This is a genomic window from Paenibacillus periandrae, from assembly GCF_022458865.1.
GTDB classification, from domain to species: domain Bacteria; phylum Bacillota; class Bacilli; order Paenibacillales; family NBRC-103111; genus Paenibacillus_S; species Paenibacillus_S periandrae.
In genome coordinates this window covers 115,343-173,013 of record NZ_JAJNMU010000024.1, presented here as the reverse complement: position 1 = coordinate 173,013, position 57,671 = coordinate 115,343, and the positions used below count along the sequence as shown (strand labels likewise).

The window sequence follows — 57,671 nt, the reverse complement described above, 5'->3', positions numbered from 1 at the left end:
ATTGGAATTGGATATCAGCAAACTGGAGACGACATCTACCGGAGATGTTGTTGACAAGGAAAGCTTGAAGCAATTGATTATACAAGCCCAATCGCTTTTTGATGTCGCAGTTACGAAATTGTTTGGATCAACGGAAGGGGGCACAAACGTTGTATCCGACAAAGAATACGACAAACTATTCATGAGTACTAATGATAATGGCGCTACCATTTATAGCAATATTACAAGATCTACGAATATTGTAAACGATATTAGCGCTACAACCAAAAATGTAACTGATGCATACGATGCCCTGAAATTATCTATTGATAGAGTAAATAGTACACAATATCATGCTGCAACAGCGGGTATAATAGTTCTTGACTCGCTTAGTGCAACAGCTACTCGTTCAGTTTATTCCAATGAATTTAAACAAACAGCGACAATGTTGGAAGAGAAGGTAGCTCCGTATTTCAAAACCTATTCCAACATTACTTTTGTAAATCCTGCGAGTGAGCCATCTGTAAAAATAGCAGTACCTGACGCATTAGGGTTGTTCGGCACTACAATAAGCAGCACGCAAGTAGGGAATTTTGTAGGTAAAAATTCCGATACACAGAATAGAACTTATCAGATTAATTCCAGAGTTCAGGCTGTAACCGATGATGTGTGGCAAGGTTTCTCATGGATAAGATATACGGTAGGTACCGTGACTAAAAATGTCTACATCAGCTACAACGCCGACCAGCTTACGGCTTTAAATGCTTCCATTACTGCTGCCAAGCAGTTGAATAGTTCAGCTGTAGTAGGTACTGGAATCGGGCAATATCCCGCAAGTGCCAAGACCAAGCTGCTGCAGGCAATCGGTCTTGCAGAAATTGTTGGAAACAATCTAGCTGCTCAAAGGCCGCAAATAACAGCGGCTGCAAAAGCACTACAAACTGCGGTTGATGCTTTCAAATTGACAGCTGTACACACGATATATTACTCAACTGTTCATGCAACAAACAATGCTTTCTCCGCTATGGAAAGTTATTTGGCGAAGCCGGCGACTCTGACCACGGAAGAGGATGGCTCGGTTTACGCATCCTTAACGGTAAATAACAGTGCATCGGTTCCTGAAATCAAGATCAAGCAAAACGGTAGTTTCGTGGATGCGATTACTGTAAGCTCGGATCCCGCAGCTAATAAGAAAATTGTTAAATTTAAAGTCGACAATTTATCAGCACTTATCGATGCCCAAGTGCGTACAGTGGTGCCTGCACAGAATTATGATCAAACCCATAGTATTCGTTTGAACTTTAACAATGTGGATAATAGTGCGCTATCGCAAGCTATAACTGCTGCTTCCGCTTTTAATAAAACAGCAGCAGCAGGCACAGAGCCGGGCCAATATCCCGCAGTGGCCAAGGCTGCTATACAGTCAGCCATTGACACGGCCGGTTCTGAAGCGTCCAACTTAAATGGTACACAAGCACAGACGGCAACAGCACTGCTCGCATTGCAGCAAGCCTTGGCTAAATTCAAATTATCAGTTGTTGCCGCACCTGTTGATTTAGCAGACGGTGACTATCCGATTAACTTTACGATTTACAAAAAAGGCACTAATGAAAATTCCGTTATGTATGACTACGTAGATAAAACAAGCGGGAAATTAACCGTTGCTGCCGATAAAAGGTATGTTTCCTTTGTTTTAAAGCAAAGTGCAGAAATCAAATCATTTAAAACCGAAAATGCTGGCATTTTGACGGAAACGGAAATTGTGAGAATCGATCCAGTAAACAATACACGTATGATTAAATTCGAGGTTAATAAAGATCTGACTAAGAGATTAAACGGCTGGGTGAAGATATACTGGCAAGTAAATCCAACCTTTTTATACGACAATGAATACGATGTTGAGCTTGGGTTTAGCGATGCACCAGCAGCAAGCGCACTGAATTCTCTGATTGCCAGTGTCCAGGCAGCACATGACGCAGCCATAGAGGGAAGCGCCGGCGGCCAATACCCGGCAGGCTCCAAGAGTACGCTGTTGTCAGCGATTCAACAAGCCAAGGCTGTAGCCGCCAATTCGACGGCAACGCAGCAGCAGCTGAATGATGCCAAAACTGCGCTGCAAAGTGCATTCGACCAGTTCCAAGCGTTGGTCATTAACGTATCGGGCATTTTGCCTGACGGGGATTACCAGCTGAGCTACAAGATTTATAAAAAAGGAACCGATGAGGCTTCCGTAATGTATGACTATGTAGACAAGAATAGTGGAAAGCTGACAGTTCAAGGTGGAAAAGCAATTGCGTCATTCGAGCTGAAGCAAAGCGCTGAAATTACCAGCTTCAAAACGAAACAAAATGGAACCTTGACCGAAGCGGTAGTGGTGAGCAGTGATACAGCCAAAAATACAAGAGTTGTACAATTCGAAGTGGCTGATTTGACAAAACGGTTGGATGGCTGGGTCAAAATCTACTGGCAGGTAACACCGACCTTCCTCTATGACCATGAATACGATGTAGAAATCGGAATCACGGGCATTACAATCGATTTGGCGAAGCCAGTTAAGGACGGTCAATACAGCTTTGGATTCTCAGCAACTTCCGATAATCCTGGGGCAGCCCCGATAGGCAATTATGTGGAAAATGCGGGCAGCCTGAAAGTACAGAATGGTAAAAAAACAGCAACCTTTACATTAAAAAGTGGTGTAACCGCCAAAAAAATTACGCAATACAACTCTGATGGAACCTTCAAGAAAGAGATTACACCGCAGTATGCAGCCAAACAGTCAGGTGTAGTGAAAGTGTTGGCGAATGACATCACGACCAGCCTACAGCTGGAAGTTGATGATCTGACTGCTATATATGCTCTTACACTGGCGGCTGCTGACGGAACGGAAACAACCTATAAGCTGCAGTTCAGCACTGTTTCTCCCGTAAGTGCGATTACACCAGATCCGGTTAATCCAGGTACAGGTGGAGGCGGTACCGGAGGAACGGGTGGCACAGGTGGTACCGGCGGTGGCGGTGGTGCCGTGTCCAATCCGGTCCTTGACGGTAAATATACGGTAAACTATAAGATTTTAAAATATGAAACCGACCAACGTTCAGTGATGCAGGATTACGTAATCACACCAGGACTTTTGACGGTTCAGGGCGGCAAGCAATATTTTTCATTTACGCTCAAGCAGAGCAAGGAGATAACTTCCTTTAAGACGGATAGCGGTGGTTCATTGACTGATGCTACTGTGATAAGCAGGGATGATGTCAACAATACCCGGGTTGTTCAGTTTGAAGTGAAGGATTTGTCATCGAAGCTCAAAGGGTGGGTGAAAATCGACTGGGTGGAAATGAACTATTTTCATGAATATGATGTCGATATCGCTTTTGATAAATCAAGCATGACGAAGGTAAGTGCAGATACAGTGCTTGGTGGAGCGGGTGCGGCTGTCGCATCACTCAAAGATGGAGAATATGATCTTGATTACAAAATGCTGCAGTACAAAAACAGCCTTGAATCCAAATATAGCAATGTGGTTTCGTATCCTGCCAAGCTCGTAGTCAAGGACGACAAAAAAAGCGTAAAGCTGACGATAACCAAGCATAAGCTGGTGGAAGATCTCAAGGTAGAGGAAGAACAAGCCGTTTCTAACAAATCCGGTACTGAGACTACGATGCAAAAGGTATTGCAATCAACAACGGTTTTGAGTAAGGACGAATCGGCGGACACACGTGTTGTCAGCTTTGAACCTAAGGATTTGACTGCGCCGATCCATGCCCAGCTTAGTCTTGTTGTGCCTTACACAGACGAAGAACTGCAAAAGCATCAGGACGAGGTGGATAAAGCTCAAAAAGCGGAAGAGGGCTATATTCCGACACTAAAGAAAAAGGTTGAATTGGCAGATATCGATCTTGTGTTCGATATCGAGGCGCTTGGCAACAAGGTAAGTGCACAGCCGGATCAAGCTGCAACTAACCCGAACGGTGGTACACTGCCAGCTTCCGGTTCCAGCTTTGGTGATCTTGAGAATCATTGGGCCAAGTCATCCGTAGAGCGTGCCATATCACTTGGCATCGTCAACGGGTACGAGGATGGAAGCTTCCGTCCTAACGGTGAGATTAGTCGTGCCGAGTTTACTGTCATGCTGGGTCGTGCACTTAAGCTGGAGGGCGGCGGTACGGAGCTCAACTTCGCTGATAACAATAACATCCCGGTATGGGCGAAGCCTTACTTGGAACAAGCGGTTGGAGTTGGAATTATTAGCAGCTATGAAGATCGTACATTCCGTGCTGATCGCAAAATTACACGCTCAGAAATCGCAGTCATGGTTGCACGGGCATTAAAGCTCCCGCTTGATACCAATGAAGCTCCGACATTTGCAGATGTACGGCAAATTCCGGACTGGGCTTTAGCCCCGGTTGCAGCAGCAGCCAAGAAAGGAATTATTAACGGCAGGGATAACAACCTGTTTGCTCCACAGGATCAGGCGACAAGGGCGGAAGCTGTTACATTGATTCTGGCGATGTTGGATCACACCAAGTAAGTCATAGATGTTGAAGTGCGAATAGCAAGCAAACGGGGATGCCGGAAATCCGGTGTCCTCGTGAATTTTAAACTGTAGGCGGGATGATAGCCGTTCTGCAGCGGTAAAGGAGACAAGAACTGGAATGCGTACAAGAATAAGCGCAGCATTAATCGCTCTTGTATTGATAATAACCGCAGGCTGTTCCACAAATGATGTTGTACCGGAGGCAGTGTCTCCTGATGCCAAGAGTTCATCAGCACCCTATCGCGTTATTGCGACAACCGTGGCGGCAACCGAAATGATGGATGCGCTCGGCATTGATCTGGTAGGCATACCCAAGAGCTATAAAAGCTTGCCAAAGCGGTATGAAGGTGTAACCCAGGTCGGTAATCCGATGAGTCCCAACATGGAAATCGTCAAATCGCTTGATCCTACAGACGTGCTATCGGTCACGACACTCGAATATGACTTGGCACCTGTGTTTAAAAATGCCGGTGTCGGTGCGAACTTTATGGATTTGACCAGTGTGGACAAAATGAACAGTGCAATTCAGGCGCTTGGAAATAAATATGACCGCAAGGCACAAGCTGACGCGATAATAGCGAAGTTTAATGACAAGCTTGCTGCCATCAAGAAACAAACTGAGGGTAAGCAGCAGCCTTCCGTACTTATATTACTCGGCGTTCCAGGAAGCTACCTAGTTGCTACGGAAAATTCCTATATCGGTGATCTTGTCAAGCTTGCTGGAGGCAAAAATATTGTTCAGGGTGAGAAGGTTGAATATCTTGCTTCCAACACCGAATATTTACAAAAATCCAACCCTGATGTCATACTGCGTGCTGCTCACGGGCTGCCGGATGAAGTAGTCATCATGTTTGACAAGGAATTTAAGAAAAATGATATTTGGAAGCATTTTGCAGCTGTTCAAACGAACAGGGTGTACGATCTGCCTGAGGAGTTATTTGGTACTACTGGTAATTTAGCTGCTGTCCAGGCTCTGGATGCCTTGATGCCGATGCTGTACCCATGAATATGTACGTAATCGATTTTGCCTATAAAGGAAGTTTGAAATGAGCAAAGCATGGATGAGTATGATTATTGTCGTCATTTTACTTGTGGCAGTTGCTCTTATATCAGCAACTACCGGCAGTATCAAGGTAGGGAGCCTGGAGCTGATACAGGGCTTGTTCAGTGGAACGAATAAAAGCGTACAGATCATTAAAGATTTGCGGTTACCGCGAATTATTATTGCCATATTCGTAGGCGCAGCTCTTGCAGTATCTGGTGTACTGCTGCAGTCAATATTGCGTAGCCCCTTAGCCGATGCCGGCGTTATCGGGATTTCTTCAGGAGCGGGTGTTCTGTCACTGCTATTTGTAACTTTGTTCCCACAGTTCTTTTTTTGGCTGCCTTTGGCCGCTTTTATAGGAGGGGCTATTGCCTGTTTTCTTGTGTATTCCCTGTCCTGGAAATCGGGTTTAACCCCGATTCGAATCATTCTGGTCGGAATTGCGGTCAATGCAACCTTTACGGGTCTGGGGCAGTCGTTCAATTACAGAGGCAGCTATGCCGTTACGAGCATTAATCAAGCTACCACTTCAGTATTTGCGATGAAAACATGGGGCGATGTACAAATCATGGTCATCTATGGTTCAATCGGACTGGTGTTAGCGATGCTGCTGTTTTCCTGGTGCAACCTGCTGTCGCTTCAGGATAAGTCGGCCCAGAACCTTGGCCTTAATGTAACGAAGGCTCGTCTGCTGATTTCGATCGTAGCGGTAATGCTTGCAGCTGTGGCCACAGCCATTGGCGGTTTAATCGCCTTTGTAGGCTTGTTAATTCCACATATCGCCAGAATATTGGTAGGCTCTGACCACAAGTTGCTGATTCCTTTTTCGGCGCTGGCGGGTGCACTTCTTATTTTGTCGGCTGATACGCTTGGGCGTACCATATTGGCACCTTCGGAGGTTCCAGCTTCTATTATTATGACGGTAATCGGTGGACCTTTTTTAATATTTTTACTGAGAAAGAGTGGTCAGACTCATGGACATTAAAAAGGTCACATTTTCTTATGACAAAAAAAACGATCATCTGAAATCCGTGAGCAGCAGCATCGAGATCGGGAAAATCACGACGATTATCGGCACGAATGGATGCGGCAAGTCGACGCTTCTTGGCATCATGTCCAATAACCATAAGCCCCGCAGCGGGAATGTGATTTTGGATGGCAAGTTCATTAACACGTATAAACCCAAGGAACTCGCCAGAAAACTTGCCGTTGTACATCAGCACAACGATGCTCCGTCGGATTTAACTATTGAGAAGCTTGTCGGTTTTGGACGCCTGCCGCATAAAAGCATGTTTGCTCCCCATTCAGATGAGGATACTGAAGCAGTCCTGCAGGCGCTGACCCGCACCAACCTGTTAGCCAAGAAGAATTTGACCATTGATCAATTATCGGGTGGAGAAAGGCAGCGAGTTTGGATTGCGATGTCGCTTGCGCAGAGCACACCTTTTTTGTTTCTGGATGAACCCACGACCTATATGGATATTTATTACCAATTTGAGGTTTTGAATTTAATTAAAAGTCTGAATGTAGATTATGGACTGACGATCGTCATGGTACTGCACGATATTAACCAAGCCATTCGTTATAGCGATAGCATCATTGTGATGCAGAACGGACAAATTGTGACGAAAGGCTCACCAGCCGAGGTGATTTCTGTGGAGACGATCAAGCAAATCTACGGAGTTGATGTCATCGTCAGAGAAGACAAGGATGCCGGGTTGTATATGGTACCGCTGGGCATTTAAGAAGGTGGCGCTGTAAATGATGTACAAATCGGTTTACCTTTTGTTGAGAACAGTGAGTGTTCACCGGGTATTGACTATATTGAGCTTGGGTCTTTTTGTATTTTGTCTGCTAGCGCTCGGCCGGATTTTTCTCGGTTACCGGGAGCAAGAGGCGCAGGCTGAGCAGGCAAGACAAATCTACTACCAGCAGATTGTTACGAACCGCGAAATATGGGAGGATGCAAGGGGGGAAGCAGCTTCGAAAGCTTTGTCTGTGCCTGAGGTTCGTCCTGCTTTTCGTGGATTGCTTGCTGTGAATACGGATATCGTGGGTTGGTTAAACATTGCGGGTACATCGGTCGATGATCCGATCGTTCAGGCGCAGGACAACGATTATTATTTGGATCGCAACTATAAAAAAGAAGCTTCCAGATCAGGCAGCATTTTTATGGATTATCGCAATACCGTAAATATGAATGACGCGAACACGATATTGTACGGACACCGGATGAAAAACGGCTCGATGTTCGGAGCTCTGAAAGCTTATGGAGAACGTGATTTTTTTGAGAATCATCGTACTTTTTTTTATGATACGTTGTACAAGAGCTACGAAGTTGAAATTTTTTCCTTCTATTATACAACAACCGATTTTAATTATATTGAAACAGCTTTTTCTGGGGATGCCGATTACTCGACATTTTTGCACAGCATCCAGAACAAGTCGATATACAAAACGGATATCGTACTGAACGGATATGAACCTATCCTTACTTTATCTACCTGTGATTATACGCTGGATCCTGTGGAGGGTCGGCTAGTTATTCATGGTGTACTGAGAGAAAGAACCATTCATTAGTTTTTGAGGAGTGTTAACGATGAGTCAATCCATTAAAAAGGTTATGGTTGGGATGTGTTTGGGGTCGCTGTTGGCGGTGGCGCTTCCTGTTGCGGGCTTGCCCAATTTGGCCTCCTGCGATAAAGCTTTTGCGGCTGAGGTCGGTACGGGTGCAAGTGTTAGCACAATAAAAGACGGCAGCTATTCGATCTCTTATATGATTAAGAAATTTGGTACGGAACAGCAGTCGGTGATGCAGGATTATGTGATAACGCCTGGAATCTTAACATCCGTTGGTGGTAAATATTACATGACGATTACGCTGAAGCAGGGTAAACAAATCACTGCTTTTAAAGCTGAGCAAAATGGTACGTTGAAGGATACAGAGATTGTTGGAACGAACGCAGCAAAGAATACAAGAGATGTGCGATTCGAGGTTACGGATCTCTCCAAAAAGCAGAAGGCTTGGGTGAAAATCGATTGGGCCGAGGTCAATTACTTCCATGAATACGACATTGAGATTTCTATTGACAAAAATAGTGCCAAGCTGATTGAGGGTAGCTCTGCACCATCATCAAAAGCAGATACTCCTGCAGAATCATCTCCGATTGATCAGAAGCCTGCGGTTGGTACCAACGTAAAGCCAAAGGATAGTGAGCAAGCTGCAGCTAAACCAGCACTAAACGATATTACTGGCCATTGGGCTCAAAATGCGATTGAACAGGCGGTAGCACAAGGGATTGTGAGCGGCTACGAGGATGGATCGTTCCATCCTGACGGGGAGATCAGCCGCTCCGAGTTTGCGGTGCTGCTCGGCCGTGCTCTGAAGCTGGAAGGGAAAAAAGCGGAACTCGCTTTCTCGGATCGTGCTCAAATTCCAGAATGGTCCCGTTCTTATCTGGAGCAGGCAGTCGGAGCGGGTATTATCGGCAGCTATGAGGACAATACCTTTCGTCCTAACCGTAATATTGTGCGCTCGGAGATCGCCGTTATGATCGTTCGTGCACTCGGATTGCAGCGTGATACCAGCCAGAAGCTGGGTTTTGCCGATGAAGGAGATATTCCACAATGGGCATATGCCGAGGTAGCAGCCGCTTCCAGCAAAGGAATTATTAGCGGAAGGGGCAATAATTTGTATGCACCCAACGCAGGAGCAACACGAGCAGAGGCTGTTACACTTTTACTAGCGCTCAGCAAGCTGAAATAAAATATAGTTCATCCCTTTATTAGCTAACGGCTGCTTCAGGCACTAAAAAAAGCCATGAGTTCTTCTTATAGAAGAGCATGGCTTTTTCTGGTTTTATTAATTTTCGTGTTTTTCGATCCGATTGATGGAAAGCAGTGAGTTGGTATCTGACATAAAATTATAAAATTCTTCTTCAGTTTCAAAAAGGTACGTTTTATCTTCTGTTACAACAGTGAATAATGCATCTTCATTTAGCATCGTTCTCACACCTCCCTTGCGATAATTTACTATATGACGTTATATCGTGGTTGATGTCCTGATAATATTACTTAATCTGTATTCAGAACATTCAAACAATTATTTATGCTGCTGATGCTGGGAGGATTTGCAAATCTAGATTGCATCCTGTCTAGTAAATCTTATATACTAGTGTAAGTTTGAAAGGGCATCTTTCATGATTTCAGGAGGTATGTGCATGATTCAAGTTGACGAGAGAAGAAGGAAACAGCTTACCTATACGGGGATCACAGAGAACGACTTGACCTTTTTGAAAAGTCAAAATGAACATTTTCAGGCAATTGTCGAAGCTGTCGTCGATAAGCTGTATGATCAAGTGAATCTGCAACCGGAGCTTGTTAAAATAATTAATGCCAACAGCACGATTGAGCGTCTCAAGCAAACACAGAGATGGTACTTTTTATCAATGGTGGAAGGGGTTATTGACACAGAATTTATTGAGAGAAGAATACATATTGGTAAGATTCACTCCCGCATTGGATTAACGACCGATTGGTATTTAGGCACTTACATGCTGTATCTCGATATTGCTGTGAATAACTTTAAGGTTGTCGCTCCTGACAATTGGATGCAGATCATATTGTCCCTCTCCAAGATGTTTAACTTTGATTCCCAGCTTGTTCTGGAAGCGTACGAAGCCGATGAAAAGCAGAAAATACAAGAACTATCCAACGATAGACAAGCGACCATTGTTAAGGTGAATAAGGCGGTCCAGGAGCTTGCAGCGATGATTGTTGAGCTAAGCGAAAGCAGCCTATCCGTATCGAATTCAGCTAATTTAAGTGCTGAGATTCAAGATCATGCCTTGAACAAGGTGGAGCAGCTTCAGGTTAAAATTGACGAGATTCATTCAGTGGGCAACTTGCTGCAGGAGGTTTCCGATCAGACCCATCTGCTCGGGCTTAACGCCGCTATCGAGGCAGCTCATGCCGGAGACCATGGAAAAGGGTTTGGCGTGGTGGCCAATGAAATTCGCAAGCTTGCCGCACACTCCAAGGACTCGCTGGATTTGATCAAAGGGACCTTGGAGGATATATCCACAGTGTTAAATGAAGTCATGCATGATACCCAGCAAACCTCGGCTCAGGCGCGCGATCAGGCAGCGGTGTCAGAGGAGTTAAACTCATTTGTCAATATGATCGAAGCGGTGACACTTGAGCTGGAGAATGGGATATAATGAAACAAGCCAACCTTCACAGGCTGGCTTTTATTTTAATCATAGATGCTGTTGTCTGACACGAATGTATCATTATGACTTTGAGCAGGACACGATAATAAGCTCTTGTTATAACATAAGCGTATAAGTTTTCAGCGAAGCTGAACGATTCTTATCTCGCAAGAAAAGCTACATATAAAACACGGATGTATCTTCGTCGAGTAGGCTCCGATCAGAAGCTTTTCTTATATTACATATGCTGGAGGGTAACTGTGGATAAACTTACAATGAAGTCGCAGCATACGGAACACATAAATACGAATGCAATTGCACAATTGTTTCCTAATGTTATTACTGAAGTTAGGGGTGAAGATGGGACACTGAGGCGAGTGATAGATTTTGACCTGTTAAAACAGGAGCTGTCACCCCATATCGTTGAAGGCGAGAAGGAGCGTTATCAGTTAACCTGGCCCGGTAAAAAATCGGCGATTCTTCAGGCTAATCAACCTATTGACAGGACACTCCGTCCGATTCATGCGGATAGTTCCGATTGGGACAATACCCATAATATGTATATCGAGGGCGACAATCTGGACGTATTGAAGCTCCTTCAGGAATCGTATTTAAACAAAATCAAATGTATATATATAGATCCTCCTTATAATACAGGAAACGATTTTATTTATAGAGATGATTATCGTCAGACGGTCGAGCAGTATGCCGAGGAATCAGGTCAGGTTGATGGTGAGGGGCTTCGCTATTTTCACAATACGGAGTCGAGCGGCAGATTCCATAGTGATTGGCTGACGATGATTTATCCGAGATTAAAGCTTGCCAGAAATTTGTTAAATGAACAGGGTGTTATCTTTATATCAGTAGATGATCATGAAGTGGATAATTTGAAAAAGGTGTGCGATGAACTATTTGGGGAAATGAATTTTATTGAACAGCTTGTATGGAAACGTCGGGCGACACCACCCAATGATCGAATTATCGGCAGGAATCATGAATATATCGTTGTGTATGCCAAAAATGCGAGTCAGGTGCAATTATACCTGCAGCCTCGTTCCGAGGAGCTAAATGCCAGATATCGCAATCCAGATGAGGATCCCAGAGGTCGGTGGGTGGCTTCGGATTTAAGTGCGAACGGCAAAGGCGGAAGACTTGTAGAAAGCTGTATATATCCTATTCTCCATCCGCAGACCGGAGAGGAATTTATGCCACCGGCTAACAAGTGCTGGCTGTACAATAAAGAAAAGATGGATGAGCTGCTGGCTGACGGAAGAATTGGTTTTAGGGAAAATTCGGGCGCGCCTTATTTGAAAAGATACTTGTCGGAGGTTAGAGATGGTGCGACGCTGCCTACCATTATTGAAAATGGGGGATTCTCATTCGATTCGGCCAAAGAATTGAAGGCACTTTTTGACAAAGACACGTTCGAGTTTCCCAAGCCCACCACTTTACTGAAAATGTTGTTGAGAACTGGATCGATAGATGACGATGTGGTACTTGATTTTTTCTCGGGCTCGGCTTCGACAGCGGATGCAGTCATGCAGCTGAATGCAGAGGATGGGGGCAATCGCAAATATATTATGGTGCAGCTTCCTGAACCTTGTGCGGATCGCAGCGAAGCTCGACGTGCCGGCTATGAGACGATATGTGACATCGGAAAAGAACGAATTCGTCGGGCTGCCCGTAAAATTAAAGCAGAAACCGATGCTATGATCGATTACGGATTTCGGGTATATCGTGTCGATTCTTCCAATATGAAAGAGGTTTATTACGTACCGGAGCAGCTGGAACAGCAGTTCGTGCTTGAGCTTGAATCCAATATCAAAGAAGATCGTTCGAGCGAGGATTTGCTCATTCAGATCATGCTTGAATTGGGACTGGAGCTGTCTCTGCCAATGCAAATCAAGGAGATTGAGGGCAGGCAGGTGTATGCAGTCGCAGGAAATACGCTCGTCTGCTGTTTTGAAGAAAGGATTACACGGGATGTGATGAAGGAAATTGCCAAAGAGAAGCCGCTTCGGGCCGTATTCCGCGACAGCTCATTTGCAAGTGATGCCGATTGGATTCATGTCGAGGAAATGTTCAAATCGCTATCCGCAGGCACCGAGATTAAAGTTATATAGGCAGGTGAGTGAAGCGTGAAGCTTAAGTTCAAACATCAGCAATTCCAGACGGATGCTGTACAGTGTGTGATAGACTGTTTTGATGGACAGCCGAGTGCAGTGTCCCGATTTAAGTTGAATCCGGGAAAGACGCCTGCGGCCGGGCAGATAGTGTGGGATGCTCAAGACTCCCCTGCCCCCTCTGGAACTAAAAATCATCAGATCGAGCTCTTGCCTCCACAGGTTCTGGCCAATATTCAAAAAGTGCAGATCCATCGTGGTCTTAAGCCTTCAGGTAAGCTTGAAGGTCAATACAATCTGACGATTGAGATGGAGACGGGTACGGGTAAGACGTATACTTATATAAAATCAATGTTTGAGCTTAATAAAAAGTACGGCTGGAGCAAGTTCATTATCGTCATTCCTTCCATAGCCATTCGTGAGGGTGTATTTAAATCATTCCAGCTTACGGAAGATCATTTCATGGCTGAATACGGGAAAAAGGCCCGCTATTTTATATACAACTCCAGGCAGCTTCACCAAATCGAAAGCTTTGCGAGTGATCCCGGCATCAATGTGATGATTATTAATTCGCAAGCTTTTGCGGCAAGGGGAAAGGATGCGAGAAGAATCCATATGGAGCTCGACGAGTTCCAATCCAGGAGACCGATAGATGTTATAGCCTCTACCCATCCGATTCTGATCATCGACGAGCCGCAATCAGTGGAAGGGGAAAAAACAAAGGAAGGGCTGAAGGAATTTAAGCCGCTGTTTACGGTGAGATATTCGGCAACGCATCGGAAGGATCAGGAGTTTAACAAAATTTTTCGTTTGGATGCGCTGGATGCTTATAACAGAAAGCTAGTCAAAAAAATCAACGTCAAAGGCATTTCCGTTAAAGGTATGGCTGGAACTGAAGCTTATGTATATGTGGAAGGTCTGGATCTGAGTCACAAGCAGGCACCCGCGGCGAGGATAGAGCTTGAACAGAAAACCAAATCCGGTTTGAAGAGGATAACTCGCAGACTGCAGGCAGGTGATGACCTTTACCGACTGTCCAACAACCTTGAAGCCTACAAAGGCTACACCTTAACCGAGATCAACGGAGTCCGCAACACAATCAGCTTTACGAACGGAATAACTTTGTCCGCAGGAGAGGTTCTGGGGGATATCGATGAATTGAGCTTCAGAAGAATCCAGATCCGTGAAACAATCAAATCCCATTTTGAAAGGGAACGGGTGCTATTTCTTCAAGGAATCAAGGTGCTGTCTTTGTTTTTTATCGATGAGGTTGCCAAGTATCGTCAGTATGACCCGGATGGTCGGGAAGTCAGCGGTGTGTATATGCAGATTTTTGAAGAGGAATATGCGAACGTCATGAGTGATGAGATTAAACACTTGGACCAGCAAGCATATGCCCAATATCTGAACAGCATTCAGGTGCAGCAGACACACAAAGGCTACTTTTCGATTGATAAAAAAAGCAGCAGGTTCGTGGATTCCAAGGTAACGGCTAAAGAAACCGATTCGGATGATGCCGATGCCTATGATCTCATTATGAAGGATAAGGAAAGACTGCTCAGTTTCAAGGAACCGACCCGGTTTATTTTTTCTCATTCGGCGCTTAAGGAAGGCTGGGATAATCCGAATGTGTTTCAAATATGCACATTAAAGCACAGTGATTCCATGATGAAAAAACGCCAGGAGGTTGGCCGGGGGTTGAGGCTTTGTGTTAACCAACATGGTGATCGGGTAGATGCTTCGATGCCGGGGATCGATGTTCATGATATTAATGTGCTAACGATTGTCGCCAGTGAATCATACGATTCGTTTGCCCGGCAGCTTCAGAGTGAAATTGCCTCAATCCTGTCGGACAGGCCGCAGAAAGCAGATATTTCATTTTTTCTCGGACATTTATTAATTAACGAGCTTGGCGAAACCCTACACATGGATGAATCACTTGCCAAAAAGCTGAACAAATCATTCATCAGAAATAACTATATTAATGATGACGATGAGCTTACGCAGGATTATTATGAAGCTGCTTCGAATAATCGTGTGATGCTTCCCGAAGAGCTGCAATCTTTCCGGAAAGCTATAATGGATTGGGTAGCAACGATTTATTCAGATCTACCAGCCGGTTGGATCAACAATGATCGCACAAACAATATGAAGCAATTGCAGCTGAGTCCTAACTTCTATACACCAGAGTTTCAGGAACTATGGAATCAAATACGATATAAGACCACCTACACGGTTAATTTTGATTCGGCAGAGCTTGTTCAACAATGTGTAGTTGAATTGGATACAAAGCTTACTGTTCCCGAGGCCTATTACCGGATTGAGCATGGTGGGTTAGGAGGGATTCGCTCCAAAGAACAGATGCAGACAGGCGATGGTTTTGAGCTTCACGAAACCTACACACAAAAGGTTGAACGCCACGCTGCGTCACAGGTTAAATATGATCTGATCGGTAAGCTGGTTAATGGAACAAGGCTAACCCGGAAAACGATCGTGAACATGATCAAGGATATCCGGCCTGAGACGTTTCTTTTGTTCAGAAAAAATCCTGAGGCTTTTATTATCCGGGCTTCAAGGCTGATCAATGAACAAAAGGCGAATGCGATTATTAAACGAATTACGTACGATGTAGTTAATGAAGCCTTTGATACCACTATCTTCACGATGAATCCAAAGAGCGGACAAGCTGGTCACAATGCCATGCCAGTGAATCGTCACATTTATGATTATATCGTCACCGATTCGGAGCTCGAAAAAAAGTTTGCCCAGGAGCTGGATATAAGCAAGGAGGTTTGTGTCTTTGCCAAGCTGCCTAAGGGATTTTTCATCTCAACCCCAGTTGGTGATTATAATCCGGATTGGGCGATCGTGTTTAACAAAGGGGTGTCGAAGGTGATGTATCTGGTAGCTGAGACCAAGGGTTCCATGAGCTCCATGGACATTAGGGGGATTGAAAACGCCAAGATCCAATGTGCCCGAAAGCATTTTGAGAAGATCAATACCGAGTACTTCAAGTACGAGGTTGTTGATCATTATGAGATGCTTCTGGAGCTCGTCAGATAAGAAAAGCTTATAAAACAACGTTGCTTTAACTAATAAATGCCGAATGTTGTCATACACCTAACATCTCATTCACCTATATCAGGGCGTGGGATGTTTTTTGTGTGCAGAATAACATAAGTTGATAAAGCTTTGATTGAAAAAAGAGTGTCCTTATTTCAATTTTGTGTTACAATTTGTTAAGTTCGTAACACGATACATAAAAAGAACAACAAGGACAAGGAGTGTTTGATGTGAAACAGAAGACAAGTAAGTGGCTGGGGATGGTACTGCTTGCTGGCTGCATGATGGTATCCGGGTGTATGTCCAATACCAAAGAAAAGGCTGCCAACCCGACAAGCAATGCCAAGGATCAACTCGTTTTATCCGTTGGTGCGGAGCCAGAAGGTGGTTTTGACCCTACGACAGGCTGGGGAAGGTACGGATCGCCATTGTTCCAAAGCACACTGCTTAACAGAAATAGCGATATGAAAATTGAAAATGATCTGGCTACCGGATACGAAGTAAGCAGTGACGGCACAACGTGGACGATCAAGCTGCGCAAGGACATCAAATTTTCAGATGGCAAGCCGTTAACGGCTGAAGACGTTCAATTCACTTTTGAAACAGCAGCCAAAAACGGTACAGCCATCGATTTGACCAATATGGAAAGTGTTAAGACTATGGATGAAGCTACTGTAACGTTCAAGCTTAAAGAACCACAATCTACTTTCATTACCTTGCTCGTTTCAACAGGCATTGTGCCCAAGCATGCATACAGCAAGGATTACGCAAGCCATCCCGTAGGCTCAGGTCCTTTTAAGCTGGTTCAATGGGACAAAGGGCAGCAGGTCATTGTTGAGGCGAACCCTGAGTATTACGGGAAGAAGCCCTTTTTCAAAAAACTAACATTTTTGTTTCTAAATGAGGACGCTTCGTTCGCGGCTGCAAAGGCAGGAAAAGTGGATGTATCCTATATTCCATCAGCTTTTAGCAAGCAAAAGATTGAGGGTATGCGTCTTGAAGCTCTAAAAACCGTAGATAACCGCGGTATTATGTTTCCTTATGTAAAATCAGGACAAAAAACAAAGGAAGGCATTCCTGTTGGTAATGATGTGACGGCAGATCTATCCATTCGTAAAGCCATTAATGTTGCCTTGGACAGAAAAGCACTCGTTACAGGGGTACTCGAAGGCTACGGTTCTCCCGCTTATACGGTGAATGATGGCTTACCTTGGTGGAACCCGGAAACCGTTTTTCCTGATGCCAATGTGAATGAGGCGAAAAAGCTGTTAGCAGATGGGGGTTGGAAGGATACCGACGGGGATGGCATAGTGGAAAAGGGTGCTTTAAAAGCACAATTTTCACTTGTGTATCCTTCAGGCGATGTTTCCCGGCAATCACTTGCACTGGCAGCCGCTGATATGATCAAGCCAATTGGAATCAAAATCAATGTTGAAGGTAAGAGCTGGGATGACCTTGGAAAAATGATGTATTCAAACGCTGTAATGTTCGGCTGGGGCAGTCATGATCCTTTGGAAATGTATAATTTGTACAGCAGTAAATATAAAGGTGCCGATTATTACAATACAGGTTATTACAGCAACCCGACCGTAGATGAATGGATGAATAAAGCGATGCTGGCAAGAACGGAGGAAGCGGCGTGGGATAACTGGAAAAAGTCGCAATGGGATGGTAAAACCGGCTCAAGCGCCAAAGGAGACGCTTCCTGGGCATGGCTCGTAAACATCGATCATTTGTACCTGGTGAAGGATAAGCTTGATATTGGCAAACAAAAAATTCATCCCCACGGACATGGTTGGCCTGTGACCGATAACATCGAGGATTGGAGATGGAAGGAATAGAGAAGCAGGGTTGGATTCTGCAGAACCGTACAGCAGCATTTTGGGGACGAAAGGTAATTCGGCTTTTATCCCTGTTGTTCGCTGTCAGTGTGATCTCGTTTTGGCTTGTCGAGCAATCTCCTATTGATCCTATACAAGCTTATGTGGGTACGGATGCTATGAAGGTAAGTCCTGAGCAGCGGCTGCTGATTGCTGAGTATTGGGGGTTGGATAAGCCTCCTGTAGAGCGGTTTCTGCGTTGGGGCTCGGCGCTGCTGTATGGTGATCTGGGCACATCGATGATCCACCGGATTCCGGTAGTTGAAGTCATCGGGGAAAGGTTTATGAACTCGGTAGCACTTATGGGCGTATCGTGGCTGTTGTCGGGAGTGATCGGATTTGTCGCGGGCACAGTCGCGGCTATGAACAAGGATAAGTGGATAGACAAGCTGATCCAATGGTACTGTTATACCTTGGCGTCTACCCCAACATTTTGGCTTGGGTTATTGTTATTGATTGTTTTTGCAGTTTGGCTCGGATGGTTTCCGGTTGGTCTGGGAGTGCCTGCAGGTGTGCTGGCAGAAGATGTTACTTTCGCTGATAGAGTTCAGCATATGATTTTACCGGCATTGACCTTAAGTGTGGTTGGCATTTCCAATATTGCTCTGCATACACGGCAAAAGCTGAATGAGGTGTTGGCGAGCGACTACGTGCTTTTTGCGAGAGCGAGAGGGGAATCCGGTTTTCGTTTATTCTGGAGGCATGGACTACGAAATGTCGCACTTCCTGCGATTTCCTTACAATTCACCTCTTTTAGTGAGCTGTTTGGAGGTGCTGTTCTGGCAGAGCAGGTATTTGCATATCCGGGACTGGGACAAGCGACTGTTGAGGCTGGTCTGCGGGGCGATGTACCGCTGCTGCTGGGCATGGTGCTGTGCAGCTCATTATTCGTATTTACCGGCAATGCGGTAGCAGATCTGATTTATCGGATAGTGGATCCGAGGCTTGCAGCAGGAGGTAGCCGATGAGTCGATCATGGAGTGACACAACATCCCGTGCACCTGTAAAAATTCGTGTGAACCGCAGAAAGCGTTCGTTTATTTATAGTGGAATTGTTTCTTTGTTTATTTTGACTGCCTGGCTTGGCGGCTATTTGGTAGATTCGACGGTATTGGATACACATTTGGAAAATAGAAATCTGTCGCCATCATTTGCTCATTTGTTCGGCACAGACTGGTTGGGTAGAGATATGTTCTCACGAACGGTCATGGGGCTTGGCATCAGTATTCAAGTTGGTTTTATTGCTTCAGCATGCAGCTGTTTAATAGCCGCCATACTCGGACTGATGGCTGCAATGGGAAGGACTGCTGACGCGATTGTCTCTTGGTTGATTGATCTATTTTTAAGTGTACCGCACTTGGTTTCGCTTATTTTAATTGCTTTCGTGTTTGGTGGAGGTATGAAGGGAATTATTATCGGAATTGCCTTCACGCATTGGCCGAGCCTTGCGCGTATTATTCGTGCGGAGGTACTGCAGCTTCGGTCAGCCGAGTACGTACTGGTCTCTCGTAAGCTTGGCAGGTCTCGGCTGTGGGTGGCCTCTCGGCATATATTCCCGCACTTGCTTCCACAGCTGCTCGTCGGATTATTACTACTATTCCCGCATGCTATTCTGCATGAAGCGGCAGTAACCTTTATAGGCTTGGGGCTATCGCCGCATCAGCCGGCTATAGGCATCATTTTATCCGAATCCATGCGTTATTTATCAACTGGCATGTGGTGGCTGGCATTTTTTCCTGGTATTTGTTTACTGCTGATTGTTCGTTCATTTGATAGGGTAGGCGAGCAATTACGTGTACTCGTGGACCCGCGCCAATCGCAGGAGTAAGCAGGGAAGTAAGTTTTCTACGAAAACTTTTAGGAGGTGTCACGTTTGGCACTGCTTGAAATTGACCAATTAAGTATTGCTTTTACCCGTTATACAAGCATTTTGCGTCAACGTACAACTGAGGTTATTCATGAATTGCAGCTTTCGATTGGAGAAGGGGAAATCGTAGCGGTTGTCGGTTCCAGTGGTTCTGGCAAAAGCTTGCTCGCTCATGCGATCATGGGTATTCTTCCTGGAAATGCGAGTGTGACAGGTACCCTTCGCTATAAGGGAGAGCCATTGGACACTGCGAGGCAGATGGCTCTACGGGGAAAGGAAATCGCTTTGGTCCCTCAGTCTGTCAATTATCTCGATCCTCTTATGCGGGTGGGAGAGCAGGTGCGTTCATCGGTGGATCAGCAGTCGTTGTCGTTGGATGCACAAAGAAAAGTGTTCGCACGTTATCAATTAGCGGACGATGTGGAACGGATGTACCCGTTCCAAATCTCAGGCGGCATGGCGCGACGGGTACTGCTATCCACAGCTGTGATTAGCGGTGCCCGATTGATCATAGCAGACGAGCCGACACCGGGGCTTCATCAGGATGTTGCCCAAGAAACCCTACATCAGTTTAGAGAGCTTGCCGGCGAAGGCTGCGGTATTCTGTTCATTACGCATGATATCGAATCGGCTTTGCAGGTAGCGGATAAAGTGGCAGTATTGTACGCAGGGACGATCATGGAGGTGGCTCTTGCAGCAGATTTTAGCGGGAGTGGCGAGCAGCTTAGACATCCTTACACACAGGCGTTATGGAATTCACTTCCACAAAATGAATTTAAACCGATTCCCGGTTCACAGCCGCTTGCGGGGGCATTGCCGGATGGATGTCTATTTGCTCCACGATGTGAGCATGCATCTGATGAGTGCAGTCGTCTGCGACCGGAGACACGTCATATTCGCGGTGGTTCAGTGAGGTGCATTCATGCTTCTTGAGGGGAAAAATCTTGGATTTCGCTATGGGCGGGGAGATTGGATAGTCAAAGATGCTGACATCAGCATCAAGCAGGGCGAAGTGGTCGGTCTTGTCGGGAAGAGCGGCAGCGGTAAAACGACGCTTGCCCGTCTGCTTGCCGGCTATGATAAACCGCAGACCGGAAGTGTCACCTGTGATGGAGCAACGCTTACAGCAAGCGGTGTTCAACCGGTACAGCTGGTATTCCAGCATCCGGAGAAGGCTGTTAATCCGCGTTGGCGCATGCGTCAGACGATTCGGGAGGGCTGGCTGCCAGACCCTGCATTTTTGCACATGCTCGGCATTGAGGAGGAGTGGCTGGATCGTTGGCCTAATGAGCTGTCCGGTGGCGAGCTGCAGCGATTTTGTGTGGCGAGAGCCTTGGGGCCGCAGACGCGGTTTTTGATCGCAGATGAGATGACTACAATGCTCGACGCCATCACGCAGGCGCAAATCTGGCATACTGTGATGGACATTGCCGAGCGTCGCAACCTAGGTATCCTGATGATCAGTCATGAGCCCAGTCTGATTCAAAGGCTGTGTACGCGCGTCATTCATTGGCAAGGAAAATCTGGTCAATAACTTTTTGGATTACTACATATAAAGTGCGGATAATGATGATGAGCGGTTGCGACCTGAACCGACCACAAAAAATTAACATTGATAACATAGTTCGTGTTCTGTAATATAGAGTGATTAGGGCTGCAGGGCTATGAGGAGATGTGAGTGGTGGCAAAAGCGAAGCAAAAAAGACCGACACGCGATGAGTTCGAGCTTGAGGACCTGGGAAACCAGATTGTAGAGGCCAAGGATAATAAGGAACAGGTCATGCTGACCGTCTGGGGCGTGGAAGAGCCTGTTGTAGGAATTATTGTGGAGTTGGACCCCAGAAAGCGTCAAATACGAGTCAATCTGGAGGATGGCTTTAAATGGATTCCTTTTCTGGATGTTATGAGGTTGGATTATCCCCGCTATTGAATCGTAAACTGAATCGTGAACCAAGCTGAAAAAACCTTCCTTCCGTTATGTACGGTCATGGAAGGTTTTTGCTATGTACGCTAGAGCTTAAAGCGCAGCGCCTTTGCCACCATCCACATTAACCGAGGTTCCCGTTACATAGGAAGCCGCATCTGAAACCAGGAATGTGATAACTTTTGCCGCTTCTTCCGTTTCGCCGATGCGACCCATCGGAATTTGATGATTCGGATGCAGTGAAAATTGCTCCCAAGTCAGCTCAGGGTGCTGCTTTTTCCAGCCCTTTTCGATTTGATCACTCCGAATCATCCCGATGCAGACGGCATTCACCCGAATATTGGCAGCGGCCAGATCCTTACTCATTGCTTTGGTTAGAGCCATTCCGGCAGCACGACTGACTGTAGTCGGTAAAGACGAAGCGGAAGGGGTCTTGGCAGATGAGGTGGAGATGTTAATTATCGCGCCTTTTCCCGCTTTTCGCATATGGGGAATGGCTGCTTTGGAGCAATGAATTGCACCGAATAGCTTTAAATCCAAATCATAAGCCCAACCCTCAGAATCGACTTCTTCGAAAGGACGAGCTGCTGACGTTCCTGCGTTATTCACCAGAATATCCAAACTGCCAAAGCGATCCACAGTTTCTAGTACAGCTTTTTTGCAATCCTCTTCAGAAGTAATATCCGTTTGAATATAGAGCACCTCTGCACCGGTTCTTTCCACAATTTGTTGCGCTGCTGTACGCAGATCATCCTCATTGCGCGCACATATGGCTACACGTGCTCCTTCAGCAGCCAGAGCTAAGGCTGTCCCAAGTCCAATCCCCTTACTGCCTCCTGTAATGAGTGCTACTTTTCCAGTTAAACCCAAATCCATGGTCGTACCTCCAGTCTCTATGTATTTGAGCAACAATAATCTCTCATAAAAAGTAGCACGCGAGCCAAATGATTGTCAATATTGGTGAATTCCTCAAGGCTTACAGAACCGTGGATAAGCTGGAGGACACCTTTTTGAGGACGGTAGTTATTGATTAAATGAGAGTTTATGTGTATAATTAAAAAAGGGAACACATGTTCCCTTTTTTAGAAGAACCAGTACAACAGGAGGGAACCGCAATGAGACCTACTTTTTTTGAAGAGCTTAAAGGTATGAAGCGGAACAATGAATTCAGGGAAGTCATTCTGATGCAAGCTGCCAAAAAAATGTTGGCGGATAAGAAGAAAAAAAGTCGACTGCAGCGTCTACTACAAAGAACGAATAAGGTGAAAACAATTCCTAAATGCTGGGATTAAACTGAACCTGACTTATATATAGAAACGGACGAGCCTTCATCTGATCACATGCGGTTTAATCCGCACCTACCTATAAGCATCTGCATACCTTATCCTCATAAGTAAGTCAACTTTACTTAATAAGAGAAGGGCAGGACCTTGAATGACTTTATATATGGATTACAAGTCCCCATCGGTTCAGTTCAGCTTTGACGTAAATACTAGCACGCTTTTTAAAAAGGATGCACGTAATTACATCAATGTACTGTCCAACAAGCAGCTGAATACATTGGAGAATTCATCACTGCTTGATATTTTTCTCAGTGCTGGTAATGTAGTTGAGCCTCACTATCATCAAAATGCGGCAGAGCTTGTTTATTGCATCTCGGGTGCAGCAATTGTCTCAATAATCAATCCGTTCACCAATGAACTGCTCCATTTTCCGATATCACCAGGTCAAGTGGCGAATGTCCCTCAAGGCTGGTGGCATTACGAAATTGCCTCGGTTGATAACACTCATTTGTTGGCGATCTTTGATGCACCGGTTCCTGAAGTGATACTGGGATCTGACATTCTGAGATTAACGCCTGCCAATGTACTGGCACATACCTACTGCCTGAATGAAGCTGCAGTTAAACAAACGCTTGCCCCCATCAATGACTCTGTCTTTATTGGTCCACCAAGAGACTGCAATCCTTCTCAGGTTCATGGGAGCATGGCTGGCAAACCGCAGCCTTATCCAGCTTATACCCAGCAGCAGCAACCCAACCATGGGCATCATAACCCGATCGGGTATCAACTTCCCGCTCAACGGTATTATTACACACAGCCCTATCCAAGCCAAACATATTGAGATACTGAAGCTGTAGCTATAGATAAGGGGAATGATAATCCCTTAACAACTTTGATGGAGATGTTAAGGGTATTTATTTATTTGAACGATTACCAGATAATAAAATAATCTATCAAAATTGTGTAAATTTTATGGCTCAATCTCAAAATCAGTGCTTGATCATTTAACTTGAAAGGCGATGACGATTACATTCAACTAAAATCCCCGATTTGTATCGATCGGGGTTACAAATAAAATAATGACGGCGTTGAAAGGCTTTAATACGATTATGACGACCTTCAACGGTAGCATTTGTCCAACGGCAACGATGGTAATTGATGATTTCCTCTTGCCAATTACGCATCGTTTTTAGCGCGCTTTTGACGGCTTCGTGGTCGATGGTGTCACCCTTTTCACACCAACGGCCGAAGCCCTGTATGGCAACTTCGACATTCGGTGAATGGTCATACCACACGGTAAAAGCTTCTTTCCATTCCCAACTACTCCGCAGCTGAGTAGCCCAGTAATTCATCAAGTTTCTGCTTACTTTCGGCAGATAGAGTTTCTGACGGAGGATTGAGTAAGCGGTGATGTGCTTTAAGCAGAGCTCTAGCTCGTGGAGAAAGCGTGTTTTGTACCGATTTACGAACCTCTTGCACGGCCTCTATGACATAACCATGCACATGAAATCGATCTGCGATTCGGATCGCTGTTGGAAAACATTCATGGATCCACTTGTGATAGGCTTGGGCTAAATCCATCACCACCGCCTTGGGAGCAAGCAGCAGGAAGTCAGGATGCTGCTGGGCATAGGCCCGCAAATCTTCCAGTTTTCGTCCAGGAAAAAGATCGAGCATCGTCTCTCCTTTCAGATCATGAATGCCTGTATTGTAGGTATGGCCTTTCTTTATGGCGAAGTCATCGACACCCAGGACAAGGCCGTTGTTCGTCTTCGCTTGTGTCCAAGCTTGTTCAGAAAGCCGTTCACTCTCGAACGGAATCGCTTCGTTATGCATCTGCTGAATCGTGCTGACAGGCGCTTGTTGCATCCGGGCACTATGAGCTGCTGTGGAGCCAAATGCTTGCTGGACAGCTCGTTCACGAAAGAGGTGGCTGTACCGTCTTTTAGGACCAACAAATTCATACATCCAAACAAAACCAACCTCGCATTGCGAGCAATGCATCCGGGTACTCGGAACCAGAAGAACCACTTTTTTCTCGAATGCAGGGAGATGCCGGACGGTACGTAGTCCATTACTTCCTTTAAGCGATACCGTTTCATCGGATCGACAAATCGGACAACCTTGCTTTGAGGCCACTGGTACTGCTTCTATCTGTATTTCGTCTGCACTTATCGACAGAATCTGGTTAATTTGTAGCTCTGGTATATTGAGCATTTCATTGATATACTGGATTTGCATCTGTCTAATTCCTTTTGTTGTTTGGTAGGACTTACAACATTACAGGTTTAGCAGATGTTTTTCCATTTTCAAAAGTAGTTTATATCGTCAAGCACTGATTTCTGTTTAGAGCCAATTTTATTATAATGTACATGCTTTCAAATATGTTTTTGCAAAAGGGGTATCGTATGATCCGTTCATTGGCAGCATGTTTAGCTATGGGTCTGATTACAGTCTTTCTATCGACCCTTGCGGGACCATTAAGTGGTCAAGCTTATGCAGCACCGACCATTTACAAGGATGTTCCCGCCGAGTACTACGCAAGTAAAGAAATTGCCAAGCTCACAGAGAGCGGAATCATCGAAGGGAATGAGCAGGGCTTTTTTCAACCGGACGCGGTGTCACCGCCGTGTGGCTCAGTAAAGCCTTAAAGCTTAGACAGCCTAACAGCTTGAACGGATTCACTGATGTCCCAGCCTCAAGTCCCTACGCTATGGCAGTGAATGCTTTAAAGGAAAAAGACATCGTACAAGGCGATCAAGGTCGATTTAGTCCGGACGAGCCTTTAACCCGCGAGCAAATGGCAAGCTTGCTGGCTCGAGCTTTTCAGCTTAAGGATAACCATATGAATATATGGTTTAAGGATGAAAAATCCATAGGCGATAGTCACTTTATTGATGTTGCCAGACTCAAACAACACTTTATCACCGAGCAGCTTGAGTTTATGCCGAAGAACAAGGTAACCAGAGCACAGCTTGTCCTGTTTCTCAGCAGAGCGATTTCAACGGTCACGCTGAAGGATAATGAATTGCCACTAGATGATTTTCTGAGGGGATCTGCACAGTCCAGCTTCAAGTCGTCACCTGATGGCAAGAAGATGGCCTACCTCAAGACAGCCAACAACCAGACACACATCTTTTTGAAAAAAACTGGGGAAGAAGCCTCGGAAACACGTATCACCAGCTTGACAAACCGAGATATCATCGGATTTTTGTGGTTTAGCAATGATAAAATTTTATACATAACCGATATGTACGGAACGGAAGATCATCATATTCATGTAGTAAATGCGGATGGAACAGATGAAAAGGACTTGACCCCTTTTGATCAGGTAAGAGCCCAATATATGGAGTCATTATCTTACATGAGGGGCCATGAATTTGATATCCTAATCAGCATGAATGAAAGGTCTTCACAGCGCTTTGATGTGTATCGATTGAATGTCAAAACAGGTGCAATGGAAATTGTCGCTGAAAATCCTGGCAATGTGACCAGTTGGCTTACAGACCTGTATGGAGAAGTCAGGGTGGCCATGGCTACAGATGGTGTTAATACGACTATGCTGTACAGAGAGACACCAGCTCAGCCATTTAAACCCATTTTGAAGCTAGATTATGGAGATTCCTTCATTCCCATTATGTTTTCGTTTGATAACAGCCAGCTGTTTGCTCTGTCTAATATTGGCAGGGACAAGCTGGCCTTGGTCAAGTACAACATGAATACCAAAGAAATGGGCGATACCGTTTATGAAAATCCGAAGGCCGATGTGACCAATATTATCATTTCCTACCAGAAGGAAGCGATATTGGCTGTTGAATATGAGACGGACAAAGTCCACTATGAGTATCTGGACAAGGAATACGAGCGGTTAAATGTAATGATTGCAAATAAGCTTCCGAATCAATCGTACCAGATTTTGGGTAATCCGCTGCCAGATACGAAGGTGCTGCTGAGAACCTACAGCGACAAATCGCCGGGAGCCTATTACTACTATGACCGCAAGAAAGACACACTGGATAAAATTGCAGATAGCAAGCCGTGGATCAAAGAAGAGCAGATGGCTGAAATGAAGCCGATTTCCTACAGATCGCGTGATGGGTATACAATCAATGGCTATTTGACTTTGCCCAAAACCGGTAGTACCAATTTGCCCTTTGTTATCCTTCCACATGGTGGGCCTTGGGCACGTGATTCTTGGGGATACGATAGTGAGGTGCAGCTGTTAGCTAATCGCGGCTACGGCGTCCTGCAGATGAATTATCGCGGCTCTACAGGCTACGGTAAGGAATTCAAGTTGGCTGGGGACAAGCAATGGGGCAAGTCGATGCAGGATGATATTACCGATGGCGTGAGCTGGTTGACACAGCAAGGGTACGCGGATCCGAAGCGAATCGCTATTTATGGTGCGTCATACGGAGGTTACGCAGCATTGGCGGGAGTAACGTTTACCCCTGATTTGTATGCCGCCGGAATTGATTATATGGGGCCTTCCAGCCTGTTCACCTTCCTGAATACGATGCCGTCTTACTGGGAGCCTGATCGCCAAAAATTGTACAAGCAGGTTGGTGATCCTGAGAAGGATAAGAAGCAGATGGAGGACAGATCGCCTTTGCTGCATGCCGACCAAATTAAAACACCGATCATGTTCGCTCAAGGCGTCAACGATCCACGGGTAAAGAAGAGCGAGTCGGATCAGATAGTATTAGCGCTACGTCAGCGTGGTATTGACGCTCCTTATATGATTAAAAATGATGAAGGTCATGGCTTCCAGACCTATGCCAATCGAGTTGACTTCTATCAGGCGATGTTAAAATTCCTTGATAATCACTTAAGTAAGTAGAATGCTGAATAGTGGCTTGACATACAGTTATACTTCATGTATAAATATGTATAATTCAAATTTAAGATTATCTAACAAATTAAAGGAATAATCAGATATGACAGTTTGACGTTATTGCCACAATGTAGGCTTTTTACGATATCCCCAATATTAATGAACGAGACAGTAATTCCAGACAAAGAGTCACAGTGAGCCGGAATAGGTGAGATCCGGTACGGATGATTGGAATGAAGCGGACTCGGGAAATGGTCCTCCGAACACAACCAAGTAGGAGGATCCGGTAACTGCCGTTATCAGCAGAGTGATTGGCCTTGTAACAGAGGACCAGTACTTAGAGTGGTACCACGGGAAGCGCGAGCTCTCGTCTCTTATTTAGAGACGGGGGCTTTTTTGTGATTTAGCCATGAATGAGGAGGAATAAGATATGTTAAACACGGTATTGAGCTCAGAAATTGAACTGCACGTGAGTGAAATGCTGGTTGCACAGGGAATTCAACCTGAACCTAAGCTGAATATCCAAATTGAGCATCCGATGTATCCTGAGCATGGCGAATACAGCACCAACATTGCCATGAAGCTGGCTAAAGCATTACGCAAATCCCCTCTGCACATTGCTGAGGAGCTTCAGCAAAGGCTGGAGCAGCAAGGGAATATAGGGGGAATGATTGCACGGATTCAAGTAGCAGCACCCGGCTTTTTAAATTTTCATCTGAATTGGGCCGTTTGGGCAGCCCGTCAAATCGAAGCACCGAATGGCTCACGATCCAAGGTACTCATCGAACACACGTCGATCAACCCTAACAAATCAGCTCATATCGGCCACTTAAGAAACTCCTGTATCGGGGATGCACTGGCTCGCATGCTGAGATACGCAGGACATGAGGTTGAGGTTCATAATTATATTGATGATCTGGGTAATCAATTAGCAGATACGGTGGTCGGGATTCTGAATACGTCTGCGGAGCAAGCTCATGCGCGTTTTGGGGATTATTGTTGGGATACGTACGCAAAGGTTAATCAAGCCTATAAGGTCAACCCGTTGCTGCAGGAAGCACGCGTTCAGGTGCTGCAGCAATTGGAAGAGGGGCATTCCAATATGGCATGGATCGGTTCTTTGGTTGCCGAACGTATTGTTCGCGAACAGCTGGATGAAATGAAGCAGTTTGGTATTGGATATGACGTGCTGGTTTGGGAAAGCAATATTGTGAGAGAAGGCTTCTGGGCATCAACGTTTGATTTGCTGCAGCAGACGGCTGTATTTCGTCAAGTCACGGAGGGGAAGCTGAGCGGCTGTTGGGTGCTTAAGCAGTCCGAGGAGCTGCCGGGGGCGGGTGGAGATATGGATTATCAGGCAGATAAAGTATTGGTTAGATCGAACGGGATTTTAACGTATACAGCCAAGGATATTGCTTACCATATGTGGAAATTCGGTATTCTTGAAAAGGATTTTGCCTATACCAAATTCGCCGAGCGTGTGTGGACAACACATCCAAAGGGTATCAGGAAAACATTTGGTCGAGCGGATACCGTGATCAATGTCATTGATCAGCGACAGCAATATCCGCAAGCCATGGTGAAGCTGGCTCTTGAAGTACTCGGTTATCCGAAGCAAGCCGAGCAATTAAAGCATGTAAGCTATGGAGTCGTATCGCTAAGCCCGGAAACAGCTGCAAGCTTGGGTGTAGATATCTCGGATGGTAAAAGCTCATACGCGATGTCGGGTCGTCAAGGAATCGGAATTAAGGTATCCGACCTGCTGGATCAGATGGAGCACATTATTCATTCAAAGCGTAAAAGAAAACAAGGTTTGTCGAGCAGATCGATAGCAGCAGCGGCGATTCGGTACTATTTATTAAAATATCATCTGCAGACTGAAGTAGTCTTTGATCTGCAGCAGGCTACGGAGGTATCTGGCAACTCAGGCGTCTATCTGCTGTATTCGTATGCAAGAGCTAATAGCATTCTGGACAAGGCGGTTAAGGCTCAGCATCAATCTAACGAATTTCCGTTGCAACCAGACTCCAACGGCTTGTCAGAGCTGGCACCTCAGGAGCAGCTGTTGTTCAGACAGCTTGCATACTGGCCAGAAACTCTGCAATTATCGATCAATCAGCTTGCTCCTAACTTGATCTGCAGCTATGCTTTCGAGCTGGCTTCTACGTTTAACAACTTTTATAGCGTCTGCCCAATAATGAAAGCATCTGAGGAGCAGCGTGAGCTTCGACTGTGGCTTACCCAGCGATTTAAAGATACTTTGCATCAAGCCTTACAGGTGCTAGGTTTACCAACGCCCAAACGGATGTGAAATTGTCTTTTAAAAAAGCTTGAAAGAAAATAAAATATTGTTTATGATAAATATATTGCATAATATCAACCATCGTTCTACATTATAAAACACTTGGTTGAATCGTAAGGAGTAGCCATGCCAATCATTCAATCCCTGGACCGTGCTTTAAACATTCTCGATTTGTTCGATGAGTACACAACTGAGTTGAAGATCACCGAGATCAGTAACCGGATGGACCTTCACAAGAGTACGGTGCATTCGCTGCTGAAAACCTTACAGTTACACGGCTATATCGAACAGGATGAGGAAACAGGCAAATACCGGCTCGGTATGCGACTGTTGGAAAAGGGTCAGCTCCTGCTGCAGCGGCTTGATATTCGGTCGTTAGCACGCAAGCATCTTGCCGCTTTTACCGATCATACCGGACAAACCACGCATCTCGTTATTTTGGATGGCAAGGAAGGTGTCTATATTGATAAGGTTGAGGGTGAGAAGGCAGCGATCCGTTACTCACGAATAGGTCGTAGAGTGCCGCTTCACAGCAGTGCCGTTGGGAAGGCTTTAGTCGCTTTTCGTAAACAAGAAGAGATAGAGCTGTTGTTGAAGGATTACAGCTATGTCGTTCAAACTTCTTTAACGATCAGGGATAAGGAAACATTTCTCACTGAGCTATCCAGGATCCAAAGCCAGGGCTATGCGGTAGACGATCAGGAGAACGAGCCGGGCGTACGCTGCGCTGCTGCTCCAATCTATGATCATAATGGTCAAGTCGCAGCGGCTATGAGCGTATCCACATTATTATCTGCTGTAGACGACAGCCAGTTTCTACAATTGATTGAACTGCTCCTGCAAGAAACGAAGACGATTTCCAAGCTTATGGGGTATCGTCCTTAGGATTCGTGAATGCCTGAATAGGCATTTTATTTTAAGATGAATTGAAAACTGTGTTTTATAATGTCAAACAAAATCATATTTTAGCTTTAACCAAAAAACAATTTCCAATGGAAGAGGGAGTTATCGATGAGAATTATCCGATATACGAATGCACAATCCTTACCACAGCTCGCAGCTGTGAACGAACATGAAGCGGTGTATAATCTGGAGCAAGCTGATTTTATTTCATTAGTAAACGAAGCAAGGGATTCAGGAAAGTCAATTCTGGAGTTTGTGCAAGCGCTTGTTTCGGGTAAATCTCCTGTAACAGAGAGGCTTGATCAGCTTGAACTGCTCGTACCCATCGAAGCTCCCGAGGTATGGGCTGCTGGTGTTACTTATGAACGGAGCCGTGAGGCACGTAACTATGAAGCAACAGGTGGCAAAATGGACGCATCGACTTTCTATGACAAAGTGTATGATGCGGTACGTCCGGAAATTTTCTTCAAATCAACGGCTGCACGTACAGTCGGGCCTGGCGATTATGTCCAGCTCCGCAGTGATTCGGAGTGGCAGGTTCCAGAGCCGGAGCTTGGGCTCGTATTGGATAGCGTTGGCACGATATTGGGCTATACCATCGGTAATGACATGAGCTGCAGGGATATCGAGGGCGAGAATCCATTGTATTTACCTCAGGCCAAGATGTGGAAGCGTTCTTGCTCAATTGGGCCAGCTATACTGCTGAAGGAAGCGGTTGCTGATCCTTATCAACTCCAGATCACCAGTACCATTTACCGTAATGGGAAAAAGGTTGTAGAGGGTACAGCCAGTACAGGTCAGCTAAAAAGGAAGCTGGAGGAGCTGGTATCTTTTCTGGTGAGGGACAACGAGGTTTTTGCCGGAACCGTATTGCTGACCGGAACTTGCATTGTGCCTCCTAATGAATTTACACTTGCAAATGGGGACCGTATCGACATTGAAATTTCCGGTATCGGTACCTTGACCAATCCAGTAAAAAGCGCGGACTAATCCATAACAATTACACCGAATAAGTCATTTTAATCCAATTATATCCGTTCTAACCAATGACAATTCTAAGGAGGAATTACGATGGGAACATTTGCAGGCGAACAAACCTATTTGAATTATATCAATGGTGAATGGAAGGCAGCCTCTACAGGCAAAACCATTTCGAGTATCAACCCGGCGAGCCGCCATGAAGTGGTGGGTTATGTCCAATCCTCGTCCGCCGAGGATTTGAACGAAACCGTAGCTTCAGCGAAAGCCGCGGCCAAAGCATGGAGAAAGCTCTCCGGTGCAGCAAGAGGCGATTATTTATTCAAAGCGGCCAACGTACTCGAACGTCGCTTGGATGAGGTTGCTGAATCGATGACCAGAGAAATGGGCAAAACGCTGCCGGAAGCCAAAGGCGAAACCGCTCGTGGTGTAGCGATTCTACGATACTATGCCGGAGAAGGCATGCGTAAAATCGGCGATGTGATTCCTTCTACAGATAGCGAAGCACTCATGTTCACGACCCGCGTTCCTCTTGGTGTGGTTGGTGTCATTTCACCTTGGAATTTCCCGGTGGCGATTCCCATTTGGAAAATAGCACCTGCGTTGATCTACGGAAATACAGTTGTTCTCAAGCCCGCAACAGAAACAGCAGTTACTGCAGCCAAAATCATCGAATGCTTTGCTGAAGCGGGTCTTCCGGCAGGCGTTATCAATTTAATTACAGGCAGCGGCTCCATTATCGGTCAAGGTCTGGCCGAGCATAAAGATGTAAACGGCATTACCTTTACCGGCTCCAATCAGGTGGGCAAAAGCGTTGGTCAAGCAGCTTTGGCGAGAGGTGCCAAGTATCAGCTGGAAATGGGCGGGAAAAATCCGGTCATTATCGCGGACGATGCGAATCTGGATTTGGCGGTAGATGGTACGATCAGCGGCGGTATCAAATCAACTGGACAAAAATGTACAGCGACATCGCGGGTTATTGTGATGAGTGCTGTTTATGAAGCGTTCAAAGACAAGCTCGTTACCAAGGTTAGGGATTTGAAGGTAGGTCATGGTTTGGAGCAGGGAACCTGGTTAGGACCTTGTGCGAATGAAAATCAGCTAAATACCGTTGTTTCTTACATTGAAAAAGGGATTGCCGAAGGCGCAGAGCTGCTTGTTGGAGGCGCACGTCCTGATCAGGCGGATCTGGCCGATGGATTCTATATACAACCTACGGTATTCGATAAAGTAACACCCGATATGGCCATTGCCCGTGAGGAGGTTTTTGGACCTTTGCTCGCTTTAATCAAGGTCGACACGATGGAAGAGGCGATTGCACTGGCTAATGACTCCGATTATGGACTCAGCGCCTCGATTTACACACAAAACATTAGCAATATATTAGCCTTTATTCAGGATATGGATGCAGGTCTGGTAAGAATTAATGCGGAAACAGCTGGTGTTGAGCTGCAAGCTCCATTCGGTGGTATGAAACAATCAAGCTCACATTCACGTGAGCAGGGTCAAGCGGCTATTGAATTTTTCACTGCGATAAAAACCGTATTTTTAAAATCCTAGTCATCCTGCCCTAATACTTTATCATAGAGCTGCATATAGAAGGATATCCATACTGTACAGAACGTCAGGAAAGAAGGGTTCCACATTGAGTGAGCAGTTAAATCAGATTATGGGCACCGACCAATCGCAAATATATGAAATTCACACCCATGCTTCCGGTCCCGAGGGCTCGCTTCCGTTAACGCGGGAGATGCTGCTGAATTCACCAAGCGGTGATTTATTCGGGCTCTCGCAAAATGTTGGAATGGGCTGGAAGCCCTCTCGCCTGGGTGGCAAGCAGTTTCTGCTGCTGAGCACGCAAGGCGGAATCCGTAAGGATGATGGGACTCCGGTTGCTCTTGGTTATCATACGGGCCATTGGGAAATAGGTCTGCTTATGGAAGAAGCAGCAAATGAGATCGCCGATAACGGCGGTCTGCCTTTTGCCGGCTATGTGAGCGATCCCTGCGATGGCCGTTCCCAGGGAACGACCGGAATGTTCGATTCGCTGCCTTACCGTAATGATGCGGCTATCGTTTTTCGACGGCTGGTTCGTTCATTGCCGACCCGCAGAGGGGTCATTGGCGTAGCGACCTGTGATAAAGGGCTGCCCGCGATGATGATGGCGCTTGCTGGTATACATGATTTGCCTTGTATTATTGTTCCAGGCGGTGTGACGCTCCCTCCAACAAATGGCGAGGATGCCGGTAAGATTCAGACGATAGGCGCCCGTTATTCGAATGGGGAGCTATCGCTGGAAGATGCAGCCGATTTGGGCTGTCGCGCCTGTGCGACTCCAGGAGGTGGCTGTCAGTTTCTCGGAACAGCAGCAACGGCCCAGGTCGTTGCTGAGGCGCTTGGCATGACCATTCCGCATGCAGCCTTGTCTCCCTCCGGTCAGCCGATTTGGAAGGAGATGTCCCGCCAATCTGCACGGGCTATGATGGCGATGGAAGCCAAGGGTATCAGGATGAAGGATATTTTGACGGAATCGGCTATCCGCAACGCCATGGCAGTACATGCCGCTTTTGGTGGTTCGACCAATCTGCTGCTGCACATTCCGGCCATTGCCCATGCGGCGGGACTGCCTGTGCCTACGGTTCAGGATTGGATTAAGATCAATAAAGCGGTTCCGCGTTTGGTCAGTGTGCTGCCGAATGGACCGGATTATCATCCGACAGTACGCGTATTTCTGGCGGGTGGCGTACCCGAAGTGATGCTTCATCTAAGACGGCTCGGTGTGTTGGATGTGGATGTCATGACAGTTACAGGAGAAAAGCTGTCGACAGTTCTCGATTGGTGGGAAACGAGCGAGCGTCGGCAAGCGCTCAAAAAGCTGCTGCTGGAAGCCGATGGTGTTGAAGCGGATGATGTCATCATGACACCGGAGCAATCCAAACGAAGAGGGCTTACTTCAACCGTAACCTTTCCGATGGGGAATCTGGCTCCGGAAGGCTCGGTAATTAAATCAACAGCTATCGATGCATCCGTTGTTGGTGAGGATGGCGTTTATCGTCACCGCGGCCAAGCAAAGGTGTATACCTCTGAGCGCGAAGCGATCTTTGCCATTAAAAGCGGAGGGGTAGTGGCTGGTGATATTATGGTGCTGATCGGTCGCGGTCCTTCTGGAACCGGAATGGAAGAAACCTACCAATTAACATCAGCGCTTAAGCATCTGCCTTTTGGCAAATACGTTTCGCTCATTACCGATGCCCGATTCTCGGGGGTCTCAACAGGGGCTTGTATTGGTCATGTTGGACCCGAGGCACTTGCTGGTGGTCCGATCGGGAAGCTGCGTAATGGCGATACGATTGATATTGTGGTGAACCGTGATACCCTTGAAGGCAGCGTCCATTTTATCGGTCACGGCGATGATCTCGTCAGTCCGGAGGAGGGTGCGCTCATTCTTCAGGCTCGTGATCCGCACCCAGATCTGGCTCCCGATGCGAAGCTGCCGGATGATACCCGATTATGGGCAGCACTGCAAGCGGTTAGCGGCGGCACTTGGCGAGGAAGCATCTATGATGTGGAACGAATCGTAACGGCACTGGAGGCAGGGAAGAAATCGTTAGGCTGGTAATTGGGTTACGCCGGACTGACAAGAGCCTGCTAGAATCAACAATAGTGATCTGCCATTTGCATACGAAATGATTCATAAATTACCGGAGAATCGGGCTGCGACCAAGACGACGCGTATCGTCCTTGAATTGGCCCGTTTAATCTCCGGTTTTTTCTTGCTGTAGTTTCTATCTTTGGCCTGACATAGTATGATAGGATAGATAGGAAAATACGGGATTAAAGGAGAGGGAGCCATGAGTATAGGCAGCATATTATTGCAAACGTCTATCGACACCTTCAAGAGTGCAGAGAGGCTGGGCTATAAAACATTATTGCAATTATCCTATGAGGAACTGCACTTGAAACCAAGTCCTGAATCGAATTCAATAGCGATTATCGTTAAACATCTCCATGGAAATATGCTTTCACGCTGGACCGATTTTCTTACCACAGATGGGGAAAAGCCGAGCCGTGATCGGGATGCCGAGTTTGAAGCAGGTTATGATACCCGCGAAGCACTTCTAGAAGCTTGGCGCTCAGGCTGGGAGCTTACATTTAAGACCTTACAAGACTTGAAGGAAGAAGACCTTCTGCGGAACATAACAATACGCGGAGAGGTACATAACGTGATTCAGGCCATATCCAGACAGATTCAACATTATGGTTATCATGTAGGACAAATTGTGTATATCGGTAAGCAGATCAAGGATGCGGATTGGCAGCAGCTTAGTGTTCCCAAGAAAGCTTCCCGGTGATAATCACTTCGATTAATTATAAATATAAATAGAGTGATCAGGATGAGCAGCATGATCAGATAGAAGGTAGGTAACTAATTTGAAATTTCGGCCCTGTATAGATTTACACCAAGGAAAGGTCAAACAAATTGTCGGTGAAACCCTAAGTGCGACTAACCAGGATGTTGTAGAAAACTTTGTTTCCGAGTATGATTCTGCATACTATGCCTCTATGTTTCAACAGGATCAATTGCGGGGCGGGCATGTGATCATGCTTGGCGGTGGTAATGAAGAAGCGGCTAAGCAGGCGCTTGGCACTTATCCAGGTGGTCTTCAGATTGGTGGAGGCATCACAGCGGATAACGCAGTTTCCTATTTGGAGCAAGGTGCATCGCATGTGATCGTGACCTCATACATTTTCCGTGATGGCGAGCTGGATATGCATAATTTACGTCGGATTGTAGAAGCTGTAGGCAAGGAAAAGCTTGTCATTGATCTAAGCTGCAAAGCTAAAGACGGGGTATGGTACGTAGTAACAAATCAATGGAAAACATTCAGCAGCTTTGAAGTGAATCAAGCAAATATACGAGAGCTGGCAAGCTATTGTGATGAATTTCTTGTTCATGCGGTGGATGTGGAAGGCAAACGTACAGGCATTCATGAAAGCCTGGTTGGTCATTTGTCTGACTGGGTAACCATTCCGACAACCTATGCGGGTGGAGCTCGTTCCATGGAGGATTTGGAGTTGTTCAGATCCATTGTACAAGGAAAAATGGATATTACGGTAGGCAGTGCTTTGGATATTTTTGGCGGAAGCTTATCCTACAAGGATGTTGTTGCTTATTGCGGCCAAGCAGAGTGAGGAGGCGACGACCATAAGCCGAGTCACAGAAATCGAAAAGTCCCAATTGCAGGTGTTTATGGCCTTTCAAAAGGATCCGCTTCATCTGTTGGTGAGCGTTCTCCATGATGGCGATATGGTTTACTTGGGCAATGGACGCAAACGGCCAGCCTATATCGTGAACTCGCCGGAGTTTGTCCATGAAATTCTCGTCAGCAAAGATGCTTTTTTCGTTAAAGGACGTTCTTCCTCGGTATTGAGCAGAACGTTAGGGGATGGACTTCTTACATCGGAGCATGAGCAGCACCAGAAGCAGCGTCAGTATATGCAGCCTGTATTTTACAAAGAACGCATTCAGTCTTATGCCCAAATCGTACTCAGGGAAGCAGAAGCGTTCGCTAACCGGCTCACAGAAGGACAAACCATATCTATCAGTGATACGATGATGGAGCTTACGTTGACGGTAATAGCCCAGACGATGTTTGCTACCGATCTGGAGAACCGCAAGTCGGAGCTGGCAGCAGCAGTGAATGATACGATTGAGCGCTCTGCACGGACTTTGTTTTCACCATTTATTATGCCATTAGGTATGCCGACTCCGGGAAATATTGTGCATCGAAGGGCCATTCGCACGCTTGAGATGATGGTCTATGAGGTTATTAATGATGCCCAAAACCATCCAGAAAAATATCATTTAAGCCTGCTGGGCTTGCTGATGGATACAAGGGCTACGAACGGCGAGGGCATACCGATAGAGGAAATGCGCAATCAAATGATGACTATGCTGCTGGCCGGACATGAGACAACCGCAAATTTGCTCACCTGGATTTGGTATTCGCTGGGCGAGCACCCAGAGGTGGAGGCCAAATTTCATAAAGAGCTGGAGAGTGTTGAACTGACCGAAGGTTCAGCTATGGAGCAGTACCGCAAGCTCACCTATACGAACCAAATCATTCAAGAGGCACTTCGTCTGTACCCACCAGCTTGGACCATATTGAGGGAAGCTGAACGTGAAGTGACGATGCTGGGTGAGACCTTTGCTCCGCATAGCTCCTTTCTAATCAGTCCCTATTCCATTCATCGAAATGGGAATGTATTTGAGGATCCGCTGGCATTCCGTCCTGAACGATTCGCAGAGGGAGCAGGGTTTTGGCCGCGGTTTGCTTATTTTCCGTTTGGCGGAGGCTCGCGAAGCTGCATCGGCTCTAACTTCGCCATGATGGAAGCAACCTTGATACTGGCAGCAGTCGGCAAAAGATTTCGCTTTCGTCGGACAAATTCGCTGCCGGTTCAGCCAGAACCTCTCGTCTCTCTGCGTATCAAAAGCGGACTTAACATGGAACCAATCAAGCAATAGCAAAGCAGGCCAGGCATATTGACACTGACCTTGCTTGCTATTGCTATTTTCTTATAATATCAGAAGCTTTTCTTATTTCCCTACATAAAAGGTGACCTCAGTGCCTTTTTCCACATTTTGATTCGCCGGTGGATCTTGTCTCATGACTTTACCTGCTGATGCTTCATTGGCTTCCAGGAAAAATTGATAACGCAAATTGTTTGCGAGAAGAAGTGCCTCTGCTTCTTTTAGCGGCATATCCTTTAAATTCGGAACTACTACAATATCCCCATCTTTGACCGGTTTTGGAGTTGTGGGAACAGGCGTCGGTGTGGTCGGCTGTGGAGCCGGGCTGGGATCGGCTGGCTTTTCGACAACTACTGGCGGATTGGAAGGCTGGTCGGGCTTTCTAAGCAAATGCACAGTTAACATTTCTGCAATCAAAAGTACAACGATAATAAGTCCTGCAAGCATCCACTTCTTTTTAGTTCCGCTGCGTCGTACATCCGCTTCCTGTTCCTCAGGATCGGGCTGTGGTTGGCGTTGAACGGGTCTGGCTTGCTGCTGCTGGGCTGATTTTGACTGGTATTGAGCGGTTTTAGGTGTACTTATGATAGTATCCTGTAACGAGCGGCTTTGAACTTGCTCCTGAGACGATTGAACCGCGGCTATTTTCTTCGTAATATCGGGATCGGCCGGGATCAGCTTTTTTTCAGAAAGAGTCCGTTCCATATCCAGATGCTCCGGGTACGTGAGCAGCATTTGATCAAGGCCTTTCAGCAGCACCGTCAAGCTCTTGCGATCAAGAACGGCAGCACGAATCCATTTGATTATGACCTCTTTTTCGTCCACAGGCATTTTGCCTAAAGCATCTACGAGCAGCAGCCCCATAGCCTCCACATTAGCGGGAATAATAGAAGTTTTTGCGATCAACTGATACATCAAACGCCCCAATCCTCCGGCTTCACTCCAGAGCGGTTCTTCATTGTTCCAATAGTTAATAATGATAGGCTGATTGGCACCTTGAATCCAAATGTTGTTGGCATGAACCGAAAAGTCTGAGATGCCATCCTTTGCCGCATTCTGCATGCTTTGCCCAAGAGTGCGAATGAGAATAAGTATTTCATATACACTTAAGGAATGGGATTCAAGCTCCTCCTCCAAAAAATAGCCGAGCTCAGGCTTGAGTACAATCATAATCGAATGTGAATCGAGTTCAATATCCCAAACATGCATAAAGCGGTCTTCCGGCAGCTGTGAGCCATCCTTGATCGATTGAATCACATCCAGGCGCGGACCTTCGCTCTCATCAAATTCGGAAATATAGAGCATCACATCTCGATGCAAAATGGAATCACGGCCTTTATATAAATTCCCTGAGGATTGTTTTTGTAGCTGCTGTTCTTTGTTATAACGTTTATAGGTATGGGTATCCATCATAGCGCCTCCTGCTATTCACAATATTCGTAAGCAATCTCTATTTTGTGAATGATTTTGTTCCTTGAGGGTTAATAGTAGTAATAATAGTATAACATGCTTGCTGTTTACAAACAGGAGGGGATTCAATATGGCCTTATGTCATTGGGAATGCTGGAAGCATCTGGTTCAAAAGCGCACGAGGGCAAATGAAATTACACATCCTCCGATTTAAGCGTGAGCATAATCTATCGTTCCTGACAAGCGACATCTCTGCTATAATAAGATCAGCTTATACATATAAGCCTTATAGATAGGTGAGGTGGCAGAAATGATCAAGCTTGTAGCATTTGATGTGGATGGAACTTTGCGGGACCGGGATTATTTGCCCGAATCGACCCGTTTGGCGCTTCAGCGTTTACAAGAGCAAGGCATAATTCTTACCTTATGTACAGGTCGTAGTGAGTACGAAATGGCTTCGCTGCGCGAGGAGCTTGGTATCGATTGGGCTATTACCTGCAACGGCACACATACAGGTTATCGAGGAGAAACCGTCTTCGGCAGTGCCTTCGCCAAAGCTACCGTACGCGAGTGGCTTGAGCAGGCTGATCGTTTGAACCAAACGCTTCTGTTGTATGGCTCAGAGAAAATGTTTACCAATCGTCAGGATGCTCCCTATTTTCTGCAGGCTCAGCAGGAGATCGGCTTCATGAACCCAATCCTGTTGGAATCTTATCAGGATGTGCCTGACATTTATCAATGCATTGTATTTTGTAACGAGCAGGATGAGTCCCTCTATGTGGGTGATGAACGCAACATCTATTATATGCACCGCTGGCGTCCTTGGGCACTCGACATTAATCCGGGTGGCATGAATAAAGCAATCGGCTTGCAAAGGCTGCTTGACCATCTGGGTATTTCCACGAATGAAGCTGCAGCTTTTGGCGATGGGCTTAACGATTGGGAAATGATTGAGGAAGTCGGCCTTGGTATCGTTATGGGTAATGCTGATGATACCTTGAAGCAAAAAACAAGCTTCGTCACACGTTCACTGCATGAAGACGGTATTGCTTACGCCGTGGACAAATGGATTTTGCAGCTAACTTAGACTCATGGTTACTCGCAAACCCTTCGTTTGCTTACATATGCTTGCGGTACGTATTCGGGGCAACGCCCACGTACTGCTTGAATAGGCGAGAGAAATAAAATACGTCCGTATACCCCAATTGATGAGCGATTTCCTTGATGGACAGCTCAGAATTAATCAAAATATTTTTGGCTTCGGCAATTTTTAAACGATGAACATATTCATTAAACGGATATCCTGTATATTCAGATACGTTGCGGCGCAGTGTGGATACGGAGATGTGGTGCCGCTTCGCTATTTTGTCAGCATCAATCGGTTCGTTAAGAAAATTTGAAATATCGTCCATGATCGGAATCATTTTATGCATCCTGTTGCTCTCCGGTTGTTCGTTAGCGTTCAAGATGAACTCGTACAGCATGGATTCAAGCAGCAGGGATGCCCGATCAATACTTGCTGGGACACCGCTTTCCATCAACAAAAAGATACGTTCGATTTTATTGTATTGGGCGTCATCCGTACCTACTCGCAGTACCTTATCCCGCTTAATTCCCCAATGCTCGATCCATTCCTGAATGCGACTACCTTCAATTGTAAAATAAAATTCATCCCAATACCCGTTACGTTCAGGACCATAATGAAATTCGGAGCCCGGGTAGAACCAGAACAAGCTCCCCTGCTCAACAGGCTGCCGGACTCCATCGTTTACCTGATAACTTCCACTACCTCCAGTAATATAAACAATCGCCCATTTACTGAAAGTGGCCTGTTGTCTAATCATCGTTCTTCCAGGAAGATGACCGACATTGGTTATTCTCAGAGATTGAACATACAGCTTACTTGAATCGACTTTGCAGTCAATGGTCCGAAGCGGCTGTGGACTGATCATATAATCCATGAATCGTGTCACTTTGTGCATTCACTCCATCTCGGCTCCATGGTATGGTTGTTAGGTATTCATCCTATTGTAACATACATTGGAGGCAGCTGACGCCATGTCTAAATTGAAAATTGCCGTTATTGGTGCCGGATCGATTTCCGAGGCCCATTTGACTGCATATTCCGTACACCCGGAAGTCGAATTAATCGCGATCTGTGATTTGAATGAAACGAGAGCACAGGAAAAGGCAGAACGTTTTGGTGCGGGTACTACGTATACGAATTATATGGAGCTATTGCAAAATCCCGATATTGAGGCAGTCAGCATCTGTACCTGGAATCATATGCACGCGAAGATTGCCATAGCAGCTCTGGAAGCAGGCAAACATGTGTTATGTGAAAAGCCTCTTTGCAAGACGGTAGAAGAAGCGCTGAATGTGCAAAAGGCAGTTCATGACTCAGGCAAGGTGCTCCAGGTTGGTTATGTCAGACGTTATGGTACGAATGTTCAGACTCTGCGTAAATTTGTGGACGCCGGGCAATTGGGTGAAATCTATTATGCAAAAGCTTCCTGCCTGCGTCGACTTGGTAATCCTGGCGGCTGGTTCTCGGATAGTGAACGCTCTGGCGGTGGACCTCTGATCGATCTTGGGGTGCATGTGATTGATTTGTGCTGGTATTTGATGGGCAAGCCAAAGGTCAAGTCGGTTAGCGGCAATACATACCGCAAGCTTGGAAACCGTGCGCATATTGACAATTTATCCTATTACAAGGCAGCAGATTTCAATGCTGAGCATAACGACGTAGAAGATCTGGCGAATGCACTGATCCGCTTTGACAACGGGGCGTCATTAATGGTGGATGTCAGCTTTACGCTGCATGCCCGCAAGGATGAACTCGCTGTTAAACTATACGGAGATAAGGGTGGAGCAGAGATAGAGCCTGAGCTTCAGATCATATCCGAGCAGCAGAATACGATCATCAATATTACTCCACAGATTGATCATCCCAGCTTTCAATTCCAACCTGGCTTTAATGCGGAGATTGCTCATTTTGTTGATTGCTGCCGCGGCCGCACGGAAACGTTATGTCCTGTAGAGGATGGCGTCGAGATGATTAAAATATTAAGTGCGATCTATCAATCGGCAGCCGAAGGTAAGGAAATACAGTTTTAAAGTCATTGAAAAAACAGATGAGGGAGGTTTCCGGGTATGAAGCTTACGAATAAAGTTGGAGTCATCGTCGACAGCTTTGGGATCGGCGTTCGTGAAGGATTGAAGAAAGCGCGGGAGGTTGGTGCGGATGGCGTGCAGATCTACGCGGTTTCTGGTGAGATGGATCCAGCTGGCTTATCAGGGCAGGCTCGACGTGAGCTCAGAAGCTATATCGATTCATTAGGTTTGGAAATCTCCGCGTTATGTGGAGATCTGGGAGGCCATGGCTTTCAGGATGCAGCGGCGAATCCTGCTAAGATCGAGCAATCGAAGCGGATTCTCGATCTGGCGCTTGAGCTTGGAACGAATATAGTGACTACTCACATCGGGATTGTGCCTGAGGATCCGAATGATCGGATTTATGCGGCCATGCAGTCCGCTTGCGAGGAGCTGAGCAGCTATGCGCATGGGATGAATGCCTATTTTGCCATTGAGACAGGTCCGGAGCCTGCGGCCAGATTAAAGACTTTTCTGGATTCGCTCACACAAAATGGGGTTTCTGTCAATTTTGATCCGGCCAATATGGTAATGGTGACTGGTGATGATCCCGTTCAGGGAGTTGTGCTGCTAAAGGATTATATCGTGCATACGCATGTGAAGGACGGAATCAGGGTTCGGGAAATCGATCCGAAGGAAGTATACGGGTATTTGGGCTATAGCCAAATGACACATGAGCATATTGCCCAATTGGCAGCATCCGGTAGAGCCTTTGAGGAGGTACCATTAGGTGAAGGACAAGTTAAGTTCGCGGAATATTTTCAAGCGCTGCAGCAAATCGGATATACAGGGTATTTGACCATAGAGCGTGAAGTGGGCGACCAGCCCGAGGTGGATATTCGCAAAGCAGTCACTTTTATTCGTAATTATCAATAGACAGGAGGCGCTTATAGATGAAGATTGCATTAAGTGCATGGAGCTGCCATCAGAGCTTTTATGACAAAACGTGGACGAACGCTGATTTCATCGATTATGCTGCATCAACAGGTGCAGACGGTGTGGAGCTTCTCAGTATGTTTTGGAATCCAGAAACAGATTTTGAACCCGTGCAAGAGGCACTCAGACGCAATGGCTTGGAGTTGGCCTGCTTTGGTGCTAGCAATAATCTGGCGCAAATCGATGAGGAGAAGCGTAAGGAGCAGGTTCAAGATATTTGCTCAAGCGTCGATATGGCTGTACAGCTGGGAGCGAAGGTTGTACGTGTGTTCTCAGGTGATAAGTCGGGAGACATGACCTTCGAGCAAGCTAAAGATTGGATACTGGATGGTTTGAGAGAAGCTGCAGCTTATGCCGGAACCAAGGGAATTACGCTATGCCTGGAAAATCATGGCCTGTTTGCCGGTAAGGTTGAACAGGTATCCAAAATCATCGCTGAGGTCGGTTCCCCCTATTTGCGTCAAACCTTTGATACAGGGAATTTCCTGCTTGTAGACGAGCAGCCGAATGGAGCTATTGTCGAGCTGATTGATTTGGTATCGCATGTTCATTTGAAGGATTTCAAGAAAATTACGGACAGTGAGCATAAGGGCAGAACGTATACCTCGCTTAGTGGAGACGTGTATGCCGGTCAGGTTCCCGGAGAAGGGGACGTCGATCTCCCGTTTGTGTTATCCAGTTTGAAACGCGCTGGTTATACGGGCTGGCTGTCCGTAGAGTATGAAGGGAACGAGGATCAGAAGCAAGCGTCGGCGCGCTCGGTCAGCAATTTGGCTAAGCTGCTGGAACAATTGTAAGTTTATTATAAGAACTGTTGCTTAGGGGGCTCGCCGATAATGGGTGGGTCCCTATTTTTCATGAATGTCAGAATATGCGGATTGTCCCCGGCATTTTGAAGATGGGATCAAGCCGATCAGTCCGTCTGTTATCCGAGATTTACAGGAAATCAAGTCAAACCAAGTTGTTAGATGTTAAAGCAAGAAGTCATATTTTCTTTTACCGTGGAGTATTCTTCGAATTTCCACGAACTCGTTATTAAACACATAGAATACAATATATGTTTCAACAATTAACATTCTGTATTTCAGGGATTGAAGTCTAATATCATTAGGAATAGAACCACTATGGGGAAACAACTCTAAGACAGATATTGCTTCATCGAATTTGTTTGCAATTGAAATTGCAGCAGTTGGATTATCAAGCATGATATACTGAATGATATCGATGATATCTTGTTCAGCAATTGGCAAATACTCGATATTATATCTCTTTTCCACGTATTAGACTCCTTAGATTATTCATGACATCCACATGGCTTTTCCTATCAACTCCAGTATTACTTTGACCTTCAGCAACCGCCAATTTTTGGTACAATTCAATAAGGGCTTGCTGCTTTTCGTATAATGCATGGCTCATAACTACAAGATCACTTTGACCATTTTTTGTTATAAATACAGGCTCACCATCATGATGGGCAATATCTGAAATTGCATTAAAGTTATTACGTAAATCAGAAATTGGACGAATTGTAGGCATATTTTCCACCTCGATTATCAATTTGTTAATACTTATTTTATCATAATAATGATATTTAATACAGGGTTATCTAGGAAGCATATTCAGGCAGACACAACTGCCCCTTCCCGCTTTAAGTCAGTGTGGCGTCTGGAACATACAAACGTTCTGCGAACTTGTCTTCCTTGTGCTATAATAATGAGATTATAGTCTGTGGACCGTTGCAGATTTTCATCCATTTTAAGGGGGACAAAGTTTTGCGCAAGCGTTTTGTGATTGAGGCTGTGATGATTGCCGTGTACGGAGAAATGCTCGTGCCGAGTCAAGCCGTGGAATACCTGGTTCCTTACACAACGATAAGTGAATTATACGAAATGATAGAAAGCAAGGAACCCGTGATGCCTTTATCTATAGATGAGGCACACGTACGCTCGAAAATTAGCGAGTTAATTGCGATGCTCGAGGAGCCTTTTAACAAGAAAAAGCTGGAGCGCGCCTTAGCCACGCCTTGGGGAAAAAGTCCGCCTTTGCCATTCAACGACAATGTTTCGTTTACTGTGGTGAATGCCTACGATAATACAGAGTACGGTGAAGAGTTTGACCCTATTGAGACGGAGCTGATATTGACCTCCTTGCGGGAGAAAGCTCCCATTATGACGGATCAGCCGGATTTGGTGGACAGAATTATTGAAGCGCGGATATCTGTTCACATCTTTGATATGGATGATTTTGAATTTGCTGTTGAGGAAGATGCGAATCCAGTTTAGCCAAGAACGAGTTTTACCCAGCGATAAGATGGGTTGAAAAAAAGACGTGCCCAAAACCATCATCGAGTTAAGAAGCGAGATCAGTTGGTAGATGGTGTACGTCTTTTTGCATTGTCGTCGTAAAGCTCTGTAAGACAAAATGAATGATGCAAATGTACATTCAGCTGGAAGTTGATATAATTACCATATATAAAGTTATCTGAGTTGAAGTGTACAAGCAGTACATTAAATTCCAATGCTCGAAAAACTATAGGGAGGCTAGTTATGGACACTAACAGCTTTGAAGCGCTTGTAGTTGATAAGCAGGGGGATGATTTCAAGATTGGTTTGCAGGAGATGAAGCTGGAGGATCTTTCACAGGGCGAAGTTGTGATCCGTGTACACTATTCCAGCTTGAACTATAAAGATGGTCTGGCTTGTATCGCGAATGGTGGTATGGTTCGCAGCTACTTGCACATACCAGGTATCGATCTTGCAGGTACCGTCTTGTCTTCGACGGATTCGCGATTTTCCACAGATCAGAAGGTGATCGTAACCGGATTTGGCCTCGGAGTATCCCATAGCGGTGGTTTTAGCAGCATTGCCCGCGTCCCAGCCGATTGGGTTGTGCCGCTTCCTCCTGCATTGGAGCTGGACGAAGCGATGATGATTGGTACAGCCGGGCTGACAGCCGCGTTATCCATTGAACGTCTGGAGTATAATGGGCTGAATCCGCAGCGCGGAACCGTACTGGTTACCGGTGCCACAGGTGGTGTTGGCAGCTTTGCGGTTGCCCTGCTGGCCGCACGCGGCTATCAGTTGGCAGCTTCTACAGGCAAGGAAGCGGAGCATGACTACCTGCGCAGCTTGGGTGCAAGTGAGATCATCAGTCGGGAAGCGCTCAATCCGGCGTCTCGCAGACCGCTTGAGAAGCAGGCATGGGCTGCTGCTGTTGATCCAGTAGGTGGCAGCTCGCTTGCCTATATTCTCGCATCGCTGCAATATGGCGGCTCAGTGGCTGTAAGTGGGCTGACAGGAGGGGGCGATCTTCCGACAACGGTGCATCCTTTTATTTTGCGGGGGACGAATTTGCTCGGAATTGATTCGGTTCACTATCCCATTGAACGAAGGTACCCCTTATGGGAACAAATTGCTGTAGATTTAAAATCAAGCGGAAAGCTGAATCAGATTGGCAGCAGCAGGATACGATTAGCAGAGATACCGGAGTACGCCGAGAAAATTTTGGGTGGCCGAATTCGCGGCAGGATTGTCATCGAGATCTAACTAACCAAAAGTGAGTTGAATGCAATGAAGGCAAGATTTTTTTATATAAGCTCAATTCTGATCGTAATCCTGTTGGGTATGGGCTCCAGACAATTTCCTGAGGTGTTGCCTGTATTTATTGTGGAGCATGCCGGAGATGTATGTTGGGCAAGCATGATTTATTTTGGATTTCGCTTTATTTTTATAGACAAGCCCTTGATCGTTGCCGTTATCATTAGCTTGATCTTTTGTTTTGCTGTTGAATTTAGCCAGCTGTATCAGGCTGATTGGATTAATGAGATCAGACATACCTTTATAGGAGCTTTAATATTAGGACAAGGTTTTCTTAAGCTGGATTTGGTGCGGTACACGGTGGGTGTTCTATTAGCCGTGTGGATTGATTATTATGGGTTCAACCGGATGGTGAAAAGGATATAGCCTGTGAGCATTGGTGCCACGGCTATTTTTTTAGAGATAATTTATATGTTTTCAGCGGAGGCTGACCGATTCTTATCTCGCAAGAAAAGCTACATTTAAAACACGAATGTATCTTCACCGAATAGGCTCCGATTCAGAAGCTTTTCTTATATGGACTTCGTTAATGATGACATCTATGATGTCACCAATCGAATGGTATGCTGGATGAGCAGGAATGAAAACCGATTGCGAGCGCTCGACCACATAGCGGGTATATTCACTGTACTTCTCACGGTCATGATGTTGAAGGAGGAACAGCTTCTGAGAAGAGTAGATAGATTGATGGCGATTCTGATCGCGCTGCAGCAGCGACACGAAACGGCGCAATCGTTAGCAGACAAGTTTGAAATCTCGAAAAGAACCATCTTACGAGATATGCAGGCATTATCCGAGATGGGAATTCCATTGTATGCGGTGGCAGGGCCCAAGGGTGGGTTTCGTCTGATGGAAGGCTTCCAGCTGCCTCCTTTGCAAATGGATACGCAGGAAGCGTTAACTGTGCTTTTTGCCTTAAAGGCAATGATCCGAATGGCGGATACACCTTTTAATCAAGCGCGATTTACTATCATGGACAAAATTCGAGCCTTGATTCCCGAGACTACCCTTAAGCAGATTGAACCGATTCTGGAGAAGCTGGAAATGGAAGTGCCTGCGCGCAGCTTTAAAACCCCACACCTGACGTCACTGCTGGCTTTGATGTCGGAATCCAGATGGCTTGAAGTTTACTATCGTTCTTCGAACCACCAACGTTGGCTCCACTTGTTACCCAAACGAGTGTATGCGAGCAATGGATTCTGGTACTGTGAGGCGTATTCCTTAACTCATCAGGAGGACCGTTTATTTCGGGTTGATCGTTTTGAGAGGATAAAAGAAATGGACCCTCCAAAACAACTCCATCATGATCCAGGACCCGTCTCAGCATGTAAAGAAACTTCTGCGGACAATAATCCGATAAGAATAGTGGCCCGACTCACTTACAAAGGGATGCTGGTCGTAGAACAGGATGCCCACATTGGCGAGATGGTCCGATGGATCAGCGATGACTTATGGGAAATTGACTTTGCATGTCCGGCATCCGAATGGGAGTGGGCGATACGGTTCTTTTTTTCGATAGGTTTGCATGCAGAGGTTATGGAGCCAGAGATATTGCGTCAGGAGATTGGTCAGCTGGCTAAACAGCTGTATCAGCAATATCAAACCCATACAACCTGAAAATTATTTGTTGAGTAAATAAGATGACCTATATAAATCATTTTCGTAAAAAGGAGCTGTCAGCAATGCGTGTATCCCCAGGGTTATTGGATAGAGCTAAATTATTTATTTATCAAAATGGACGATTATTGGATCGGCGGCGGTTCGAATATTTTTTTGAAAATGGTTCAAAAGAAACTGTATTAGCCGCATTGGCTGCTTATCAGAACATGGATGGAGGATTTGGGCAGGGGCTTGAGCCGGATATTCGCAGCCCACACAGTCAGCCTGTCCCGACTGAATCAGCATTGATCCTCATGGACGAGATCGAATGCTTTGACCCTTCCATACTAAAAGGGGTGATTCGCTTTTTACAAGCGAATAGCATACCGACAGGGGGCTTTCCGTTGGCTTTCTGCCATATTAACGATTATCCTCACGCACCTTGGTGGAACACGGATCAGGACAGTCAGGCTCATATGAACCCGACAGGTCGTATCATCGGCCTGCTCTATAAGCAATCAGCAGTAACCGATATCTATGAAGAAAAATGGTTTCAGAACGCGGCGGATTTTATTTGGAAGGAGATGGATAAGGGCTTGCCTTCCGATTATCATGACGGCGTGCAGTGGCTCTCCTTTCTGGAGCACACACCTGAGCGCGAACGGGCGGCAGCTCATTTAACGTCTATACAAAAGTGGCTGGCTCAACCGGACATTATTGAACGAGATACTGAAGCGGAGGGTTACGTGCACAAAGTGCTGGATTGGGTGCCATCCCCGAGCAGCTATGCCGCACAAGTGGTCTCCAACTCAGAGATAGAACAACATCTCTCTTATTTGGTTAGCCAGCAGCAGCCAGACGGAGGGTGGCCGATAAATTGGCCCGCTGTCAGTGCGGCAGGCGAATACGAATGGAGAGGGTATCTAACCGTAGAGCGTCTACGAACGCTGAGATCTTTTGGCTGGCTGTAGTTCTGTCAGTTTGAACTGAAGAATTCGCGGTTGGCTGGCGAACACAGCGAGTATTGGGATAGCTTTATTCCCGTTGGATGGAGAAGAAGCGGTTCAGATTCCAGCAGGGGATAATCTAATGATCGGGGTTGAAGCTCTGTCATGATGGAAGCATCCAACCAGAGGTATATTTATCTCCAAGTATGCTCATCCCCATTGCGGAAGAGGCAGGAATGATTTATGATTTGGGGACCTGGGTATTGCGAGAAGCGTGCCGGCAAATGCGGGAGTTGCTTGAGGCAGGATGCCACTCATCCCTATTTCGGTTAATTTATCGTTCCAGCAATTCTATCAAAGCAATTCTATCAATCCAATCTGGTTGTCTAAATCCGGCGTTGAGGAAACCGGTTTTGAATCCCGATCAGTTTCGATGATTTTGGCACGGGCTTATAGAACGCTCAGTTATTTATACCTATTCCCTATTAATAAGCTCAAATTAGATCGTACTTTTATCCGGGATATTACCGTGAACAAATCGTTGTTGTACAATTTAGAATGGATCTTATTTTCGAGTTAGTTATTTTTTACATATTGAAGTGAGGGATGTCGAGTGGAACATGTTCATGGCTCGTACGATACTGTACTTGTCGTTTTTTCGTACGTCGTTGCTGTTGTTGCTTCCTATACCGTTCTTGATTTGGCAGGGAGAATCAGCACATCTCAAGGGAGAAACCGATGGTTGTGGCTCCTATTCGGCGCAGTTGCCATGGGGATGGGTATCTGGTCGATGCATTTCGTTGGAATGCTTGCTTTTTCATTACCCGTTCCGGTCGCTTATGATCTTTGGCTTGTTCTGTTGTCCGTGGTGGTAGCGATCACTGCGTCCTTCATTGCTTTAAATGTTGTGGGTCGCAGTCATCTGACATTGCGTCAATTGCTTGGCGGCGGCATGCTGCTTGCCGTTGGCATTTCAGCGATGCATTACATTGGAATGGCTGCTTTGCAGGTCGATATCACGTATAATCCTTTCTACTTTGCACTTTCCATCGTTATCGCAATTGCCGCCTCCAACGCTGCATTATGGTTATCGTTTTATTTTCATAAAGGAGGAGATCGCGGTGAAGTTTGGAAAAAGCTCGGAAGTGGTTTAATAATGGGCGCCGCGGTCGTTGGCATGCATTATACGGGAATGATGGCAGCCAACTTTCATTTTGGAGATAAATTGGCTTTATCCTCCGGTAGGGTGCTGGAGCAAAAGTGGCTGGCTTATTTTATCTCGGGAGGTACATTGTTTACGCTTGGGTTGTCCCTGCTCGGGATATTTATCTCCAAACGGTTTTCCCATAAAGACTCGGAGATTCAGGAAAAAACAGATGAAATTTATATCATAAATCAGGAGCTACGGCAGTTGAACGACCATTTGGAGGAATTGGTGGCGGAACGCACATCGCAGCTGGAGAAAGCCCATGATGAAGCCATCAAGGCGAACAGGATCAAAAGCCAGTTTCTAGCCAATATGAGTCACGAATTACGAACACCGCTCAATGCTATCATTGGATACAGCGAAATGCTGAAGGAAGAAGCGGAAGAACTTGGCGAGCCAACCTTTGTGGAGGATCTTGGGAAAATCAGTAAATCGGGTAACCATCTGCTCGCCCTGATCAATGATATTCTGGATATCTCGAAAGTCGAAGCTGGTAAAATGGAGATGTACTTCGAGACCTGCGATTTGACGGATTTGGTTCAGGATGTGATGACGACGGTCAGACCGCTTATTGAAGGCAATGGAAATCAGCTGGAAACTCGCAGTATAGAAAGCGAGATGACAACAGATGTAACGAAGCTTCGGCAAATTTTAATCAATTTGTTAAGCAATGCAAGCAAATTTACAAAGGATGGCACGATCGATTTTGATGTATACCGCGAAACAAGATATAACAAATCGGGTTACTGCTTCCGTATCAAGGATTCGGGAATTGGTATGACACCTGAGCAAGTGGAAAAGCTTTTTCAGCCTTTCACACAAGCTGATTCCTCGACGACACGCAAATATGGAGGTACCGGTCTTGGACTAGCCATCAGTCAAAGCTTCTGCAACATCATGGGGGGCGAAATTTCTGTTGAAAGTGAACTTGGGTCTGGCAGTACATTTACGTGCTGGCTTCCTGTCTCTCCCGCCGGACAGGAGATCGAGGAACCGTCTGTAGCCTATCGCCAGAATGAAGAAGAAGCCAGTCAAGTGAGCATTCTGCTCATCGATGACGAGCCCTTCAACCAGCAACTGATGCGACGATATCTCGACAAAGAGGGATGGACAATCGCATTTGCCGAAAGCGGTCAGGAAGGGCTTCGTCTGACCAAGAAGCTTCGCCCCAAGGTGATCTGTCTGGATATCCTCATGCCAAGTATGGATGGGTGGAGCGTATTGTCGGCACTTAAGAGCGATCCGGAACTGCAGGACATCCCCGTCGTAATTTGGTCGATGACAAATGATAAACACTTAGGCTACACGCTCGGGGCTTCCGAATTTCTGACGAAGCCGGTGCAGCGGGAACGGCTGATCGATGTGATGGACAAGTACGTCTCGAATCGTGCCTTGCAATCTGTACTGGTGATTGAGGATGATGCGACGACAAGCGAATTGATGACAAAGCTGTTGCATAAAGAGGGGTATGCGGTTACTCAAGCTGGAAATGGTCGTATCGCTTTGGATTGTATAGCCAGAGAAATACCTACATTGATTTTACTTGACTTGATGATGCCGGAAATGGACGGCTTTCAATTCGTTGCAGAGCTCCGCAAACAGGATGCTTGGAGCGAAATTCCGATTGTGGTATTAACGGCCAAGACAATCACGACGGAAGATCGATTAAAGTTGAACGGTTATGTGAATAGCGTCATTCAAAAAGGATCGTTTAGTCACAAATCGTTGCTGACGGAAATTCGCCAATTCATTACTACCACTGTGAATAAGAGTAGCTAGCCAACAGCGCTTGGCAAGCTCGAAGTTGACCTATTACGTAGAATTAGGAGGCTTTAATCCCTATGAATATTATTCTTCTGGTCGAAGATAATGAGATGAATCGCGATATGCTGTCTCGGCGTCTGACCCGCAAAGGGTATCAGGTTATCACAGCTGAAGACGGCAAGCAAGGCGTTGATTTGGCGATGAAGGAACACCCTGATCTGATTTTGATGGATATGAGTTTGCCTGTTATGGATGGGTGGGAGGCAACCCGAATGCTCAAGAAGTCTCCTGAAACGAAGAGTATTCCGATCATCGCTTTAACAGCTCATGCAATGGCAGGAGATGAAAAGGAAGCATACCAAGCGGGATGCGATGATTTTGATACGAAGCCGGTTGTGCTGGATCGATTGCTTGGAAAAATACATGCAAGATTGGCAAAGAACGAAGAGAAATGATTCTAATATTGTGGGAAGCTAGGATGGTCTGAAAAACGAAAAGGCTTGAAAAATATGTCCTTATGTCTGGGAAAACGAGGTATTACATTTCGCATTTCAGGGTTCCCCAAAAAGCTTCCATGCGTCCGTTGTCTATGCACCAGCTAACACGTGACATACTCTGAGTCATGTTGGCTTTGTCCAGCCGCTTCTTAAAGGCCAACGAGGTGTATTGAAAACTCCAGACGCTGCGAAGCATGGGAGTCACGCCTGGTATAGCCCCAAGCGCCTGATCCAGCGTTTCAACTACCAGTTTGTTGTTGTTCGAATGCCTCAGCACATAGGAAATAAGATTCTCGTTTTAGCAGGTTCTCAGCCACATGCTCAGGGGAAGAGCGCGCGTATTGCTTTTTCTTCCTTGACAAAGAAATACTCCCCTTTAAGTAGCCGGTTTATTTTTTAAACCTGTCTACTTAAAGAGGAGCATATCAAAGTTCCCGAAAGTCTTATTTCACGATGCATGAGCAGCGCAGCCTGCCACGATACCCATAACTTTCAAGTATCGCACAGCACATGCTTATTTATTTACCAAAACCAAAGTATTGGTTGGCATTGTTATAGCAAATATTTTCAATCATACTGGACAGCAGCTCGATATCGTTCGGAGCTTCGCCATCTTCCACCCATTTTCCAATCATATCGCACAGAATTCTTCTGAAGTATTCATGTCTCGTATAAGACAGGAAGCTTCTCGAATCTGTCAGCATCCCGACAAAACGGCTCAGCAGGCCAAGATTGGCCAATGCCTGCATTTGCTCCAGCATACCATCCTTCGTATCGAGGAACCACCAGGCTGCACCCAGTTGAACTTTCCCCGGAATACCTCCGCCTTGGAAGCTTCCAATAATGGACCCCAATACATAATGATCTTTAGGATTCAAGGAATACAAAATCGTTCTTGGCAGGGCATCTTCACTATCCAATGCATCAAGCAGACGAACAATCGGTTGTGCAGGTGAGCTGTCATTGATCGAGTCGAAGCCTGTGTCTGGACCCAATTTATTGAACATCCGGACATTGTTGTTACGGTGTGCATTAATATGGAACTGCATAGCCCATCCAAGCTCAGAGTAAAGCTTACCCAAAAATACGAGCGTATATGTTTTGTATTGTTTTTCTTCCTCAAGACTTACGGAAGCGCCTTGAAGCGCTTTGGCGAATATGGCTGCTGCCTGCTCCTTGGTCGTGTCTGCATAAGCTACATAGTCCAAGGCATGATCGGAAACGCGCCCGCCGATGGAGTCAAAGAAACGAACCCTGGATTCGAGAGCGGTCAGGAGCTGATCGTAATCACCAATCGGTTGTCCGGCAACTTCAGCCAGCTTCTGTACCCAAGGAACGAAGGTAGGACGGTTAATTTCGAGACCTTTATCCGGACGGAAAGAAGGGAGGACAGCAACGTCAAAATCTTCTAATTCCTTGATTTTAATATGATACTCCAAGGAGTCGGTCGGATCATCAGTGGTGCAGATTACTCTGACGTCAGACTTTTTGATCATATCTCTGGCTCCAAAGCCTTCTCCGTTCAATTGAGCGTTAACAGTTTCCCAGATTGCAGGTGCATTCTTTTCATTGATCAGGTCGTAGACACCGAAGAAACGCTGAAGCTCCAGGTGTGACCAATGATAAAGCGGGTTACCGATAGTCATCGGAACAGTCTTGGCCCATTCCAGAAAACGGTCGTAATCGCTCGTGCCTTCGCCACCCGTTACCAGGTTTTCCGTCGCACCATTCGCGCGCATAGCCTTCCACTTGTAATGATCGCCATATAACCAAGCTTCAGTTAAATTTTTGAATGTTTTGTTCTCATAAATTTCTTGCGGGCTTAAGTGACAATGGTAATCGATAATCGGCTGTTTTTTTGCATAATCGTGATACAAGTGAACGGCCGTTTCATTCGTTAGCAAAAAGTTTTCATCTAAAAATTTTTTCATGAGCCTGTACACCGCCTTATTCAGATTGATTATTTACCCAAGAGCTCCAAATGCTTGCCGATATGGGAGATCAACGACTGCTCAAAAGCATCCTCTTGCTCATTCAACGTGCTGAAGAACTCGTCCTTGAACAGTGAATTACCTTGTGCATCCTTGGCTTGCAGCAAAATTCCGTACGTAATGTGAATCACTTGACGTGCATTGTTCTCGTTCATATACACATCGGCCAAATCTGCATCGGCAACTTGGTCGAGTGGAACAATTTTGCTTAGATCGGTCGTAACATGGTAGTAAACAGTTGCTTCTTCAAAATGATCCAAAGCGTATTGGTGCATCTTACGGTACAGGTCCGGCTTCACTTTGGCTACAGTTCTGACAGCTTCGAGCCAGTTCGTTCCGGCCGTCTTGATATGGAAGCGTCCTTTGGTGTGCTTGCCGATCAATGGGAATACGCTGAACTTGTCGCTGCCTGAGTGAATACTCAGCTTGTAGCCAAAATCATCAGCAATTCCGGCATGGATGATCAGTTCTTCTTCAAATTTGGCGATATCACCGATGTAGTCGATTCCCTTTTGGAATTCACCAATAAAGCGCGGAGCCATGCTGTAAATCGTTAAGCCGCGGGCATACAGCTCCTTGGCTACCAAAAAGTGGGATTCCGGATCTGTTGGTGTCGCAGTCTCATCAATAGAAATTTCAAAGTCGATCTCACGACCGGCATTTTTAATATATGTGTTGTAAATATGCTCCATAAAATCAACGGCAGGCCCGTAGATCAATACGTTCTTGATCAAGGTTGCTTTGTCAAAGGTTACAGAGGAGCCGGCTACTTGAAAGCTTTCATTCAGGTAACGATTTTCATAGTGATTGCGTGTTGCTTCTGGAAGTTGGGCATATTTGTCCGCTTGTTCATCAGCAGATAAGCCTTCAATAGAATTATCGATATATTCGGAGCAATCCAGTGTCAGCATCGTAAAGCCAAGGCCAAGTGCCAGTTCAATATCTGCTTCAACTTTCAAATGATCGCCATCAGCACCAAAGCCGTCTTTGTAGCCTTCCTGAAATACAGCGAAGCATGCCGCATCAACCACTTGCTTGTAGTCACGTCCTGTGAGATTCAACTCACGGATGCTTTGTTGAGCCAGAATCGGACGGATATCATGGCCTTTAACGGTTTTGATATGTCCTGGGGAAGCAATACCAAGACGGTCGCCCAGACCAATCGTTGCAACCTGCGTACCAAATGCACGAGGTACTGTATAGTCAAAAAATTTGTTGATTACGAGACGGTTCTCATGGGTTAACGGACTGATTTTGGCGCCGCCTTCAATTTCGCCTTGCAGCTCATCGAATAGGGGACCAGAACCAATGGAAACCAAATATTTGGTCGCTTCATGTTTAACCAAGACGATTTTAACGTCACCGGATTCGGCAAATGAATGCGGATACACTTTAAAGCTGGCAGGGATTTCGATGCCGTCTACACTGCCTTTTTGCAGAGCTTCGACAATGGGTTGATATGTGCTCATGAAATAGAGCCTCCTTCAATAATTGAGTAACTCGATCATAACGCAAAATCAGTTTATAATCTTTACCTATTTTGTCTGTTTTATCTGCATGTATGCATATCTTGCTATGATCGAACCGTTCATTCTGTTACAATAGAAGAGATGGCAGCTAGGATAGAAAGCGGTGAAGCAAGATGAGCGAGACGGTTTCCCTTACCTATGGGTCAGAGGAAGGCGATTTTTATATGCAGCATATTAAACGCACAGAGCTGTTTGAGCGAAATAACCATTTTCACAGCACTTATGAAATCTATTATTTGCTATCTGGGCACCGGACATATTTCATTAAAGACCGTTCTTATTTGATCGGCCCGGGTGATCTTGTATTTATTAATAAATATGATGTTCATAAAACGTCGGATGTTGGAGAGCCGGGACATGAACGGATTGTGATCAATTTTAGCGATAAGTTTATCGACAGGGACCACTCCTTATACCATCCTTCATTATTTAATGTGTTTGAACAGCCCGCGCATGTACTCAGCCTCAAGCTGCAGGACCAAATATTTACGCGCTCCGTGCTGGATAAGCTGGACAAGGAGCTTAAGGAGAAAGCAACCGGCTTTGAAACCTACATTAAGCTGCTGCTGGTGGAGCTGC

48 protein-coding genes, 2 pseudogenes and 1 other annotated feature (2 of these 51 running past the window's edge) are annotated in these 57,671 nt (G+C 45.9%); of the genes and pseudogenes, 40 read left to right on the top strand and 10 right to left on the bottom strand.

Annotation, left to right across the window (positions count from 1 at the left end):
• From LRL21_RS33990 to LRL21_RS33965, 6 genes are all read left to right on the top strand, one after another.
• On the top strand, positions 1-4,510 hold the 3' portion of the coding sequence (locus LRL21_RS33990; RefSeq protein ID WP_240420243.1) for an NEAT domain-containing protein. The gene continues 521 nt to the left of window position 1, outside the view; only the last 4,510 of its 5,031 coding nucleotides appear in the window; the start codon falls outside the window, past its left edge; its stop codon occupies positions 4,508-4,510.
• Positions 4,511-4,634: 124 nt separating this feature from the next.
• A complete protein-coding gene (isdE, locus tag LRL21_RS33985; protein WP_240420242.1) occupies positions 4,635-5,522 on the top strand; it encodes a heme ABC transporter substrate-binding protein IsdE in 888 nt (295 codons plus the stop codon).
• Between the two features lie 40 nt (positions 5,523-5,562).
• Entirely contained in the window at positions 5,563-6,546 is a 984-nt protein-coding gene (locus LRL21_RS33980) for a FecCD family ABC transporter permease (RefSeq protein WP_240420241.1), read from the top strand.
• Positions 6,536-7,306 carry an ABC transporter ATP-binding protein gene (locus tag LRL21_RS33975; protein WP_240420240.1) on the top strand — a complete coding sequence of 257 codons (771 nt, stop codon included), beginning with the start codon at positions 6,536-6,538 and terminating at the stop codon, positions 7,304-7,306. Before LRL21_RS33980 ends, LRL21_RS33975 begins: the two co-directional genes overlap by 11 nt.
• A 43-nt stretch (positions 7,307-7,349) precedes the next feature.
• Positions 7,350-8,141 (top strand): class B sortase, encoded by a 792-nt coding sequence (gene srtB / locus LRL21_RS33970; protein ID WP_240420239.1) that lies wholly within the window; start codon positions 7,350-7,352, stop codon positions 8,139-8,141.
• A gap of 19 nt (positions 8,142-8,160) precedes the next feature.
• Positions 8,161-9,327: an S-layer homology domain-containing protein gene (locus LRL21_RS33965; RefSeq protein ID WP_240420238.1), complete on the top strand. Its 1,167-nt coding sequence runs from the start codon at positions 8,161-8,163 to the stop codon at positions 9,325-9,327.
• 96 nt (positions 9,328-9,423) lie between these two features.
• Here the strand turns inward: LRL21_RS33965 and LRL21_RS33960 are convergent, their stop codons facing one another.
• On the bottom strand, positions 9,424-9,564 hold the full coding sequence (locus LRL21_RS33960) for a hypothetical protein (protein WP_240420237.1): 141 nt from the start codon (positions 9,562-9,564) through the stop codon (positions 9,424-9,426).
• Positions 9,565-9,781: 217 nt separating this feature from the next.
• Between LRL21_RS33960 and LRL21_RS33955 the strand changes: the two genes are divergently transcribed.
• The 9 genes from LRL21_RS33955 (at position 9,782) to LRL21_RS33915 (ending at position 21,634) form a co-directional block, all read left to right on the top strand.
• The gene (locus tag LRL21_RS33955; protein WP_240420236.1) at positions 9,782-10,780 is read left to right on the top strand and encodes a globin-coupled sensor protein; all 999 of its coding nucleotides are present in this window, start codon (positions 9,782-9,784) and stop codon (positions 10,778-10,780) included.
• A gap of 251 nt (positions 10,781-11,031) precedes the next feature.
• Positions 11,032-12,894, top strand: a complete 1,863-nt coding sequence (locus LRL21_RS33950) for a site-specific DNA-methyltransferase (protein ID WP_240420235.1) — start codon at positions 11,032-11,034, stop codon at positions 12,892-12,894.
• Between the two features lie 15 nt (positions 12,895-12,909).
• The gene (locus LRL21_RS33945) at positions 12,910-15,957 is read left to right on the top strand and encodes a type III restriction-modification system endonuclease (RefSeq protein WP_240420234.1); all 3,048 of its coding nucleotides are present in this window, start codon (positions 12,910-12,912) and stop codon (positions 15,955-15,957) included.
• A gap of 284 nt (positions 15,958-16,241) precedes the next feature.
• Positions 16,242-17,798, top strand: a complete 1,557-nt coding sequence (locus LRL21_RS33940; protein WP_420832523.1) for an ABC transporter substrate-binding protein — start codon at positions 16,242-16,244, stop codon at positions 17,796-17,798.
• Entirely contained in the window at positions 17,786-18,805 is a 1,020-nt protein-coding gene (locus LRL21_RS33935) for an ABC transporter permease (protein WP_240420232.1), read from the top strand. Before LRL21_RS33940 ends, LRL21_RS33935 begins: the two co-directional genes overlap by 13 nt.
• Positions 18,802-19,665, top strand: a complete 864-nt coding sequence (locus LRL21_RS33930; protein ID WP_240420230.1) for an ABC transporter permease — start codon at positions 18,802-18,804, stop codon at positions 19,663-19,665. The genes LRL21_RS33935 and LRL21_RS33930 overlap by 4 nt, the downstream gene beginning before the upstream one ends.
• 45 nt (positions 19,666-19,710) lie before the next feature.
• Complete coding sequence (locus tag LRL21_RS33925) at positions 19,711-20,637, top strand: ABC transporter ATP-binding protein (protein ID WP_240420228.1); 927 nt, start codon at positions 19,711-19,713, stop codon at positions 20,635-20,637.
• A complete protein-coding gene (locus LRL21_RS33920; RefSeq protein ID WP_240420226.1) occupies positions 20,627-21,238 on the top strand; it encodes an ABC transporter ATP-binding protein in 612 nt (203 codons plus the stop codon). Before LRL21_RS33925 ends, LRL21_RS33920 begins: the two co-directional genes overlap by 11 nt.
• Before the next feature lie 147 nt (positions 21,239-21,385).
• Positions 21,386-21,634 (top strand): YolD-like family protein, encoded by a 249-nt coding sequence (locus LRL21_RS33915; RefSeq protein ID WP_076232981.1) that lies wholly within the window; start codon positions 21,386-21,388, stop codon positions 21,632-21,634.
• A gap of 87 nt (positions 21,635-21,721) precedes the next feature.
• Here LRL21_RS33915 and LRL21_RS33910 read toward each other — a convergent pair whose 3' ends face one another.
• Complete coding sequence (locus LRL21_RS33910; RefSeq protein WP_240420224.1) at positions 21,722-22,504, bottom strand: SDR family NAD(P)-dependent oxidoreductase; 783 nt, start codon at positions 22,502-22,504, stop codon at positions 21,722-21,724.
• Positions 22,505-22,743: 239 nt separating this feature from the next.
• Here LRL21_RS33910 and LRL21_RS33905 point away from each other — a divergent pair, with 239 nt between their 5' ends.
• Positions 22,744-22,920 (top strand): hypothetical protein, encoded by a 177-nt coding sequence (locus LRL21_RS33905; RefSeq protein ID WP_240420223.1) that lies wholly within the window; start codon positions 22,744-22,746, stop codon positions 22,918-22,920.
• A 142-nt stretch (positions 22,921-23,062) separates the two neighbouring features.
• Positions 23,063-23,752 carry a cupin domain-containing protein gene (locus tag LRL21_RS33900; protein ID WP_240420222.1) on the top strand — a complete coding sequence of 230 codons (690 nt, stop codon included), beginning with the start codon at positions 23,063-23,065 and terminating at the stop codon, positions 23,750-23,752.
• Between the two features lie 163 nt (positions 23,753-23,915).
• On the opposite strand, the pseudogene LRL21_RS33895 reads toward LRL21_RS33900, so the two are convergent.
• Positions 23,916-25,152 (bottom strand): annotated as a pseudogene (locus LRL21_RS33895) (ISL3 family transposase).
• Positions 25,153-25,319: 167 nt separating this feature from the next.
• On the opposite strand from LRL21_RS33895, the gene LRL21_RS33890 reads away from it, so the two are divergent.
• The 10 genes from LRL21_RS33890 (at position 25,320) to LRL21_RS33845 (ending at position 38,457) form a co-directional block, all read left to right on the top strand.
• Positions 25,320-25,562, top strand: a complete 243-nt coding sequence (locus tag LRL21_RS33890) for an S-layer homology domain-containing protein (RefSeq protein WP_240420221.1) — start codon at positions 25,320-25,322, stop codon at positions 25,560-25,562.
• Entirely contained in the window at positions 25,541-27,751 is a 2,211-nt protein-coding gene (locus LRL21_RS33885) for a S9 family peptidase (protein ID WP_338044716.1), read from the top strand. The genes LRL21_RS33890 and LRL21_RS33885 overlap by 22 nt, the downstream gene beginning before the upstream one ends.
• A gap of 144 nt (positions 27,752-27,895) precedes the next feature.
• Positions 27,896-28,123: a binding site (T-box leader), on the top strand.
• A 52-nt stretch (positions 28,124-28,175) separates the two neighbouring features.
• The gene (locus tag LRL21_RS33880; protein WP_240420219.1) at positions 28,176-30,056 is read left to right on the top strand and encodes an arginine--tRNA ligase; all 1,881 of its coding nucleotides are present in this window, start codon (positions 28,176-28,178) and stop codon (positions 30,054-30,056) included.
• Between the two features lie 117 nt (positions 30,057-30,173).
• Positions 30,174-30,932, top strand: coding sequence for an IclR family transcriptional regulator (locus tag LRL21_RS33875; RefSeq protein WP_240420218.1), 759 nt, complete (start codon positions 30,174-30,176; stop codon positions 30,930-30,932).
• A 126-nt stretch (positions 30,933-31,058) separates the two neighbouring features.
• On the top strand, positions 31,059-31,940 hold the full coding sequence (locus LRL21_RS33870) for a fumarylacetoacetate hydrolase family protein (protein ID WP_240420217.1): 882 nt from the start codon (positions 31,059-31,061) through the stop codon (positions 31,938-31,940).
• Positions 31,941-32,021: 81 nt separating this feature from the next.
• The gene (gucD, locus tag LRL21_RS33865) at positions 32,022-33,488 is read left to right on the top strand and encodes an alpha-ketoglutaric semialdehyde dehydrogenase GucD (protein WP_240420216.1); all 1,467 of its coding nucleotides are present in this window, start codon (positions 32,022-32,024) and stop codon (positions 33,486-33,488) included.
• A gap of 109 nt (positions 33,489-33,597) precedes the next feature.
• Entirely contained in the window at positions 33,598-35,547 is a 1,950-nt protein-coding gene (locus tag LRL21_RS33860; RefSeq protein WP_240420262.1) for a YjhG/YagF family D-xylonate dehydratase, read from the top strand.
• A gap of 232 nt (positions 35,548-35,779) precedes the next feature.
• Positions 35,780-36,280, top strand: a complete 501-nt coding sequence (locus LRL21_RS33855; RefSeq protein ID WP_240420215.1) for a DUF1572 family protein — start codon at positions 35,780-35,782, stop codon at positions 36,278-36,280.
• Between the two features lie 79 nt (positions 36,281-36,359).
• Complete coding sequence (hisA, locus tag LRL21_RS33850) at positions 36,360-37,121, top strand: phosphoribosylformimino-5-aminoimidazole carboxamide ribotide isomerase (protein WP_240420214.1); 762 nt, start codon at positions 36,360-36,362, stop codon at positions 37,119-37,121.
• A complete protein-coding gene (locus LRL21_RS33845) occupies positions 37,090-38,457 on the top strand; it encodes a cytochrome P450 (RefSeq protein WP_240420213.1) in 1,368 nt (455 codons plus the stop codon). The genes hisA and LRL21_RS33845 overlap by 32 nt, the downstream gene beginning before the upstream one ends.
• Positions 38,458-38,529: 72 nt before the next feature.
• Here the strand turns inward: LRL21_RS33845 and LRL21_RS33840 are convergent, their stop codons facing one another.
• Complete coding sequence (locus LRL21_RS33840) at positions 38,530-39,876, bottom strand: PASTA domain-containing protein (RefSeq protein ID WP_240420212.1); 1,347 nt, start codon at positions 39,874-39,876, stop codon at positions 38,530-38,532.
• A 307-nt stretch (positions 39,877-40,183) separates the two neighbouring features.
• Between LRL21_RS33840 and LRL21_RS33835 the strand changes: the two genes are divergently transcribed.
• Positions 40,184-40,960: an HAD family hydrolase gene (locus LRL21_RS33835; protein ID WP_240420211.1), complete on the top strand. Its 777-nt coding sequence runs from the start codon at positions 40,184-40,186 to the stop codon at positions 40,958-40,960.
• Positions 40,961-40,991: 31 nt separating this feature from the next.
• Here LRL21_RS33835 and LRL21_RS33830 read toward each other — a convergent pair whose 3' ends face one another.
• Entirely contained in the window at positions 40,992-41,846 is an 855-nt protein-coding gene (locus tag LRL21_RS33830) for an AraC family transcriptional regulator (RefSeq protein ID WP_240420210.1), read from the bottom strand.
• 85 nt (positions 41,847-41,931) lie between these two features.
• Between LRL21_RS33830 and LRL21_RS33825 the strand changes: the two genes are divergently transcribed.
• The 3 genes from LRL21_RS33825 to LRL21_RS33815 are packed head-to-tail and all read left to right on the top strand — an operon-like array spanning position 41,932 to position 44,759.
• Complete coding sequence (locus LRL21_RS33825; RefSeq protein ID WP_240420209.1) at positions 41,932-42,990, top strand: Gfo/Idh/MocA family protein; 1,059 nt, start codon at positions 41,932-41,934, stop codon at positions 42,988-42,990.
• A 36-nt stretch (positions 42,991-43,026) separates the two neighbouring features.
• A complete protein-coding gene (locus LRL21_RS33820; RefSeq protein ID WP_240420208.1) occupies positions 43,027-43,902 on the top strand; it encodes a sugar phosphate isomerase/epimerase family protein in 876 nt (291 codons plus the stop codon).
• 17 nt (positions 43,903-43,919) lie between these two features.
• Positions 43,920-44,759, top strand: a complete 840-nt coding sequence (locus LRL21_RS33815; protein WP_240420207.1) for a sugar phosphate isomerase/epimerase family protein — start codon at positions 43,920-43,922, stop codon at positions 44,757-44,759.
• Between the two features lie 174 nt (positions 44,760-44,933).
• Here LRL21_RS33815 and LRL21_RS33810 read toward each other — a convergent pair whose 3' ends face one another.
• Both LRL21_RS33810 and LRL21_RS33805 read right to left on the bottom strand, forming a co-directional pair.
• On the bottom strand, positions 44,934-45,239 hold the full coding sequence (locus LRL21_RS33810) for a type II toxin-antitoxin system RelE/ParE family toxin (RefSeq protein ID WP_240420206.1): 306 nt from the start codon (positions 45,237-45,239) through the stop codon (positions 44,934-44,936).
• Complete coding sequence (locus LRL21_RS33805; protein ID WP_240420205.1) at positions 45,223-45,498, bottom strand: type II toxin-antitoxin system Phd/YefM family antitoxin; 276 nt, start codon at positions 45,496-45,498, stop codon at positions 45,223-45,225. The genes LRL21_RS33810 and LRL21_RS33805 overlap by 17 nt, the downstream gene beginning before the upstream one ends.
• A gap of 236 nt (positions 45,499-45,734) precedes the next feature.
• Between LRL21_RS33805 and LRL21_RS33800 the strand changes: the two genes are divergently transcribed.
• The 8 genes and pseudogenes from LRL21_RS33800 (at position 45,735) to LRL21_RS33770 (ending at position 53,530) form a co-directional block, all read left to right on the top strand.
• Positions 45,735-46,244, top strand: a complete 510-nt coding sequence (locus LRL21_RS33800; protein WP_240420204.1) for an ADP-heptose synthase — start codon at positions 45,735-45,737, stop codon at positions 46,242-46,244.
• Positions 46,245-46,508: 264 nt separating this feature from the next.
• Entirely contained in the window at positions 46,509-47,507 is a 999-nt protein-coding gene (locus tag LRL21_RS33795) for an acrylyl-CoA reductase family protein (protein WP_240420203.1), read from the top strand.
• Positions 47,508-47,531: 24 nt separating this feature from the next.
• Entirely contained in the window at positions 47,532-47,924 is a 393-nt protein-coding gene (locus LRL21_RS33790) for a ribosomal maturation YjgA family protein (protein WP_240420202.1), read from the top strand.
• 150 nt (positions 47,925-48,074) lie between these two features.
• Positions 48,075-49,175, top strand: coding sequence for a helix-turn-helix transcriptional regulator (locus LRL21_RS33785; protein ID WP_240420201.1), 1,101 nt, complete (start codon positions 48,075-48,077; stop codon positions 49,173-49,175).
• A gap of 65 nt (positions 49,176-49,240) precedes the next feature.
• Positions 49,241-50,128: a hypothetical protein gene (locus LRL21_RS33780; RefSeq protein ID WP_240420200.1), complete on the top strand. Its 888-nt coding sequence runs from the start codon at positions 49,241-49,243 to the stop codon at positions 50,126-50,128.
• 109 nt (positions 50,129-50,237) lie between these two features.
• Positions 50,238-50,639: pseudogene (locus LRL21_RS46985) on the top strand (EAL domain-containing protein); the annotation flags it as partial.
• Between the two features lie 78 nt (positions 50,640-50,717).
• Positions 50,718-53,090, top strand: coding sequence for an MHYT domain-containing protein (locus LRL21_RS33775; protein ID WP_240420199.1), 2,373 nt, complete (start codon positions 50,718-50,720; stop codon positions 53,088-53,090).
• Positions 53,091-53,152: 62 nt separating this feature from the next.
• On the top strand, positions 53,153-53,530 hold the full coding sequence (locus tag LRL21_RS33770) for a response regulator (protein ID WP_240420198.1): 378 nt from the start codon (positions 53,153-53,155) through the stop codon (positions 53,528-53,530).
• A gap of 82 nt (positions 53,531-53,612) precedes the next feature.
• Here LRL21_RS33770 and LRL21_RS33765 read toward each other — a convergent pair whose 3' ends face one another.
• From LRL21_RS33765 to LRL21_RS33755, 3 genes are all read right to left on the bottom strand, one after another.
• Positions 53,613-53,849: a hypothetical protein gene (locus tag LRL21_RS33765; RefSeq protein WP_240420197.1), complete on the bottom strand. Its 237-nt coding sequence runs from the start codon at positions 53,847-53,849 to the stop codon at positions 53,613-53,615.
• 241 nt (positions 53,850-54,090) lie between these two features.
• Positions 54,091-55,503, bottom strand: coding sequence for a glucuronate isomerase (uxaC, locus tag LRL21_RS33760; RefSeq protein ID WP_240420196.1), 1,413 nt, complete (start codon positions 55,501-55,503; stop codon positions 54,091-54,093).
• A 29-nt stretch (positions 55,504-55,532) separates the two neighbouring features.
• Positions 55,533-57,032: a tagaturonate epimerase family protein gene (locus tag LRL21_RS33755; RefSeq protein WP_240420195.1), complete on the bottom strand. Its 1,500-nt coding sequence runs from the start codon at positions 57,030-57,032 to the stop codon at positions 55,533-55,535.
• A gap of 173 nt (positions 57,033-57,205) precedes the next feature.
• On the opposite strand from LRL21_RS33755, the gene LRL21_RS33750 reads away from it, so the two are divergent.
• Positions 57,206-57,671: the 5' portion of an AraC family transcriptional regulator gene (locus LRL21_RS33750; protein ID WP_240420194.1), read on the top strand. Its footprint extends 386 nt past the window's final position; the window shows 466 of its 852 coding nt (coding positions 1-466); it begins with the start codon at positions 57,206-57,208; the stop codon falls past the right edge of the window.

Excerpts from the sequence above, each read along its gene's own strand:
- isdE (WP_240420242.1), top strand. The coding sequence starts at position 4,635 with ATGCGTACAAGAATAAGCGCAGCATTAATCGCTCTTGTATTGATAATA.
- LRL21_RS33980 (WP_240420241.1), top strand. The coding sequence starts at position 5,563 with ATGAGCAAAGCATGGATGAGTATGATTATTGTCGTCATTTTACTTGTG.
- LRL21_RS33975 (WP_240420240.1), top strand. The coding sequence starts at position 6,536 with ATGGACATTAAAAAGGTCACATTTTCTTATGACAAAAAAAACGATCAT.
- LRL21_RS33965 (WP_240420238.1), top strand. The coding sequence starts at position 8,161 with ATGAGTCAATCCATTAAAAAGGTTATGGTTGGGATGTGTTTGGGGTCG.
- LRL21_RS33960 (WP_240420237.1), bottom strand. The coding sequence starts at position 9,564 with ATGCTAAATGAAGATGCATTATTCACTGTTGTAACAGAAGATAAAACG.
- LRL21_RS33955 (WP_240420236.1), top strand. The coding sequence starts at position 9,782 with ATGATTCAAGTTGACGAGAGAAGAAGGAAACAGCTTACCTATACGGGG.
- LRL21_RS33940 (WP_420832523.1), top strand. The coding sequence starts at position 16,242 with ATGGTATCCGGGTGTATGTCCAATACCAAAGAAAAGGCTGCCAACCCG.
- LRL21_RS33935 (WP_240420232.1), top strand. The coding sequence starts at position 17,786 with ATGGAAGGAATAGAGAAGCAGGGTTGGATTCTGCAGAACCGTACAGCA.
- LRL21_RS33930 (WP_240420230.1), top strand. The coding sequence starts at position 18,802 with ATGAGTCGATCATGGAGTGACACAACATCCCGTGCACCTGTAAAAATT.
- LRL21_RS33920 (WP_240420226.1), top strand. The coding sequence starts at position 20,627 with ATGCTTCTTGAGGGGAAAAATCTTGGATTTCGCTATGGGCGGGGAGAT.
- LRL21_RS33910 (WP_240420224.1), bottom strand. The coding sequence starts at position 22,504 with ATGGATTTGGGTTTAACTGGAAAAGTAGCACTCATTACAGGAGGCAGT.
- LRL21_RS33905 (WP_240420223.1), top strand. The coding sequence starts at position 22,744 with ATGAGACCTACTTTTTTTGAAGAGCTTAAAGGTATGAAGCGGAACAAT.
- LRL21_RS33900 (WP_240420222.1), top strand. The coding sequence starts at position 23,063 with ATGACTTTATATATGGATTACAAGTCCCCATCGGTTCAGTTCAGCTTT.
- LRL21_RS33890 (WP_240420221.1), top strand. The coding sequence starts at position 25,320 with ATGATCCGTTCATTGGCAGCATGTTTAGCTATGGGTCTGATTACAGTC.
- LRL21_RS33880 (WP_240420219.1), top strand. The coding sequence starts at position 28,176 with ATGTTAAACACGGTATTGAGCTCAGAAATTGAACTGCACGTGAGTGAA.
- LRL21_RS33875 (WP_240420218.1), top strand. The coding sequence starts at position 30,174 with ATGCCAATCATTCAATCCCTGGACCGTGCTTTAAACATTCTCGATTTG.
- LRL21_RS33870 (WP_240420217.1), top strand. The coding sequence starts at position 31,059 with ATGAGAATTATCCGATATACGAATGCACAATCCTTACCACAGCTCGCA.
- gucD (WP_240420216.1), top strand. The coding sequence starts at position 32,022 with ATGGGAACATTTGCAGGCGAACAAACCTATTTGAATTATATCAATGGT.
- LRL21_RS33860 (WP_240420262.1), top strand. The coding sequence starts at position 33,598 with ATGGGCACCGACCAATCGCAAATATATGAAATTCACACCCATGCTTCC.
- LRL21_RS33855 (WP_240420215.1), top strand. The coding sequence starts at position 35,780 with ATGAGTATAGGCAGCATATTATTGCAAACGTCTATCGACACCTTCAAG.
- LRL21_RS33845 (WP_240420213.1), top strand. The coding sequence starts at position 37,090 with ATGTTGTTGCTTATTGCGGCCAAGCAGAGTGAGGAGGCGACGACCATA.
- LRL21_RS33840 (WP_240420212.1), bottom strand. The coding sequence starts at position 39,876 with ATGATGGATACCCATACCTATAAACGTTATAACAAAGAACAGCAGCTA.
- LRL21_RS33835 (WP_240420211.1), top strand. The coding sequence starts at position 40,184 with ATGATCAAGCTTGTAGCATTTGATGTGGATGGAACTTTGCGGGACCGG.
- LRL21_RS33825 (WP_240420209.1), top strand. The coding sequence starts at position 41,932 with ATGTCTAAATTGAAAATTGCCGTTATTGGTGCCGGATCGATTTCCGAG.
- LRL21_RS33820 (WP_240420208.1), top strand. The coding sequence starts at position 43,027 with ATGAAGCTTACGAATAAAGTTGGAGTCATCGTCGACAGCTTTGGGATC.
- LRL21_RS33815 (WP_240420207.1), top strand. The coding sequence starts at position 43,920 with ATGAAGATTGCATTAAGTGCATGGAGCTGCCATCAGAGCTTTTATGAC.
- LRL21_RS33805 (WP_240420205.1), bottom strand. The coding sequence starts at position 45,498 with ATGCCTACAATTCGTCCAATTTCTGATTTACGTAATAACTTTAATGCA.
- LRL21_RS33795 (WP_240420203.1), top strand. The coding sequence starts at position 46,509 with ATGGACACTAACAGCTTTGAAGCGCTTGTAGTTGATAAGCAGGGGGAT.
- LRL21_RS33790 (WP_240420202.1), top strand. The coding sequence starts at position 47,532 with ATGAAGGCAAGATTTTTTTATATAAGCTCAATTCTGATCGTAATCCTG.
- LRL21_RS33785 (WP_240420201.1), top strand. The coding sequence starts at position 48,075 with ATGGACTTCGTTAATGATGACATCTATGATGTCACCAATCGAATGGTA.
- LRL21_RS33780 (WP_240420200.1), top strand. The coding sequence starts at position 49,241 with ATGCGTGTATCCCCAGGGTTATTGGATAGAGCTAAATTATTTATTTAT.
- LRL21_RS33770 (WP_240420198.1), top strand. The coding sequence starts at position 53,153 with ATGAATATTATTCTTCTGGTCGAAGATAATGAGATGAATCGCGATATG.
- uxaC (WP_240420196.1), bottom strand. The coding sequence starts at position 55,503 with ATGAAAAAATTTTTAGATGAAAACTTTTTGCTAACGAATGAAACGGCC.
- LRL21_RS33755 (WP_240420195.1), bottom strand. The coding sequence starts at position 57,032 with ATGAGCACATATCAACCCATTGTCGAAGCTCTGCAAAAAGGCAGTGTA.